The 54,352-nt window shown below is 68.1% G+C and carries 57 protein-coding genes and 1 tRNA gene (2 of these 58 only partly in view); 28 read left to right on the top strand and 30 right to left on the bottom strand.

The window, feature by feature from the left end:
- From M1K48_RS09745 to M1K48_RS09755, 3 genes are all read right to left on the bottom strand, one after another.
- On the bottom strand, positions 1-104 hold the 5' portion of the coding sequence (locus M1K48_RS09745) for a hypothetical protein (RefSeq protein WP_249454807.1). It extends 1,102 nt beyond the left edge of the window; the window shows 104 of its 1,206 coding nt (coding positions 1-104); its start codon is at positions 102-104; its stop codon lies off the left edge, out of view.
- A 78-nt stretch (positions 105-182) separates the two neighbouring features.
- The gene (locus M1K48_RS09750; protein ID WP_249454808.1) at positions 183-1,481 is read right to left on the bottom strand and encodes a spinster family MFS transporter; all 1,299 of its coding nucleotides are present in this window, start codon (positions 1,479-1,481) and stop codon (positions 183-185) included.
- Between the two features lie 58 nt (positions 1,482-1,539).
- Entirely contained in the window at positions 1,540-4,056 is a 2,517-nt protein-coding gene (locus M1K48_RS09755) for a TonB-dependent receptor (RefSeq protein ID WP_249454809.1), read from the bottom strand.
- Positions 4,057-4,410: 354 nt separating this feature from the next.
- Here M1K48_RS09755 and M1K48_RS09760 point away from each other — a divergent pair, with 354 nt between their 5' ends.
- The 3 genes from M1K48_RS09760 (at position 4,411) to M1K48_RS09765 (ending at position 5,941) form a co-directional block, all read left to right on the top strand.
- Positions 4,411-5,103, top strand: coding sequence for a TetR/AcrR family transcriptional regulator (locus M1K48_RS09760; RefSeq protein ID WP_249454810.1), 693 nt, complete (start codon positions 4,411-4,413; stop codon positions 5,101-5,103).
- 167 nt (positions 5,104-5,270) lie between these two features.
- A complete protein-coding gene (locus M1K48_RS14310) occupies positions 5,271-5,405 on the top strand; it encodes a hypothetical protein (RefSeq protein ID WP_257794142.1) in 135 nt (44 codons plus the stop codon).
- Positions 5,406-5,599: 194 nt separating this feature from the next.
- Entirely contained in the window at positions 5,600-5,941 is a 342-nt protein-coding gene (locus M1K48_RS09765) for a hypothetical protein (protein WP_249454811.1), read from the top strand.
- A 33-nt stretch (positions 5,942-5,974) separates the two neighbouring features.
- Here the strand turns inward: M1K48_RS09765 and M1K48_RS09770 are convergent, their stop codons facing one another.
- Genes M1K48_RS09770 through M1K48_RS09780 form a run of 3 tightly spaced genes read right to left on the bottom strand, consistent with a single transcriptional unit; the run spans position 5,975 to position 8,476 of the window.
- Positions 5,975-7,123 (bottom strand): aminotransferase class V-fold PLP-dependent enzyme, encoded by a 1,149-nt coding sequence (locus tag M1K48_RS09770; RefSeq protein WP_249454813.1) that lies wholly within the window; start codon positions 7,121-7,123, stop codon positions 5,975-5,977.
- Complete coding sequence (locus M1K48_RS09775; RefSeq protein ID WP_249454815.1) at positions 7,120-7,854, bottom strand: tryptophan 2,3-dioxygenase; 735 nt, start codon at positions 7,852-7,854, stop codon at positions 7,120-7,122. The genes M1K48_RS09770 and M1K48_RS09775 overlap by 4 nt, the downstream gene beginning before the upstream one ends.
- Positions 7,855-7,906: 52 nt before the next feature.
- Positions 7,907-8,476: an outer membrane protein assembly factor BamE gene (locus M1K48_RS09780; protein ID WP_249454817.1), complete on the bottom strand. Its 570-nt coding sequence runs from the start codon at positions 8,474-8,476 to the stop codon at positions 7,907-7,909.
- Between M1K48_RS09780 and M1K48_RS09785 the strand changes: the two genes are divergently transcribed.
- Complete coding sequence (locus M1K48_RS09785; protein ID WP_249454819.1) at positions 8,475-8,987, top strand: ubiquinol-cytochrome C chaperone family protein; 513 nt, start codon at positions 8,475-8,477, stop codon at positions 8,985-8,987. The genes M1K48_RS09780 and M1K48_RS09785 overlap by 2 nt on opposite strands.
- A complete protein-coding gene (locus tag M1K48_RS09790) occupies positions 8,984-9,484 on the top strand; it encodes a YceD family protein (RefSeq protein WP_249454821.1) in 501 nt (166 codons plus the stop codon). Before M1K48_RS09785 ends, M1K48_RS09790 begins: the two co-directional genes overlap by 4 nt.
- A gap of 15 nt (positions 9,485-9,499) precedes the next feature.
- Here M1K48_RS09790 and ssb read toward each other — a convergent pair whose 3' ends face one another.
- From ssb to M1K48_RS09815, 5 genes are read right to left on the bottom strand one after another with little or no spacing between them, the layout of a single operon-like run.
- Positions 9,500-10,048: a single-stranded DNA-binding protein gene (gene ssb, locus M1K48_RS09795; protein ID WP_249454823.1), complete on the bottom strand. Its 549-nt coding sequence runs from the start codon at positions 10,046-10,048 to the stop codon at positions 9,500-9,502.
- Between the two features lie 30 nt (positions 10,049-10,078).
- Positions 10,079-11,914 carry a ferrous iron transporter B gene (gene feoB / locus M1K48_RS09800; RefSeq protein WP_249454825.1) on the bottom strand — a complete coding sequence of 612 codons (1,836 nt, stop codon included), beginning with the start codon at positions 11,912-11,914 and terminating at the stop codon, positions 10,079-10,081.
- Positions 11,915-11,934: 20 nt separating this feature from the next.
- Entirely contained in the window at positions 11,935-12,207 is a 273-nt protein-coding gene (locus M1K48_RS09805; RefSeq protein ID WP_249454827.1) for a FeoA family protein, read from the bottom strand.
- A 51-nt stretch (positions 12,208-12,258) separates the two neighbouring features.
- The gene (locus tag M1K48_RS09810; RefSeq protein WP_249454829.1) at positions 12,259-12,915 is read right to left on the bottom strand and encodes a COQ9 family protein; all 657 of its coding nucleotides are present in this window, start codon (positions 12,913-12,915) and stop codon (positions 12,259-12,261) included.
- A complete protein-coding gene (locus M1K48_RS09815) occupies positions 12,912-13,799 on the bottom strand; it encodes a DMT family transporter (protein WP_249454831.1) in 888 nt (295 codons plus the stop codon). Before M1K48_RS09815 ends, M1K48_RS09810 begins: the two co-directional genes overlap by 4 nt.
- Before the next feature lie 121 nt (positions 13,800-13,920).
- Between M1K48_RS09815 and M1K48_RS09820 the strand changes: the two genes are divergently transcribed.
- Both M1K48_RS09820 and M1K48_RS09825 read left to right on the top strand, forming a co-directional pair.
- Positions 13,921-15,009, top strand: coding sequence for an alkene reductase (locus M1K48_RS09820; protein ID WP_249454833.1), 1,089 nt, complete (start codon positions 13,921-13,923; stop codon positions 15,007-15,009).
- Between the two features lie 15 nt (positions 15,010-15,024).
- Positions 15,025-15,669 (top strand): SOUL family heme-binding protein, encoded by a 645-nt coding sequence (locus M1K48_RS09825; RefSeq protein ID WP_249454835.1) that lies wholly within the window; start codon positions 15,025-15,027, stop codon positions 15,667-15,669.
- A gap of 21 nt (positions 15,670-15,690) precedes the next feature.
- Here the strand turns inward: M1K48_RS09825 and M1K48_RS09830 are convergent, their stop codons facing one another.
- Positions 15,691-18,036 carry an FtsK/SpoIIIE family DNA translocase gene (locus M1K48_RS09830; protein WP_249454837.1) on the bottom strand — a complete coding sequence of 782 codons (2,346 nt, stop codon included), beginning with the start codon at positions 18,034-18,036 and terminating at the stop codon, positions 15,691-15,693.
- Positions 18,037-18,148: 112 nt separating this feature from the next.
- Between M1K48_RS09830 and M1K48_RS09835 the strand changes: the two genes are divergently transcribed.
- Complete coding sequence (locus M1K48_RS09835) at positions 18,149-19,384, top strand: FAD-dependent monooxygenase (protein WP_249454838.1); 1,236 nt, start codon at positions 18,149-18,151, stop codon at positions 19,382-19,384.
- A gap of 7 nt (positions 19,385-19,391) precedes the next feature.
- On the opposite strand, the gene M1K48_RS09840 is transcribed toward M1K48_RS09835, so the two are convergent.
- Both M1K48_RS09840 and M1K48_RS09845 read right to left on the bottom strand, forming a co-directional pair.
- Complete coding sequence (locus M1K48_RS09840) at positions 19,392-20,036, bottom strand: LON peptidase substrate-binding domain-containing protein (RefSeq protein WP_249454839.1); 645 nt, start codon at positions 20,034-20,036, stop codon at positions 19,392-19,394.
- Positions 20,033-20,938: a tetratricopeptide repeat protein gene (locus M1K48_RS09845; protein ID WP_249454841.1), complete on the bottom strand. Its 906-nt coding sequence runs from the start codon at positions 20,936-20,938 to the stop codon at positions 20,033-20,035. The genes M1K48_RS09840 and M1K48_RS09845 overlap by 4 nt, the downstream gene beginning before the upstream one ends.
- A gap of 164 nt (positions 20,939-21,102) precedes the next feature.
- On the opposite strand from M1K48_RS09845, the gene M1K48_RS09850 reads away from it, so the two are divergent.
- Positions 21,103-21,177, top strand: a tRNA-Gly gene (locus M1K48_RS09850).
- A gap of 64 nt (positions 21,178-21,241) precedes the next feature.
- Here the strand turns inward: M1K48_RS09850 and M1K48_RS09855 are convergent.
- Genes M1K48_RS09855 through hemC form a run of 3 tightly spaced genes read right to left on the bottom strand, consistent with a single transcriptional unit; the run spans position 21,242 to position 23,615 of the window.
- Positions 21,242-22,051 carry a hypothetical protein gene (locus M1K48_RS09855; protein WP_249454843.1) on the bottom strand — a complete coding sequence of 270 codons (810 nt, stop codon included), beginning with the start codon at positions 22,049-22,051 and terminating at the stop codon, positions 21,242-21,244.
- Positions 22,048-22,695: a uroporphyrinogen-III synthase gene (locus M1K48_RS09860; RefSeq protein WP_249454845.1), complete on the bottom strand. Its 648-nt coding sequence runs from the start codon at positions 22,693-22,695 to the stop codon at positions 22,048-22,050. Before M1K48_RS09860 ends, M1K48_RS09855 begins: the two co-directional genes overlap by 4 nt.
- On the bottom strand, positions 22,692-23,615 hold the full coding sequence (gene hemC, locus M1K48_RS09865; RefSeq protein WP_249454847.1) for a hydroxymethylbilane synthase: 924 nt from the start codon (positions 23,613-23,615) through the stop codon (positions 22,692-22,694). Before hemC ends, M1K48_RS09860 begins: the two co-directional genes overlap by 4 nt.
- A gap of 48 nt (positions 23,616-23,663) precedes the next feature.
- Here hemC and tsaD point away from each other — a divergent pair, with 48 nt between their 5' ends.
- Both tsaD and M1K48_RS09875 read left to right on the top strand, forming a co-directional pair.
- Positions 23,664-24,695 carry a tRNA (adenosine(37)-N6)-threonylcarbamoyltransferase complex transferase subunit TsaD gene (tsaD, locus tag M1K48_RS09870; RefSeq protein WP_249454850.1) on the top strand — a complete coding sequence of 344 codons (1,032 nt, stop codon included), beginning with the start codon at positions 23,664-23,666 and terminating at the stop codon, positions 24,693-24,695.
- Entirely contained in the window at positions 24,692-25,669 is a 978-nt protein-coding gene (locus tag M1K48_RS09875; protein ID WP_249454851.1) for an NAD(P)H-dependent glycerol-3-phosphate dehydrogenase, read from the top strand. Before tsaD ends, M1K48_RS09875 begins: the two co-directional genes overlap by 4 nt.
- On the opposite strand, the gene M1K48_RS09880 is transcribed toward M1K48_RS09875, so the two are convergent.
- A complete protein-coding gene (locus tag M1K48_RS09880) occupies positions 25,666-25,833 on the bottom strand; it encodes a DUF1674 domain-containing protein (protein WP_168067581.1) in 168 nt (55 codons plus the stop codon). The genes M1K48_RS09875 and M1K48_RS09880 overlap by 4 nt on opposite strands.
- Before the next feature lie 17 nt (positions 25,834-25,850).
- Between M1K48_RS09880 and M1K48_RS09885 the strand changes: the two genes are divergently transcribed.
- The 4 genes from M1K48_RS09885 to purH are packed head-to-tail and all read left to right on the top strand — an operon-like array spanning position 25,851 to position 30,998.
- A complete protein-coding gene (locus M1K48_RS09885; RefSeq protein ID WP_249454853.1) occupies positions 25,851-27,080 on the top strand; it encodes an RsmB/NOP family class I SAM-dependent RNA methyltransferase in 1,230 nt (409 codons plus the stop codon).
- Positions 27,081-27,098: 18 nt separating this feature from the next.
- The gene (rpe, locus tag M1K48_RS09890; protein ID WP_249454855.1) at positions 27,099-27,761 is read left to right on the top strand and encodes a ribulose-phosphate 3-epimerase; all 663 of its coding nucleotides are present in this window, start codon (positions 27,099-27,101) and stop codon (positions 27,759-27,761) included.
- A complete protein-coding gene (locus tag M1K48_RS09895) occupies positions 27,758-29,398 on the top strand; it encodes a heparinase II/III family protein (RefSeq protein ID WP_249454856.1) in 1,641 nt (546 codons plus the stop codon). The genes rpe and M1K48_RS09895 overlap by 4 nt, the downstream gene beginning before the upstream one ends.
- Before the next feature lie 7 nt (positions 29,399-29,405).
- Positions 29,406-30,998 (top strand): bifunctional phosphoribosylaminoimidazolecarboxamide formyltransferase/IMP cyclohydrolase, encoded by a 1,593-nt coding sequence (purH, locus tag M1K48_RS09900; protein WP_249454858.1) that lies wholly within the window; start codon positions 29,406-29,408, stop codon positions 30,996-30,998.
- A gap of 114 nt (positions 30,999-31,112) precedes the next feature.
- On the opposite strand, the gene M1K48_RS09905 is transcribed toward purH, so the two are convergent.
- Both M1K48_RS09905 and polA read right to left on the bottom strand, forming a co-directional pair.
- The gene (locus M1K48_RS09905; protein ID WP_249454859.1) at positions 31,113-32,645 is read right to left on the bottom strand and encodes a lipopolysaccharide biosynthesis protein; all 1,533 of its coding nucleotides are present in this window, start codon (positions 32,643-32,645) and stop codon (positions 31,113-31,115) included.
- Positions 32,642-35,422: a DNA polymerase I gene (polA, locus tag M1K48_RS09910; protein ID WP_249454861.1), complete on the bottom strand. Its 2,781-nt coding sequence runs from the start codon at positions 35,420-35,422 to the stop codon at positions 32,642-32,644. Before polA ends, M1K48_RS09905 begins: the two co-directional genes overlap by 4 nt.
- A gap of 129 nt (positions 35,423-35,551) precedes the next feature.
- Here polA and M1K48_RS09915 point away from each other — a divergent pair, with 129 nt between their 5' ends.
- Complete coding sequence (locus M1K48_RS09915) at positions 35,552-35,992, top strand: hypothetical protein (protein WP_249454864.1); 441 nt, start codon at positions 35,552-35,554, stop codon at positions 35,990-35,992.
- 15 nt (positions 35,993-36,007) lie between these two features.
- Here M1K48_RS09915 and M1K48_RS09920 read toward each other — a convergent pair whose 3' ends face one another.
- A complete protein-coding gene (locus tag M1K48_RS09920; RefSeq protein WP_249454866.1) occupies positions 36,008-36,706 on the bottom strand; it encodes a Crp/Fnr family transcriptional regulator in 699 nt (232 codons plus the stop codon).
- A gap of 65 nt (positions 36,707-36,771) precedes the next feature.
- On the opposite strand from M1K48_RS09920, the gene M1K48_RS09925 reads away from it, so the two are divergent.
- The gene (locus M1K48_RS09925; RefSeq protein WP_168067589.1) at positions 36,772-36,951 is read left to right on the top strand and encodes a hypothetical protein; all 180 of its coding nucleotides are present in this window, start codon (positions 36,772-36,774) and stop codon (positions 36,949-36,951) included.
- A gap of 16 nt (positions 36,952-36,967) precedes the next feature.
- On the opposite strand, the gene nadB is transcribed toward M1K48_RS09925, so the two are convergent.
- On the bottom strand, positions 36,968-38,548 hold the full coding sequence (gene nadB / locus M1K48_RS09930) for an L-aspartate oxidase (RefSeq protein WP_249454868.1): 1,581 nt from the start codon (positions 38,546-38,548) through the stop codon (positions 36,968-36,970).
- A 206-nt stretch (positions 38,549-38,754) separates the two neighbouring features.
- Between nadB and M1K48_RS09935 the strand changes: the two genes are divergently transcribed.
- Complete coding sequence (locus M1K48_RS09935) at positions 38,755-39,453, top strand: PEPxxWA-CTERM sorting domain-containing protein (protein WP_249454870.1); 699 nt, start codon at positions 38,755-38,757, stop codon at positions 39,451-39,453.
- Between the two features lie 52 nt (positions 39,454-39,505).
- Here M1K48_RS09935 and M1K48_RS09940 read toward each other — a convergent pair whose 3' ends face one another.
- Entirely contained in the window at positions 39,506-40,432 is a 927-nt protein-coding gene (locus tag M1K48_RS09940) for an ABC transporter ATP-binding protein (protein WP_249454872.1), read from the bottom strand.
- Between the two features lie 113 nt (positions 40,433-40,545).
- Between M1K48_RS09940 and M1K48_RS09945 the strand changes: the two genes are divergently transcribed.
- From M1K48_RS09945 to M1K48_RS09955, 3 genes are all read left to right on the top strand, one after another.
- Positions 40,546-41,067, top strand: coding sequence for a DUF4402 domain-containing protein (locus tag M1K48_RS09945; protein ID WP_249454874.1), 522 nt, complete (start codon positions 40,546-40,548; stop codon positions 41,065-41,067).
- Positions 41,068-41,185: 118 nt separating this feature from the next.
- Positions 41,186-41,734 carry a DUF4402 domain-containing protein gene (locus M1K48_RS09950; protein WP_249454878.1) on the top strand — a complete coding sequence of 183 codons (549 nt, stop codon included), beginning with the start codon at positions 41,186-41,188 and terminating at the stop codon, positions 41,732-41,734.
- Between the two features lie 53 nt (positions 41,735-41,787).
- On the top strand, positions 41,788-41,982 hold the full coding sequence (locus M1K48_RS09955; RefSeq protein WP_249454880.1) for a zinc-finger domain-containing protein: 195 nt from the start codon (positions 41,788-41,790) through the stop codon (positions 41,980-41,982).
- 2 nt (positions 41,983-41,984) lie between these two features.
- On the opposite strand, the gene M1K48_RS09960 is transcribed toward M1K48_RS09955, so the two are convergent.
- Positions 41,985-42,446: an NUDIX domain-containing protein gene (locus M1K48_RS09960; protein ID WP_249454882.1), complete on the bottom strand. Its 462-nt coding sequence runs from the start codon at positions 42,444-42,446 to the stop codon at positions 41,985-41,987.
- Positions 42,447-42,520: 74 nt separating this feature from the next.
- Here M1K48_RS09960 and tldD point away from each other — a divergent pair, with 74 nt between their 5' ends.
- Positions 42,521-43,942 carry a metalloprotease TldD gene (tldD, locus tag M1K48_RS09965; protein WP_249454886.1) on the top strand — a complete coding sequence of 474 codons (1,422 nt, stop codon included), beginning with the start codon at positions 42,521-42,523 and terminating at the stop codon, positions 43,940-43,942.
- A 53-nt stretch (positions 43,943-43,995) separates the two neighbouring features.
- The gene (locus tag M1K48_RS09970; RefSeq protein WP_249454888.1) at positions 43,996-44,160 is read left to right on the top strand and encodes a putative signal transducing protein; all 165 of its coding nucleotides are present in this window, start codon (positions 43,996-43,998) and stop codon (positions 44,158-44,160) included.
- Here the strand turns inward: M1K48_RS09970 and M1K48_RS09975 are convergent.
- The gene (locus tag M1K48_RS09975) at positions 44,129-44,542 is read right to left on the bottom strand and encodes a TIGR01244 family sulfur transferase (RefSeq protein WP_249454890.1); all 414 of its coding nucleotides are present in this window, start codon (positions 44,540-44,542) and stop codon (positions 44,129-44,131) included. The genes M1K48_RS09970 and M1K48_RS09975 overlap by 32 nt on opposite strands.
- 37 nt (positions 44,543-44,579) lie before the next feature.
- The gene (gene recQ / locus M1K48_RS09980; protein WP_249454892.1) at positions 44,580-46,337 is read right to left on the bottom strand and encodes a DNA helicase RecQ; all 1,758 of its coding nucleotides are present in this window, start codon (positions 46,335-46,337) and stop codon (positions 44,580-44,582) included.
- Positions 46,338-46,473: 136 nt separating this feature from the next.
- On the opposite strand from recQ, the gene M1K48_RS09985 reads away from it, so the two are divergent.
- On the top strand, positions 46,474-47,979 hold the full coding sequence (locus tag M1K48_RS09985) for an ATP-binding protein (RefSeq protein ID WP_406697354.1): 1,506 nt from the start codon (positions 46,474-46,476) through the stop codon (positions 47,977-47,979).
- Positions 47,980-48,038: 59 nt separating this feature from the next.
- On the opposite strand, the gene M1K48_RS09990 is transcribed toward M1K48_RS09985, so the two are convergent.
- Both M1K48_RS09990 and M1K48_RS09995 read right to left on the bottom strand, forming a co-directional pair.
- Entirely contained in the window at positions 48,039-48,428 is a 390-nt protein-coding gene (locus M1K48_RS09990) for a hypothetical protein (protein ID WP_249454895.1), read from the bottom strand.
- Positions 48,429-48,784: 356 nt separating this feature from the next.
- Positions 48,785-50,605, bottom strand: coding sequence for an ABCB family ABC transporter ATP-binding protein/permease (locus M1K48_RS09995; protein WP_249454896.1), 1,821 nt, complete (start codon positions 50,603-50,605; stop codon positions 48,785-48,787).
- Positions 50,606-50,718: 113 nt separating this feature from the next.
- Here M1K48_RS09995 and M1K48_RS10000 point away from each other — a divergent pair, with 113 nt between their 5' ends.
- Both M1K48_RS10000 and M1K48_RS10005 read left to right on the top strand, forming a co-directional pair.
- On the top strand, positions 50,719-50,967 hold the full coding sequence (locus tag M1K48_RS10000) for a hypothetical protein (RefSeq protein ID WP_249454897.1): 249 nt from the start codon (positions 50,719-50,721) through the stop codon (positions 50,965-50,967).
- 8 nt (positions 50,968-50,975) lie between these two features.
- Positions 50,976-51,833: an SDR family oxidoreductase gene (locus M1K48_RS10005; protein ID WP_249454899.1), complete on the top strand. Its 858-nt coding sequence runs from the start codon at positions 50,976-50,978 to the stop codon at positions 51,831-51,833.
- 3 nt (positions 51,834-51,836) lie between these two features.
- Here the strand turns inward: M1K48_RS10005 and M1K48_RS10010 are convergent, their stop codons facing one another.
- A complete protein-coding gene (locus tag M1K48_RS10010; RefSeq protein WP_249454901.1) occupies positions 51,837-52,352 on the bottom strand; it encodes a DUF4402 domain-containing protein in 516 nt (171 codons plus the stop codon).
- Positions 52,349-52,870, bottom strand: coding sequence for a DUF4402 domain-containing protein (locus tag M1K48_RS10015; protein ID WP_249454902.1), 522 nt, complete (start codon positions 52,868-52,870; stop codon positions 52,349-52,351). Before M1K48_RS10015 ends, M1K48_RS10010 begins: the two co-directional genes overlap by 4 nt.
- 103 nt (positions 52,871-52,973) lie before the next feature.
- Between M1K48_RS10015 and msrB the strand changes: the two genes are divergently transcribed.
- Positions 52,974-53,387, top strand: a complete 414-nt coding sequence (gene msrB, locus M1K48_RS10020; RefSeq protein ID WP_249454904.1) for a peptide-methionine (R)-S-oxide reductase MsrB — start codon at positions 52,974-52,976, stop codon at positions 53,385-53,387.
- Positions 53,388-53,557: 170 nt separating this feature from the next.
- Positions 53,558-54,352: the start of a transglycosylase domain-containing protein gene (locus M1K48_RS10025; RefSeq protein WP_249505228.1), read on the top strand. It continues 1,287 nt past the right edge of the window; the window shows 795 of its 2,082 coding nt (coding positions 1-795); its start codon is at positions 53,558-53,560; its stop codon lies beyond the right edge, outside the window.

A 54,352-nucleotide genomic window follows, 5' to 3' on the forward strand; every position in this document is an offset into this window, starting at 1 on the left:
CCGCCATTGCCATTGCCGCCGCCGCCGCCCTTACCGGGCTGCGCCAGAACCGGCGCGGTAAAGGCCAGCGCCGCAGCGCCGGCTAGAATGAGACTGTTCTTCATGAGCCTAAGCTCCTTTCGGAGGTCACCAACGGCTTGTTTACCGTTCGCGTTCCCGCCTTCATGGCGAAGGGAGAACGTCTAGTCGCTCAAGCGTGAACCGTGGATTTCCGCCATTGGAGGCTGAGGTTCATCGATCCAGTCGCGGACCAGGAAGCGGCTCGCGACCAGCGCCATGATCGCGGCAAGACCGTAGAACAGGACCACCCCGATCGCCGCATAGCGCAGGCTGTCGAGGCCGTAGGTGCTTTTCAGCGCATCCGAGATCGCGCCGATCAGCAGCGGCCCGACGCCCAGGCCAACGAGATTGTTGATCAGCAGGAACATCGACGAGGCAGTAGCGCGCTTGGCCGGTTCGACGAGGTTCTGAACCGCAGTGACGATCGGGCCGAGCCACAGGATGTTCATCGCGTTGGCGATCAGCAGTGGCGGCCAGGCCAGCCACAAATTGTTGGTGGTCAGGCCGAACAGGAAGCAGGGCAGCGCAATCAGCCAGGCCAAGGCGGGCAGCTTGGCATACCAGCTCTTATCGCCATGCCCGAGGCGGTCGGCGAAATGGCCGCCGGCAAGGACGCCGATAACCCCGCCGATCAGTAGCAGCGAGCCCATGAACTGACCGGCTTGGAGCAGGGTCAGGTCGTAGCTCAGCATCAGCACGCTCGGCACCCATACCGCCAGGCCGTAACCACACAGGGACGACAGCGAGGCCGCGATGGCAAGGAGCCAGAAGCTCGGCTTGCGCGAGACGATCGCCCAGACTTCGCCGAGGCGGACTTGGCTGGTCGTCCCGGCGGGGCGCGGAACGTCCTTCACCACCCACAGGAAGAAGGGCACCAGGACGATGCCGATCCCGCCCATGATCATGAAGGCGGCGCGCCAGTCGATGTAGGTGGCGATGTAGGCGCCGACCAGGAGCCCGGTGCCGAGCCCGACCGGCACGCCGAGCGAATAGATGCCGAGCGCGCGGCCGCGCTTTTCCGGCGGGAAATAGTCGGCGATGAGTGCGTAGGAGGGGGCAACGCCGCCCGCCTCGCCGACGCCGACGCCTAGACGGTAGAGGAACATCGACCAGTAGCCGCCCGCCACGCCGCACAAGGCGGTGAACCCGCTCCACACCGCGAGCGATCCGGCAATCACCTTGGACCGGCTGGTGCGATCGGCGAGATACGACAAGGGCACGCCGGCGAAGCTGTAGAGCAGTGCGAAGGCAAGGCCGGCGATGGCGCCGAACTCGGTATCGCTAAGGTCGAGGTCCTTCTTGATCGGCTGGGCCAGGATCGAGAGGATCTGCCGGTCGAGGAAGTTGAGGATGTAGGCCAGCAGCAGGAAGACGAGGATGATCGTCGGCGAGCGCGAAACCGTGCGTGCTGCGGTTGTCATGGAAAGGCTGGTGGCACGGGACGCTGGACCTGCCAAGCGTCCCGTGCCGACCGAGATCCTAGAACTTGACGTCGAGCGACAGGAAGACCTGGCGCGGCGAGCCGTAGAAGCCGGTGACCACGCCTTCGAAGCCGAGGCTCGGGGCGATGCCGGGGACAGCGAAGGCCGGGTTGGCGGCACCGTTGGCGAGGAAAGGCGTGGCCGACAGGATCGGCTGGCCGGTCACCGGGTTCACCGTCAGGAACTGGTAGCCCGAAGTGATGTAGCGCTTGTCGAACAGGTTCTTGCCATGGATCCCGACCCGGACCCGGCCGAGATCGTAGGTCAGGTTGGCGTCGAACAGCGAGAAGCCCTTCTGGTCGAGATAGGGGCTCGGCAATTCGAACTGGGTGCTGCGGCTGCGGTAGGAAGCGGTGGCGTTGGCCGACAGCATGCCGGGGCCGGCCGGAACGGTGAGATCGACCGTCGCCGAGTTGGTCCACTTGGGCGTGTTCTGGATCTGCCGGAAGCGGGCGACGTCGATCGGCTGGGCGCGCGAGGCCGGAGCCGGGGCACCGTTAGCGTCGAACGCCGCGATGTTGGTGACGAAGCGCTTGTATTCGGCGTCGAGATAGCCGACCGACCCCGACAGGTTGAAGCGCGAGCCGACCCCGGCGAAGTCGCGGGCGACCACCGCCGTGCCTTCGAACTCGATGCCCTTGAACTGCGCCTTGCCGGCGTTGGTGGTGACCCCGACGAAGGTGGGCACGCCGTTGACCACCGCGCCGGCCGAGCCCGGCACCTGCGCGTCCTTGTAGTCGGCGACGAAGCCGGCGATCGCGAAGCGAAGGCGGCGATCGAACAGCGCCGCCTTGTAGCCGATCTCGTAGCTGGTGACCTTTTCCGGCTCGAACAGGAAGTAGTCGAAGATCTCGCTCGCCTCGCGGGTGCCGTTGCCGTTGATGTCGGGCGCCGCGGTGCTCAGGCCGCGCGGATCGAATCCGCCGCCCTTGAAGCCCTTGGACCAGCTTGCGTAGATGTTGTTGTCGGCATTCGGCTGCCAACTGACCGAAGCCCGCGGGGTGAACTGCTTGAAGGTCTTTTCGCCGTTGAAGTCGGAGGTCAGTGCGCCGAACTGGCGACCGGTCGGATTGGCGACACTGAAAATGCCGTTGAGCGGAGTCCCGCCAAGCTCGGGCGAAGCGCCGCCGATGAGGTTGCGGCGGATCACCACCGCATTGCGCTTGTCCGAGGTGTAGCGGCCGCCGAGCGAGACCGAAAACTGGTCGGTCAGGTCGTAGGTGAAGTCGGCGAAGCCGGCCCAGGTCTTGGTATCGACATCGCCGAAGGTCGAGGCGGTGAAGCCCGGCAGGCCGATCGCCGCGCCCTGCACGCCCAGCACCACGTCGAAGATGTTGTTGGCATTGGCGTTGAGATAATAAGCGCCGAGGAGGCCGTTGAGCCGGCCCTTCTCGACCAGCAGCTGCACTTCCTGGCTGAACTGGCGGTTGCGGTAGATCGCAGGAACGTCAACGTCGGCGGCGGACAGCGCGTCGAAGTCGATCGGGGTGACGCTCTTGTCCTTGCGCCAGGCGGTGATCGTCTTGAAGGTGATCCCGTCGGCCAGCCCGATTTCGCCCTTGATCGAGATTCCTCCGCCGGTGACCTTTTGCTTCGGATTGACCAGCCCGCCGCGGGTGTCGAACACGTCGCCCAGAACTAGCTGCTTGGAGATGACCGAGGGGATCAGCCGGTGGCCGCCGCGCGGGTTGCTGTCGTCGGTGGTGTAGTCGCCGGCGATGCGGAAGCGGATGGTATCCGACGGCAGGAGCTCGACGGTCGCGCGGGTCGCGAACAGGTCTTTGTTGTAATTCTCCTGCCCGGTCGTGAGATTGGTGCCGAACCCGTTGCGGATCAGCCGAGCGACCGCGCCGCCGACTCGCATCCAGTCGCTGACCGGGGTCGAGGCACTGACGATCACGTCGCGCTGGCCATAGCTGCCGACGTTGGCGCGAAGGCGGGCTTCGGGCTCGGCCGAGAGCGCGCGGGTGACGTATTTGATCGCGCCGCCGATGGTGTTGCGGCCGTAGAGCGTGCCCTGCGGCCCGCGCAGCACCTCGATCCGCTCCACGTCATAGACGTCGAGCAGCGCACCTTGCGGGCGGTTGAGGTAGACGTCGTCGAGATAGATGCCGACACCGCCTTCGTAGCCGGCGACCGGATCCTGCTGGCCCACGCCGCGGATGAAGGCGGTCAGCGTGCTGTTGGTCCCGCGCGAGGTTTCCAGCGTGACGTTGGGCGTGGTGTCGCCGATGTCGCTGATGTCGATCGCACCCTGCCGATCGAGCTGCTCGCCCGAATAAGCCGTCACCGCGATCGGCACGTCGATCAGCGATTCGGCGCGGCGGCGGGCGGTGACGACGATCTCGCCGTCGGACGCGGTGGCGGCCTCGTCACGGGTCTGCGCCTCGTTGGCGGCAGCGGTCGCGGCGGTTTCGGTCGGGCCGGCAGGAGCCTCTTGGGCGAAGGCTGGCGTCGAGGCCAGGACCATGGCGGCCGATGCAAACAAGGCCGAACGAACGGTGGTGGCGCGCATGATTGTGATTTCTCCCCCTGGACTGGACAAGCCCCGGCGAGATTCACAGCTCGCCGACGCACATCTGGGTTTCTTGATACTGAAAGTTGAATCACCTTTCAAGTCTTGTGAAGCGGCGGCGGTGGGTTCATCGTGGTGGTATTTGAAGGGATACGGCAGCGCGGCCCGGGCTCACGAAGGCCAAGCTTCCCGCCGAAACAGACGCCGACGCACACCTGAAAGTTGAATCAGGTTTCAACTTGTATAGGCTGGCGGTATCGATCGGTCGTCAGACCGTATCCAATGCCGGGCCGGACAGGGTCGTGGGGCGGCACGTGAGCGGCGGGACGAGTGCTTCCGTGGTAGGGGTAGGGAATGGCTAAAGGGGGCAAGGTGACGGCGATCGGCAAGGGGCGGACACAGGGAAGGCGTCTGGCCGAGCGGCCTCACGAGACTGTGCCGCTGACCAGTTCGGCCAAGGCACCGCGCACCGCGCGCGGCGAGCAGACCCGGCGCAAGATCCTCGATGCGGCGCGGGCGGAATTCGGCAGCCGCGGCTTCGCCGACACCGGCATCACCGAAATCACCCGGACCGCCAAGGTCGCGCTGGGCACCTTTTACACCTACTTCCACAGCAAGGAGGAAGTGTTCCGGGCGCTGGTCCAGGACATGTCCGAGCAGGTCCGGCTGGCGGTCGCACCGGTGCTCGCCGAGGGACGTGGGACGCTCGAAGCCGAGGAACGGGCGTTGGCCGCCTTCCTCGCCTTCGTCGGCAAGCACCAGCAGGTCTACCGAATCATCGACGAAGCCGAATTCGTCGATCCCGCGGGCTTTCGCGCCCATTACGAGAACACCGCCGCGCGCATCTCGGAGCGTCTTGCCGACGGGGCTGCCGCTGGCGTCATGCAACCACCGCGCGATACGCTCGACGCCGAGGTGCGTGCCTGGGCGATCATGGGAATGAACGTTTTCCTCGGCCTCCGCTTCGGCGTGTGGGGCGACGAGGATGCCGGCAAGGTGGCGGCGGCGGGGAATCGCCTGATCCGCGACGGCCTGGGGAAAGGCTGACTTCCCGTGGGGCGGGCGTGATGGACCCCGTCGCGTGGCGCCGTAACCGAAATTTTATCGCGCGCGGAATAAGCGGGAAGCATGAACGCCGCGTTCGACGCCTATCCGTGCCTCTAAATGGCCTTCAGCGATCGGTTTCGCGGGCACGATCGTCGCAAGTGGGTCGAGTGGGCGGAACGGATTTCGACGACACCGTCGCGGACATACCGCCGCAGGCCGACGAAGTCTGGCTGAACCGCCAGAAGCTGAACTACCGCGGGATCGGCGACAAGAAGGCGATCAGGCACCTCATTGCGTCATAAAAGGATAAGCCATTTCTTGGGGAAATCGGCAAGCTGGTCGATCTCAAGCGGCTGGAGTTCCAATGGCCGTTCCTTGCAGCCGATCTGACACCGCTTCTCTCGCCCGGCATCTCGAGCACCTCAGCATCGACAGCCCTCGAAATCTTTCCGATCTTTCGCCGCTTCTCGAGCTGCCGCGCTTGAGAGCGCTGCTCATGACCAACGACAAGATGATGCCGGACATCGAATGGCTGCGCGAAGCCCATCATCTTGACGTGATCGGCATCGAGAGCGCGATCGATTGCGACCATACGATTCAGAGCCTGGCGCCCCTTGCTGGCCTTCAATCGTTGCGGGCCTTTCTGGGCGTATCGACACGGCTTGCGGAAACGTCCCTGATGCCGCTTGCCGAATGCCCGAAGCTGGAGTTTCTCGATATCGCACGATACGCGCCGCGCTTCGAGTTCGAGCAATTACGGCGGGCGCGGCCCGATATCTTCTGGCGGTGGTTCGACCCCAAAGCATGGGGCAAGGCGACCCTGAAAGCGATCGGATAACGTTCGCAGCCTATCCGGCTGGTCTCGGCAAGATCAGGAAAGACCAGCCGCAAGCTCGGCAAAGCGCTTCAGGTCGGCGTCGTCGTGATACAGCCCGAGCCCGATGCGAAGCACGTCGCCGCGCACGTCGGTGACGCAGTCTTGCGCCATCAGCGCTCCCTGCCATTCGGCGGCCTTCGGATGGCGCAAGGCGAGGAAACGGGCCGGGCCGGTGGGGGAATCCAGCAATTCGGCGGCGGCGAGCGGGGTGTCGGCGAGGCCATCGGCCAAGCGCTGCTTCAGGCCGCTCACCCGCTCGCTGATCAAGGCGGTGGTCAGCCCTTCGGCGGCGAGCATCCGGCGGGTATGCAGAAAGCGATACAGCGCCGACGGATCAAAGGTCGCGCCCATGAAGCGCATCGCGTCGGGGGCATAGCCAACCTGCCCCGGCGGCAGGGTCAGATCCTCGAACTCGGCATACCAGCCGGTGATCGCCGGGCGCGGGCCGAAACCCGGCGGGGAGTGCATCAGCGCGATGCCTTCGCCCGACATCGCATATTTGTAGCCCCCGGCGAGGAAGAAGCAGGTTTTCCCAAGCGCGCCGAGCGGCTCAGGCACAGCCATGAAGCTGTGATAGCCGTCGATCACCACCCACGGCCCATCGGGCCTGGCGATGGCGGCGAGCGCCTCTAGATGCGGCACCCAGCGGCCGGTACCGAACATCAGCTGGCTGACCATGACCAGGTCGGCGCCTCCCGCTCGCTCCGCCAATCGCTCGGCCAGCGTGTCGGACGGCTCGGACGGCAGAACCTCGAGGAGGATATCTCCGCTTTCCGCCCAGCGCGCGAACTGGCGGCGGGCGCTGTGGAATTCGCCGCTGGTGGTCAGGACCCGAAGCGGCCCCCCGGCGCGGCGCGGCGCGGCGGCCCACAGGCGGATCAGCAGGTCATGGGTGTTGCCGGCGAAGACGATGGCGTCAGGGTGATGCGTGCCCAGCTCTACCGCCACTTCGCGCTGCGCCTCGGGCCACAGCTCACCCATCACCCGCTCCCACTTGCGGTCGGCGAGCCGGGCGCCATCTTCCCAGCATTCGACCTGACCGGCGAAGCTGGCGTCGGGCCACAGGTGGTGGCTGTGCGCGGCGACGTGCAACCGGCCGGGCGCAGCGCCGAGGCTGCGGCTGAAGAGATGCTTGAAGCTCATAGCTCGGTCCGGATCGCCCACAATTCGGGGAAAGCGCGCTTCTCCAGCGTCGAGGCGAGGTAACGCGCGCCGGCCGAGCCACCGGTCCCCGGCTTCATGCCGATAATCCGCTCCACCGTCAGCAGGTGCTTATGACGCCAGCCCGACAGGGCATCGTCGATGTCGACCAGTTTCTCGGCCAGTTGATAGAGCCCGAACCAGCGCTCGCTGTCGCGGTAAACCTCCAGCCAACTGGCGGCGCCCTGGCGGACGCGGGCGGCATTGGCGGTTTCCCACAGGCTCGGCGCGTCGAGCGCTGCCTGCAAACGGGCACGGCCCTCGGTGCCGCCTTCCTGATAGTCGAGGAAGCGCGGGTCCTTGATCCCGAACTTGAATTCGAGTTCTCGGAACTGCGCCGACTGGAACCCCGAGGAGGTGCCGAGAACGTGGCGGAAGGCCGAATAATCGACCGGGGTCATGGTCGCCAGCACGTCCCACGACAGGGTCATCACCGACTGAATCCGGCTGACCCGGGCCAGCGCCTTGTAGGCGGCGGCAAAGTCGTCTGAGACGACCAGGCGGATCGCCAGGTCGACCTCGTGAAGCATCTGCTTCAGCCACAGCTCCTTGGTCTGGTGGATGACGATGAACAGCATCTCGTCATGCAGGTCGGACTTCGGTTGCTGCGCGGACAGCAGGGCCGGGAGCTGGAGATAATCGGCATAGGTCATGCCGGCCGGGTGAGCGGTCATGAAGCCGGTCTAGGCCGAACCGGCCGCCGCGTCACCCCGGATCGGGAATGGCTTACTGACCGCCGCCGCCGGGAAGGGCGCCGCTGCCGACGGTCCCGATGTTGCCGAAGAATTCTTCGAAGAAGCTCTTGCGGCGGCCCAGCGTCGGGGTGGTCCGGCCGTAGGGGTCGATCGAGGCGATCTTGTCCTTGCCGGTGCGCTCCACCGCGGTGACGTTGCCGGCCGGATCGAAACGGATCCGCAGGATCGTCTGCTCGGTCACCCGCGGCGTGCGGAACGCGAAGGTCGAGGTGTTGCGGCTGACGTAATACCATTCGTTGTCGTTGAACTGCCCCGTGAACGTCGGCCGGCCAAGTGTCCGTTCGACGCTGGTCTTGTTGTCGGTCCCGACCTGCACCGCCTGGCTGAGCTGCGGGTCGAGGATGAAGCCGCGATTCTCGCGATAGCCGGCACAGCCGCTGAGCCCGAGGGCCGCGATCGAGGCGAGGAGGACGAAACGATTGTTGTTCACAGGTGCCAAGCTCCGGATGCCGGCACCCTTGCGCCGGCGGTTCGCCCGCTCAATATCGGCTGGGGCCCGCCGCGCCAAGTGCAGCGGTCCGCCTGAACGGAGGATGATCATGAAGTCGCTGATGCGGCTGTTCCGGAGCGAGCCGAATATCGCCGCGCCGCTCTACGCCGAGGTCGTGGCCAAGGCCCGCAGCCCGCACTGGTATGTCGCCGGCCGCGTGCCCGACACGATGGAAGGCCGATTCTCCGTGCTGGCGACGCTGCTCGCGCTGACCGACCTCCGACTCGAGGCGGGCCGCGAGGAAGCACGCAAGGCCAGTGTCGGCCTGGCCGAAGCCTTCGTTCACGACATGGATTCGCAGCTTCGCCAGGACGGCGTCGGCGATCCGGTGATGGGCAAAAGGGTCGGCAGCCTGGTCGGCGCGCTCGGCGGACGGCTGGGCGCCTGGCGCAAGGTGACCGCCGGCGAAGAAAGCTGGGAGGCCGTGACCGGCCGCTCGCTGTATCGCGAGAAAGTGCCGTCGGACGAGGCGCTCTCCCATTCGGTGGACGAGCTCAAGCGTTTCTGGCGCGCGCTTGAAGGGCGCAGCGACGAGGCGTTGATCGGCGGGGTCCTGCCGTGAGCGGCGCGAAACTACCGCTGGCCAAGCTGCGCGACGGGCAGCGGGTCGAGTATCAGGCGGACGAGGCCGAGCGCGCGGCGGTGGCCGACCGACTCGACCTGCTCGGGCTCGAGCGGCTGGAGGCGGTGCTGACGCTCAAGGCCGAAGGCGACCGGGTGCGGGCCGAGGGGCAGCTTCGCGCCAGCGTGACCCAGGCCTGCGTCGCCAGCGGCGAGCCGGTTCCGGCCACCGTCGACGCGCCGATCGCTTTGCTGTTCATGCCCGAACCCAGCGGCACCCCCGACGAGGAGGTCGAGCTCAGCGCCGAAGACCTCGACGTCATCTTCCACGACGGGCGCGAGATCGACCTGGCGGCTGCGGTCGCCGACGAATTGAGCCTTGCGCTGGATCCCTACCCGCGCAGCGCCCGCGCCGAAGATGCGCTGAAGGAAGCGGGCGTACTAAGCGAGGAGCAAGCCGGACCGTTCGCGGCCCTGGCGGCGCTGAAGGGGAAGTAGGAGGGCTCTAGGCCCTCAGAACGGAACGTCGTCGTCGAGGTCGTCGAACGCCGCCGGGGCCGGGCGGTTGGCGCTGCTGGCCGAGCCGAGCTTGCCGCCGCCATAGCCGCCACCGCCGCTGCTGCCGCCACCGAAGCCGCCGTCGTCGTAGCCGCCACCACCACTGCTGCGACCGCCGCCGTAGCCGCCGCCACCGCCGCCGCCGCCTTCACCGCCGCGGCCGTCGAGCAGCACCATAGAGCTGTTGAAGTTGCGCAGCACGACCTCGGTCGAATAGCGGTCCTGGCCGTTCTGATCCTGCCACTTGCGGGTCTCGAGCTGGCCTTCGAGATACACTTTCGAGCCCTTCTTGAGGTAGGACTTGGCGACCTTGGCGAGGCCTTCGGAGAAGATCGCCACCGAATGCCACTGGGTACGCTCCTGGCGGTTGCCGTCGCGGTCCTTCCAATTTTCGGAGGTAGCGATCCTGAGGTTCACCACTTCGCCCCCGTTCTGGAACGAGCGGCTTTCCGGGTCCTGCCCCAAGTTGCCGACTAGAATGACCTTGTTGACGCTTCCCGCCATGCTTCACGACTCCTCTATCTTGAGGAGCAGCTATAGGCCGAGCGCGACCGCCGTCCAGTAGGTCGCGCCCGCCGCCATGTAGGCTAGGGCGAACAGGTAGGTGACCATGAAGATCGGCCATCGCCAGCTGTTGGTTTCGCGGCGGGTGACCGCGATCGTCGACACGCATTGCGGGGCGAACACGAACCAGGCGAGGAAGGCGAGCGCGGTCGGCAGCGGCCAGGCGCCGCGGAGCCGCTCGGCCAAGCTCTTTTCGAGCTGCGATTCGTCGGCCTCGTCGAGGGCGTAGACGGTGGCGATCGCTGACACCGCCACTTCGCGCGCGGCCATCGAGGGCAACAGGGCCAGCGCAATATCGTGATTGAAGCCGATCGGCTTGACGACGACCTCGATCCCGCTCGCGATCTTGCCGGCGATTGACACTTCGCTCTGGTTCTCGCCCGGGCCCGCGGCGGGGAAGCTGGCCAACGCCCACAGCAGGACGGTGGTGAGCAGGATGATCCCGCCGGCTCGCTTGAGGAAGATCACCGCGCGCTGCCACAGACCGAGTGCGACGTCCTTTAGGGCGGGCATCTGGTACTTGGGCAGTTCCATCATGAACGACGAGGCGGCGCCGCGGGCTACCGTCTTGCGCAGCAGCAGCGCGGCGACCAGCGCGCCGACGATGCCGGCCAGGTAGAGGCCGAACATCACCACCCCCTGCAGGTTGACGAAGGGCGCGATCTCACGGTTCGGAATGAAGGCAGCGATGATCAGCGTGTAGACCGGAAGCCGGGCCGAGCAGGTCATCAGCGGCGCGACCAGGATGGTGGTCAGCCGGTCCTTTTCATTATCGATAGTGCGGGTCGCCATGATCCCCGGCACCGCGCAGGCGAAGCTCGACAGCAGGGGGATGAAGGCGCGGCCGGACAGGCCAGCGCTGCCCATCAGCCGGTCCATCAGGAAGGCGGCACGGACCATGTAGCCGGTGCCTTCGAGGAGCAGGATGAACAGGAACAGGATCAGGATCTGCGGCAGGAACACCACCACCGCGCCGACCCCGCCGATCACCCCGTCGACCAGCAGCGAGCGCAGCGGACCTTCGGGCAGGACGTCGGTGACCAGGGTCCCGACCGCCGACACCCCGCTTTCGATCCAGCCGATCGGGGTTTCCGACCAGGCGAACACCGCCTGGAACATCGCGAACATGACCAGCGCCAGGATCACGACCCCGGCGACGGGATGCAGCAGGAAGCGGTCGAGGCGGTGGGTCCAGCGGCGCACCGGGGCTTCGCTGACGATCGCCGCGGTGGCGATCCGGCGCGCTTCGCGGGCGAGGTCGGCGGGGGCCGGGACGGGGGCGGCGGTGCAGCCGATCGCCTGCTCCAGCGCTTCGCGCACCGCGTCAAGCCCGCGGCGGCGGACCGCAACGGTCTCCACAACCGGCAATCCGAGCGCCTGCGACAGCTGGTCGGCCGACACGGTCAGCCCGTCCCGCTCGGCCATGTCGATCATGTTCAGCGCCACCACCATCGGCAGGCCAAGACTGCGCAATTCGAGGGCAAAGCGCAGGTGATTGTCGAGGTTGGAGGCGTCGACCACCACCAGCAGCGCGTCGGGCTTGCGCTCGCCGGCCTGGCTCCCGCTCAGGACGTCGCGGGTGACTGCTTCGTCGGGGCTCGACGGCTCCAGCGCGTAGGTGCCGGGAAGGTCGACCAGTTCGACCGGGCGTCCGTCGGGCAGCGCGGTGCGGCCGCTTTTGCGCTCCACCGTGACGCCGGGATAATTTCCGACCTTCTGGCGGGCGCCGGTCAGGGCGTTGAACAGCGCGCTCTTGCCGGCATTGGGGTTGCCGACGACGGCGACTAGGGGTGCGGGAAGGGTCACTGGTGGCTGGGAAGCCCGAATTAGTCGGCCGGGACCACCCGAATCGCACGGGCATGGGCACGGCGGATGGCGACGGTCATGCGACCGACCTTCACCGCCAGCGGGTCGCGTCCGAACGGACCGGCATGAAGCGGCTCCACCACCACGTCGGGGTCGAAGCCGAAGTGGCGCAGCCGGGCCGATTCGTGGCTGCCGAGCAGCGCCCAATCGATCGCCGAGACCCGTCCGCGCCGACCCAGCTCAAGCTGGTCGAGGGCGAGCGCGAAGTCGGCGGGGGTTGGCTGCATCGTCATTGCTGCAACTGATTATCAATAACAGCAGCGCGGGTCCAGTGGAGTTATTCCTCAACGCGGCGGGTAGCGCAGCCGGCCAAGGAAGCGGGTCAGGCTCGGGCGCTCGGATTTGCCGAGCCCGGCCTTCCACTTCTCGAAATGCATGACATTGTCGATTCGCCGGTCGAGGAAGGCCGCGGTCTCGGCTGCGCCTTCGCTGTCGTCGCCCAGCCAGACGAGTAGCGTCGAGCCGTAGACCGCCGACAGGATCGCACGCTTGGTATAGTGATTGTAGTCGGTCGCGGTGTCGCCCGCCATGCGCCACATCACGTCGGCGCTGCGCCACGACAGGCGCGCAGCGGCCGCGGCGTTCTGCGGCATGGCGAGGATGGAGAGCGCGCGGCGGATCGCTTCCTTGGCGGGCTCCTGGATCTGCAGGCGGGACCAGACGAGGGCGCGGATGCGCTCGCGGATCTTCATCGCCGCCAGCGTTTCGGGCGGAAGCGCTTCGGCCAGCGCCTTGTCGACGCCCTGGCCGTAAAGGTCGATCAGTCCCACGGCGTCATCCGGCACCGCCAGCGCGGCGAGCGCAGGGTCGACCCCCTCGCCCAGCGCGGCAGCCTCGACCGCGGCGGCAGTCCAGCCGTCGAACGCGGCATTTTCGCCAATGGCGAGCGCGAGATCGAGCGCGGTCGCGCGGACAGGAGACAAGGTAGCGACATCGGTCATGCGGAAACCGACTTGGGGCCGGAGCCGCCCTCTTGCAAGCGAACCAGCACCAGCGCGACGGCAATGGCGGCGGCGCCGAGGAAATCGAGTGACGTCATGACTTCACCATAAGCGATCCACCCGATCGCTGCCGATACGGCCGGTTGGGTCAGCAGTGCGAGGCCGACAACCAGCGGCGGCACCTGTCCCAGCGCATAGACCAGGCACCCCTGCCCGACCACCTGGCTGCCGAGTGCGAGCAGCAAGAGGGGCGTCCAGGCGCTCGGCAGAATCGTTTCCCCCATCACCGCCGCGAACGGCAGCAGCATCGCGGCCCCGAAGGCGCTGGCGAGGATCAGCACGGGGAGCGGCTGCATCGAACCGCGCACCCGCTCCACTGCGATCAGGTAGCCGGCGTAGAGCAGCCCGGCGAGCAAGGTCAGCAGGTCGCCGCGCAGATAACGGGCGCTCAGCTCGGCGCTTCCCGCCATCAGCAGCGCCGAGCCGAGCAGCGCGAGCAGCAGTGCCGCGCCCTGCAACCTGGTCGGCAGCCGCCGCGCCAGCCACAGCCCCCAGGCGGCAAAGGCAAAGCTCGCGATATTCCCGAACAGAGTCGCATTGCCGAGCTTGGTGAGGTGGATTCCGGCATGCCAGGCGGCAAGGTCGGCAGCGAAGAAGAAGGCGGCGACCGCGATCACCCACGCCGCCGAGCGCCCGGGCCAGTGCGCCGGCTGGCCCATCGCCTTCGCCAGCACCACCAAAAAGGGCAGCGCCAGCGCCAGCCGCCAGAAGCCCGCCGCACTGGGTCCGACGTCGGAAAGCCGCACCATCCACGGCCCGAACGCCAGCGCGACATTGCCCAGCATCAGGATCGCAAAGGCGCGGGGAGAGACACGCTGGGTCACCGCGCCCTCCTACCGGGGCGCCCGGCTGGGTCCACCCCAGGCCGATCGCGCACGGCGATTGTTATGCGCCGGAGCCACCCTATCTGACCAGCCGTGCTCGTTCCCCAAGCAGGACCTTTTCATGCCCGATCTGTTTGATCCCGTCGTTTTCGGCGACATCCATCTCGCCAACCGCATCGTCATGGCCCCGTTGACCCGCGGCCGCTCCGGCCCAACCGGCGTCCCGACCGAACTGGGGGTGGAATATTACCGGCAGCGCGCTGGGGCCGGGCTGATCATCTCCGAAGGCACCGGGATCAGCCGCGAGGGCCTCGGCTGGCCCAACGCGCCGGGCCTGTGGACCGAGGCGCAGGTCGAAGGCTGGAAGCCGGTGACCGAGGCGGTGCACAGGGCGGGCGGCAAGATCGTCGCCCAGCTGTGGCACATGGGCCGGCTGGTGCATTCCAGCGTCACCGGCACCCAGCCGGTATCGGCCAGCGCCACCACCGCCCCGCACAAGGCGCATACCTACGAGGGCAAGAAGCCTTACGAAGAAGCGCGGGCGATCACCCACGACGACATCCAGCGCATCCTCGGCGATTTTGCGACAGCGACCCGCAACGCGCTTCGCGCCGGGTTCGACGGGGTGCAACTGCACGGCGCCAACGGCTATCTGATCGACCAATTCCTGCGCGACGGCACCAATCACCGTGACGACGATTACGGCGGCTCGGTCGAAAACCGCATCCGCCTGCTGCGCGAGGCGACCGAGGCGTTGATTTCGGAAGCCGGGGCCGGCCGCACCCTCGTCCGGCTGAGCCCGCTCGGGCTGGTCCAGGGCTGCGACGACAGCGATCCGCACGGACTGTTCATCGCCGCCGGCAAGGCGCTGGGCGAGCTGGGCATCGCCGCCATCGAACTGCGTGAGCCGGGCGCGCATTCGACCTTTGCGCCGAGCGACATTCCTCCGGTCAGCCCGCACATCCGCCCGCACTTCGAGGGCGGGATCATCCTCAACAGCGATTATGACGGACCGTCGGCGCGTGCCCGCCTCAGCGAAGGGGTGGCCGATGCGATCGCTTTCGGCCGGCCGTTCATCTCCAACCCCGACCTGCCCGATCGCCTCCGCAAGGAACTGACCCTCGCAGATCCCGACCCCAGCACCTTCTACACCGCGGGGCCCGAGGGCTACACCGATTATCCGGTCGCGGCGGAACAGGCGGCGGCCTGAATCTTTGTCGCTGTCATGGCAAAAGCATCGACACCCAATCGCGTGAACTGGAAGGCCGCCGGCGCGGTCACGGCGGCAACCCTGGTCGGGCTCGGGATCGCCTACGTCCTGCGGGAAAAGGCGACGCCCGGACCCGATTACCGGGTGCTGGTCAGCGACGGCGACCTCCAGATCCGCAGCTATCCGCCGATCAAGGTTGCCGAAGCGGTGGTCGCCGGGCCGCGCAAGGAGGCGCTGAGCGAAGGCTTTCAGATTCTCGCCGACTATATCTTCGCCAAGTCGCGCCCGGGCGAGAAACTGCCGATGACCGTTCCCGTGATGCAGGACGCCGGCAACCCCATGGGCAGCACGCCGCTGCGCTTCGATGACGAGGTCGAGGGCGGCTGGCGGGTCCGTTTCGTCATGCCGGAAGGCCATGACCTGCCCGAGCCGCCCGCTGGCGTCACTCTGATCGACCTGCCGGCCCGGCGGGTCGGTGCGGCAACCTTTCACGGCACCGCCCATGACGATCGCCTCAAGGCTGCCGAGGACCGCCTGCGCGGCTGGCTCGCCCGTCACGGCGAGGAATCGGTCAGGTGCGAGCCCGAATATGCGTTTTACAATTCGCCGATGATCCCGCCGCCGCTGCGCCGCAACGAGGTGTTGCTGGCGCTGACCTAGGGGAACTGGCTGACGGCCGCCTCAGATCGGGTGGCCGTCGGTATCCATCAGCACTTCGCGTCTTCCGACATGGTCCGGTTGGCCGACCTTGCCGTCCTTTTCCATCCGCTCGATCAGCCGCGCCGCGCTGTTGTAGCCGATGCGTAGCTGGCGCTGGAGGTAGGAGGTCGAGGCCTTCTGGCTTTCGGCCACCACCTGGATCGCCTTGCGGTAGAGCTGGCTCTCGGGATCGTCGTCGCCGTCCGGCGCGCCGTCCAGCGCGAAGCCTCCGTCCTCGGGCTCCTCGGTGACCGCGCTGATGTAATCGGGCGTGCCCTGTTTGCGCCAATGGTCGGCGATCAGCCGCACCTCGTCGTCGCTGACGAACGGGCCGTGGACGCGCAGGATCTGCTTGCCGCCCGGCATGTAGAGCATGTCGCCCTTGCCCAGCAGCTGCTCCGCCCCTTGCTCGCCAAGGATGGTGCGGCTGTCGATCTTGCTGGTGACCTGGAAGCTGATCCGGGTCGGGAGGTTCGCCTTGATGACGCCAGTGATGACGTCAACAGAAGGGCGCTGGGTCGCCATGATCAGATGGATGCCGGCCGCGCGGGCCTTTTGCGCGAGGCGCTGGATCAGGAATTCGACTTCCTTACCGGCGGTCATCATCAGGTCGGCAAGCTCGTCGACCACCACCACGATCTGCGGCAGGACCTCGTAATCCAGTTCCTCGGTCTCGTAGACGGGCTGCCCGCTGTCGGCGTCGTAGCCGGTCTGGACCTTGCGCCCGAGCTTGGTTCCGCGGCCCTTGGCCTCCAGCACCTTGTCGTTGAAGCTCTTGAGCGCGCGCACGCCAAGGCTCGCCATCATGCGATAGCGCTCCTCCATCTGCTCGACCGCCCACTTCAGCGCGCGGATCGCCTTGGGCGGCTCGGTGACCACCGGGGCGAGCAGGTGCGGGATACCGTCGTAGATGCTGAGTTCGAGCATCTTGGGGTCGATCATGATCATCCGGCACTGGTCCGGCCCCATCCGGTACAGCAGCGACAGGATCATGCAGTTGAGCCCGACCGACTTGCCCGAGCCGGTGGTGCCCGCGACCAGCAGGTGCGGCATCGGTGCGAGATCGGCGATGACCGGGTCGCCGGCGATGTTCTTGCCCAGCACCAAAGGCAGGCTCATCGCCTGGTCGGCAAAGGCCTGGCTGCCGATGAGTTCGCGCAACGCAACGCTCTCGCGCTTCGGGTTGGGCAGCTCGATCCCGATCACGCTGCGGCCTGGGATGGTCGCGACGCGCGCGGACAGCGCGCTCATGTTGCGGGCTATATCGTCGGCAAGCTGAATCACGCGGCTGGCCTTGATGCCGCTCGCGGGCTCGAGCTCGTACATGGTGACCACCGGGCCGGGGCGGACCTCGACGATGTCGCCGCGGACGTGGAAGTCCTCCAGCACGCTTTCGAGCAGGCGGGCATTGCGCTCCAGCCCGGCCCGGTCGACCGGATTGCGCCCGGCGTCGGTCGGCGCGGTCAGCAGGTCGATCGGCGGCAGGGCATAGCTGTCGCCCAGCGCCAGGCTCTGCTGCTGGCTGGCCGCGCCCTTCCGCCCGCGCGGTTTGTCGACGACGGTCGCCGCCGCGACGATGCCGGTGCTCGGTTCCTTGACGTTGACTTCGGGACGCGAGCGCGGCGGGGCCACCGCCCGCCCTTCGTCGCGCTCAACCGCAGTCCGGCGCGGCGCCGGAGCGGCTTCGCCCTCGCGGCGGCGCAGACGGGTGGCGACGAACGCCTTTTCATCGGCATTGAGACCGAGCGCCAGGAACGCCAGCAGCAGCCCGCCAAGCCCGAGCAGCAGGATCAGCGCGATCCGGCTCGGGCCCGCGATGGCAGGTTCGGGGATCAGCGCCAGAAGCGCGTTCCAGGCCGTCGCGCCGGCCAGTCCGAGCACTCCGGCAAGCCCGGCCGGAAGGCCCGAAGCCACCGACTTGGTGGTGAGGCCAAGCGCCATGCCGATCAGCACCGCGCCCAGCGAGGCGACCAGCAGGGCGCGCCCGACCCGCCCGGTCGGACGATCGCCGAGCAGCCTGATTCCGGCTAGCGCCAGCACCGGCAGCAAGGTTACGCCGCCAGGGCCGAACAGCAGCAAGAGCAGGTCGCTGCCATAAGCGCCGGGCATTCCCAGCCAATTCTGCGCCGGCCCGCCCGCCGCGGTGCTCCAGCTCGGGTCGGTCCGCTGGTGGGTAAGGAGGGCGACCGCCAGGGCCAGCGCGACGGCAATCGCCACCACGCCGGTCAGCTTGACCGCTAGCGCGCGCACCGCGCCGCCCAGCCGGTCGCGCCAGTCGGGTTCCAGCTCGCGCCGGTCGGCTCGCGTGCGTGCTGCTGCCGTTGCCATGTCCTAAGTGCCCGTCCCGCCCCGAGTGTGTGTTCGTTCCCTTATTGTGCCTGTGACCCGAGACCATGGTCAAGGATGACGAGGCGGTATCGAGCGCCTACATGCGGCTTCCATGACACAGCAACAGCGCTCCCAGGCGGACGTCATCATCCTTGGCGGGGGAATGGTCGGCCTGTCGCTCGCCGCCGCGCTCGACAGTGCGGGCCTGACCTCGATCGTGGTCGACCCCGCCGATCCGTCCGAACGCCGGGATGTCGCCTTCGACGGGCGGACCACCGCCGTCTCTTCCTCCAGCATGCGGATGTTCCGGTCGATCGGCGTGCTCGACCATCTGCCCACGCCAGGTTGCCCGATCCAGGCCATCCGCGTCGCCGACGGGCTGGCCCCGGGCGGGCTGACCTTCAAGCCTGGCGAAGATGGCGAGCCGCTGGGGGTGATGCACGAGAACCGCCACCTGCGCGCCGCGCTCCACGACCGCGCGGAAGCCGGCGCGGCGATCGACCTGCGCTGGAAGAGTCCGGTCGCAGAAGTCGTGCGAGACGATTTCTCGGGCCGGGTCCGGCTGGCCGGCGGGGCGGAGCTGACCGCGCCGCTGATCGTCGGGGCCGAAGGACGGAACTCGCCTTCGCGCGACGCGGCTGGGATCCGCATGGCGCGCTGGTCGTACCGGCATACCGCGATCGTCTCGACCCTCGCCCACGAGCGGCCGCACGAGCAGATCGCGTACGAGATCTTCTATCCGGCCGGGCCATTCGCTCTGCTGCCGATGACCGACCTCGAGGACGGCACCCACCGATCGGCGATCGTGTGGTCGATTTCCAGCGACAAGGCGGCTGGCCTGCTCAAGCTCGACGACTCTGACTTTGCCGCGGAGGCGCAGGCCGCGATGGGCGGTTTCTTGGGATCGATCCGCCTGCTGACGCCGCGCTCTTCCTATCCGCTCGGCTTCCACCATGCGACGCGGATCACCGACACCCGCCTGGCGCTGGCCGGCGATGCGGCGCACGCCATCCATCCGATCGCCGGGCAAGGGGTGAACCTCGGCTTCCGCGATGCGGCGGCACTGGCCGAAGTGCTGGTCGACGGCGCCCGGCTCGGCCTCGACCTCGGCGATGCGCAACTGCTCGCCCGCTACCAGCGCTGGCGGGCGCTCGATGCGTTCAGCGTGGCGCTGGCGACCGACGGGCTGACCCGGCTCTACGGGGTGCCGGGGCGCACGGCATCGGCAGTGCGGCGCCTGGGAATGGGGATCGTTGATCGCCTGGGCCCGCTCAAGCACAAGCTCAACGCGGCGGCGCGGGGCAACAGCGGCGACCTGCCGCGGCTGCTGCTGGGCGAAGCGCTCTAAAGCGTCGTCACTGCATCCGCGGGCTGACGTCGCCGCCGCCGCCCTGCGCCATGCGCAGGAACTGCATCAGCTGGATTAGCAATTCGGCCCGGCCGGTCAGGACGTCTTCCTCCAGCAGGGCCTGCTTGGCCCCGCCGTCGAACGGCGCGACCTGGGCGATGGCATTGACCAACATCTCGTCGTCGAGCCGCTCGACCGCTTCCCAGTCGACCATTAGCCCCATGGCATCACCCAAGAGGCGCGCCTCCTGCTCGACCGCGGCCCGCAGCACCGACGGCAGGGCATCGGGCTCAACCTCGGCATCGTCGCCGGGGATCACGTCGGCCTGGCGGTAGGGCGTGCCGACATCCGCCTCGGCGATCAGGCGGAACCGGGTGGTCCCCTGCAGCACGAGGTTGAAGCGTCCGTCGGCCAGCTCCTCCATTCCGACGATCTCGCCGATGCAGCCGACCCGGTACAGTTCGGGATTGCCCAGCCCGTCGTCGGGAGCGGCGCGGGGCTGGATCATCCCGATCAGCCCGCCGCCGGCGACCGCATCCTCGACCATCTTGCGATAGCGCGGTTCGAAGATGTGCAGCGGCAGGTGGCTGCGCGGAAACAGGATCGCGCCGCCAAGCGGAAACAGGGGAAGCCGAAGGGGTGACCCGCTCACGTGAACAGCACGGCGGACAGGCGGCGGCGCTGCGCGCGTGCCCACGGATCCTCCAGCCCCTGCGCCTCCAGCAATTGCAGGAAGCGGGTGCGGGCGGCGCCCTCGTTCCAGTCGCGGTCGCGGCGAACGAGGTCGAGCAGGGCGTCAGCCGCCTCGTCCCGCCTCCCGGCCGCCATCTGCGCATTGGCCAGTTCCAGCCGCGCTTCGTGATCGTCGGGGTTCGCCGCCAGCCGCTGCTCCAGCCCAGACGTGTCGGCTGCGGGAATGACCGCGATGTCGAGCGCGGCGCGGGCGCGCGCCACGGCCGAATCGCCAGCCGCCGATTCGGGCAGGCCATCGAGCAGCGCCCGGGCTTCATCGGGGCGATCCAGCGCAATCAGCGCGCGGGCGAGGCCGCCGACGACCTCGGGGTGATCGGAATCCATCTCGGCGATCTGGCGAAAGATGTTCTCGGCCCGCTCCGCATCGCCCGAGGCGAGCACTTCCTCGCCCATCGCGATCAGCGGCTCGATCTCGGCTTCCAGCGCCTGCGCTTCGCCCTTGACCGGAAGCTGGCCGAGCAACTGGTCGAGCACCCGCTTGATCTGCCCCTCACTGCGATATTGGGTCAGGTCGGCGACCGGCTGCCCGCCGAAGATCGCGTAGACCGTTGGGATCGAGCGGATCTGGAATTGCGCGGCGACGACCTTTTCCTCGTCGACATCGACCTTGACCAGGACCACACCCTTGTCGGCATAGTCGGCGGCAACCTTTTCCAGCACCGGCCCGAGCTGCTTGCACGGCCCGCACCACTCCGCCCAGAAATCGAGGATCACAAGCTTGTCGAGCGACGGCTGGAGCACCCGCTCCTGGAAGCTGCGGATCGCTTCCCGCTCCTCAGCGCTCATTCCCAGTGTCGCCACGCTTGCCCGTTTCCTCTTGGTAAGTGATGCAGCGCATATGGGCCGACCGACCCGATGCGCCAAGTCTCTCAACCCGGAAGCCACTGAAAGGGTTGCCAGCCCCGAAAGCCGTTGCTAACGGGCCCCCACCCAGACGGCGCGAGCCGCCGTCGCATGGCGCCAGAGCGGGCGTAGCTCAGGGGTAGAGCACAACCTTGCCAAGGTTGGGGTCGAGGGTTCGAATCCCTTCGCCCGCTCCAGCGATCCTTCCGATCGTCACTTTCAGCGCCTTATCTCACCTTATTTGCGAGATGCAGCCGGCCCTCAGCGAGCGAGCAGCGCCGCGCTTTCGATCTGGTCGAGTGCGCGGTGCGCAGCGACGTAGCTGCGCGCGCTCGCCACCCAGGCCGGCGCGGCGGTGATTCCGGGCAGCCGCATCGCTTCGGCCAGCGCCTGGTCGACCTGGCCGGCGTTGAGGCGGGCGACCGCACGGTCATAGGTGGCGATCGGCCGCTGGCTCGGCTGGTCGGCGCGGCGGATCGTGACGAGATCTCCCATCTGCCGCCGCATCGTCTGCCACAGATTGTCGCTTTCGGGCGCCGCCTTGAGCCTGGGCGCCAGGGTCGTGAAGTCGGCGGCGAGTTGGTCCAGCCGCACCGGCCGCCGCGAGGAGGTAACGATGGTGGCGACCGCCTGCGGATGGGTGGGGCCGAACCGCTCGGTCAGCAGCGGCTCGAGATAGCCGAGCGCCACCCCGCGATCGATCGCCCGGCGAGCAGCGAAAGCGACCAGCAGCGCATCTGCGCGCCCGGCCGAGCTTTCCGCCCGGCTGGTAGCGCTTTCGACCCGCGCCAGCCGTGCTTCCAGCGTCGCGACCCGCGCTTCGGTCGCCGGCAGTGCGTCAACCGGGATGGTGGTCGCGAGGGCCGGCGAAGCCGGAGGAAGGGTGGCAACTGCACGCGGCTGCGCTTCGGCTAGAGCGTCCGCCGGCGGCTGCAACCCCGCCAGCTGCGCGGCCTGCGGAAAGCGGTTCAGAGCCCAGATCGCCGCCGCGCCGCCGAGCAGCAGGAGCAGGAGCGCGCCAAGCAGGATCGCACTGAGGCTTGTCCGCCGGTTCGCCGCGCTGCTGGTCATCGGCCCTGTTCCTTGCACAGCTTGGCGGCGAGGGAAAGCAAGGCGGGGTCGTTGGGAGCGTCCACCGCTTCGCAGCGCGCCCAGCCGGAACCGCAGGCCGCCGCCGCGGCCAGGCTAATCGCAGCCACCCGCACCCGCTCGCGCGCGACGTCGACCTCGGACAGGCGGCGTCCGGCGGCGGGCGAGTGGACCACCGCTACCGTATCCTCGATCAAGCTGGCCTCGGGAAGCGTAAGCGGCGCCATGCGGTAGACCGCGACCGAGGTGATCGACTGCCTGGCCCCGACCGGCTCGATCCGCTCCTCGCCGGCAAGATGAAGCAGCCTCAGTCCTTCCGGCAAGCGCTCGAGCAGCCCGTCAACACCGCGCTCACCGACCGTCAGCACCTCCAGCCCCGCGGCACGCGCGGCGGCGGCCGATGCCGCGCCCACCGCATGGACGGGGAGGGCTGGAAGGCTGCCGCCATGGCGAACCGCATTGGCGCTGGTCACCAGCAGCGCATCGAACGGCCCGGCCGGAAGCATCCAGGGGACCGGCTCTGCCGCGAACAGGGGATGGCGGCGGACCTCGAACCCCAGCGCCGCCGCCCGTGCCGCCGTGGCACTGGCGCCGGGCTCGGGACGAAGGACGACCAGGGGTCTCACGCCGGGTTGAACAGCAACCTGACCTCGGCCGGCGCGCGGCCCAGCAGCTCGGCGGCGAGGGCCAATCCGGCCTCCTCTTCCTCTCCCGGGGCCGCGCGCACGTCACCCGCGACATGGGCGGCACCATCGCTGCTCAGCAGTTCCGCGCGCAGCCACAGGCTGTCGTCGCCCTCGATCAAGCCCAGCGCCGCGACGGGCGAATGGCAGGAGCCCCCGACCCCGCGGCAGAACGCCCGCTCGGCGGTCACCGCGCGGCGGGTCGGCCCGTCGTCGATCGCCCTGAGCAAGGCGCGGGTCTCCGCGTCGTCCTTGCGGCATTCGATCGCGATCGCGGCCTGGCCGGGCGCGGGGAGGAATTCGTCGATCTCGATCGCTTGCCCTTCCTCGATCCCGAGGCGGTCGAGCCCGGCGGCGGCCAGGAAGGTCGCTTCGTAATTGCCGCTGGCGATATGGTTGAGGCGGGTCGCGACATTGCCGCGCATGATCGACACCTGCAGGTCGGGGCGCCGGCGAAGCAATTGCGCGGTCCGCCGCGGCGACGAGGTCCCGACCTTCGCGCCCTGGCTCAGCGCATCAATCGAGGTCGCCCCGATCAGCCGGTCGCGGACGTCGGCGCGGGGCAGGAAGGCCGCGATGCACAGATTGTCCGGCCGCTCGCTCTCGACATCCTTGCAGCTGTGCACCGACAATTGGGTCGTTCCGCCGAGCAGGAACTGGTCGAGCTCCTTCGTCCACAGCGCCTTGCCGCCGATCTCCGCCAGCGCGCGATCCTGCACCTCGTCGCCGGTCGTGCGCACTTCGTGGAGCAGGACGGAGCCGGCCTCCCACCCATGCGCCGCTTCGAGCGCGGCGGCGGCGGTGCGGGCCTGGGCAAGCGCCAGCGGGGAGGAGCGGGTTCCGACAAGCAGGCGCGGGGTCATGGCCCCACTCTTGCCAGAGCGGCAAGCGAACCGCAAAGGCGGCGGCAGATGGCGTTGATCCTCGGTCTTGAATCCTCCTGCGACGACAGCGCGGTGGCGCTTGTCACCAGCGACCGGCGCATCCTGGCGCAGCGCGTGGTTGGGCAGAACCAGGCCCACGCCCCGTTCGGCGGCGTGGTGCCGGAGATTGCCGCGCGCGCCCATGTCGAGGTGCTTCCGGGCCTGGTCCGCGAGGTGCTGGACGACGCCGGAATCGCGCTGGGCGAGGTGGATGCGGTCGCCGCCACCGCCGGGCCGGGCCTGATCGGCGGGGTGATGGTCGGGCTGCTGACCGCCAAGGGGCTGGCACTGGCCTCGGGCAAGCCGCTGGTCGCGGTCAACCACCTCGAAGGCCATGCCCTGTCGCCGCGGCTGGTCGATCCGGCGCTAGGCTTTCCCTACCTGCTGCTGCTGGCCAGCGGCGGCCATTGCCAGTTGCTCGAGGTGCGCGGGGTCGGCGACTATCGCCGCCTGGCGACCACTATCGACGATGCGGCAGGCGAGGCGTTCGACAAGGCGGCCAAGCTGCTCGGCCTGCCCTATCCAGGCGGTCCGGCAATCGAGGGACTGGCGCGCGAGGGTGACGCCAAGGCGGTGCCCCTGCCGCGGCCCTTGGTCGGCAGTCCCGAGCCGCATTTCTCCTTCGCCGGGCTCAAGAGCGCGGTGCAGCGCGCGGTCACCGCCGGCACACACCGGCCCGCAGACATCGCCGCCAGCTTCCAGCAGGCGGTGGTCGACTGCTTCGTCGACCGCACCCGCCGCGCCCTGGCGCAGAGCGACGCGCCGACTTTGGTGGTGGCCGGCGGGGTCGCCGCCAATTCCGCCGTCCGCTCGGCGCTGCAAGGCTTGGCGCAAGAACAAGGCCGCGCCTTCTCGGTCCCGCCCGGCTGGCTGTGCACCGACAATGCCGCCATGATCGCCTGGGCGGGTGCCGAGCGGTTCGCCGCCGGACTGGTCGACGGCCTCGACGCCCCGGCGCGGGCCCGTTGGCCGCTCGACGAAGGCGCCGAAGCGGTCCGCGGGGCAGGAGTGAAGGCATGAAGATCGGAGTGATCGGCGGCGGCGCCTGGGGCACTGCCCTGGCGCAAGTGGCGTCGCAGGGTGGCGAGACGCTGTTGTGGTCGCGTGAGCTCGAAGTCGCCGCCAGCATCGCCGCGACCCGTGAAAACACCCTGTTCCTGCCCGGCGTCCCGCTGTCCGAAGCGATCCGCCCGACCACCGATCTTGCCGACCTGAGCGAATGCGACGCCTGGCTGGTGGTCACCCCGGCGCAGCACATGCGGCGGGTGCTGGAGGCGGCACCGGGCTGTCCGGGTGCGCTTTTGCTCTGCTCCAAGGGGATCGAGGAAGCGAGCGGGCAATTGCTCCACCAAGTGGCGCGCGAAGCCTGTCCCGGCGCCTCGGTTATGGTGCTGTCGGGCCCGACCTTTGCGCATGAAGTGGCGGCCGGACTGCCCACCGCACTGACGCTCGCCGCCGAGATCGAGGCCGAGGCCGAAGCGGTCCGCACCCGTCTCGCCCGCCCCGCCTTCCGGATCTACCTCAGCGACGATGTCGCCGGGGCGGAGGTCGGCGGGGCGGTCAAGAACGTGCTGGCGATCGCCTGCGGTGTGGTCGAAGGGCGCGGCCTCGGCCAGAACGCCCGCGCCGCCCTGATCGCACGTGGTTTCGCCGAAATGACCCGCTTCGGGCTGGCGCGGGGAGCGCGGGCCGAGACGCTGGCCGGACTGTCGGGGCTCGGCGACCTCGTCCTCACCTGCTCGTCCACCAGCAGCCGCAATTTCTCGCTCGGCAAGGGCCTAGGCGAAGGGCGTCAGGCCGCTGAGCTGATGGCCGATCGCCGCACCGTCGCCGAAGGCGCGTTTACCGCGCCGGTTCTGCGCCGGCTGGCCGAGGCCGAGGGCGTGGAAATGCCGATCGTGGCGGCGGTCGACGACCTGCTCGCCGGGCGGGCCGATGTCGATGCCGTCCTCGGGCGGCTACTCAGCCGTCCCCTACGCCCCGAAAGGACCTAGAAATCCCACGCAATTCCGCTCTTTTCCCAATCACCGTAGCGCACCGGGTCGAGCCGCGGCTTGTCCCCGGCGGGCGGCGGCGCTGGCTCGACCGGCTCGGGCTCGGGCACCGGCGGCGACTTGCTGAGATAGGCGGGCGGCTGAAGATTGGCTGGGCGCGGCATGAAGGGGGAGATGGGCGTTGAGGCAGCCGCAGCCAAGGGGTCCCGAAGCCGGGGTGGGGGCACGCCGCTCGGCGCTGCGCATCCTCGACCGGGTGGTGCGCAGCGGCCAGACGATGGATTCGGCGGCGCAGGGCCTGCAGAAGCTCGAACCCGCTGACCAGGCACTGGCGCTAGCGATTGCCGGCGAAACGCTGCGCCGCCTGCCTCTGCTCGACCGGCTGATCGACGGCGCGACCCGCCAGATCCTGCCCGACGATGCCAAGGCGCGGATGGTGCTGCGCCTCGCGCTGGCGCAGCGGATCGCACTTAAGGTCCCCGACCACGCGCTGGTCGCCACCGCCCTCCCGCTGGTCGAGGGCGGCCCCAGGCGGCTGGTCCACGGCGTGCTCGGCACCCTCCTGCGCGGCGCGCTGCCCGAGGCAGACGAGGGCGCCTTGCCGCAAGCGGTAGAGAACCGCTGGACCGCGGCATGGGGGCAGCAAGCCGTCGACGCCGCCCGACGCGCCATCGTCCGCCGCCCGCCACTTGACCTCAGTTTCCGTAGCCACGACGAAGCACTGTCCTTTGCCGGGGCCGAAGGCGGCATCAGCCTGGCCGAGCGCCACGTTCGCCTGTCCGACACCCGGCCCGTCACCGGCCTCCCCGGCTTTGCCGAGGGGCGCTGGTGGATTCAGGATCTGTCCTCGACCCTGCCCGCGCGGATGATCCCGGCCGATGCTTTTCGCGTGCTCGACGCCTGCGCCGCGCCGGGTGGCAAGACCCTGCAGATCGCCGCAGCCGGCCACCGCACCTTCGCGCTCGACCGCTCCGAAAGTCGTCTGGCGCGACTTCGCGCCAATCTCGCCCGGACCGGCCTCCAGGCGCAGATCGTCACCGAGGACGTGCTCGGCTACAATCCCGACGAGCCGTTCGACGCGGTTCTGCTCGATGCGCCCTGTTCCGCCACCGGCACTTTCCGCCGGCACCCCGAGGTTCTGCTCCGCGCGTCCGACCGGATCATCGCCGAAAGCGCCGAATTGCAGGGCCGCCTGCTGACCGCCGCAGCGGCCTGGGTGCGTCCGGGCGGAAGCCTGGTCTATGCGGTGTGCAGCCTCGAACCGCAGGAAGGCGAGGAGATCATTGCCGAATTCCTCCGCGCGTCTCCCGACTACAGCCTCGCCGAACAGCGGCGCGTGCTTCCCGGCGAAGTGGAGGAAGAGGGCGGAATGGACGGCTTCTTTGCGGCTCGCCTTGTGCGGGCGGGTTAGTCCCGTCTAATCGGTCCCATGGCCGCTCCGATCATTGCCCCTTCGATCCTGTCCGCCGACTTCGCCCGGCTTGGCGAGGAGGTGCGGGCGATCGACGCGGCGGGGGCCGACTGGATCCATATCGACGTGATGGACGGGCATTTCGTGCCCAATTTGACGATCGGCGCGATGGTGGTGAAGGCGCTCCGCCCGCACAGCGCCAAGCCGTTCGACGTCCACCTGATGATCAGCCCGGTCGACCCGATGCTCGACGCCTTTGCCGAGGCCGGAGCCGACATCATCACCGTCCATCCCGAGGCCGGGCCCCACCTCCATCGCACCCTCCAGCGCATTCGCGGGTTGGGCAAGAAGGCCGGCGTGTCGCTTAACCCCGCGACCCCGGCCAAGATGCTCGACTATGTGCTGGACGAGATCGACCTGGTGCTGGTGATGAGCGTCAATCCGGGCTTCGGCGGGCAGAAGTTCATCGCCTCGCAGCTGCGCAAGATCGAGGCGCTGGCCAAGCGCATCGCCAAGGAAGGCCTCGACGTCACGCTGGAAGTCGACGGCGGGGTCGATGCCACCCTCGCCCGCCAGTGCGTCGATGCCGGCGCCACCGCGCTGGTCGCCGGCACCGCGGCCTTCCGCGGGGGCGCGGATCATTATGCCGCCAATATCGCCGCCCTGAAGGGCAGCGCATGACGGCAGGCGGGGGCGGTCTTTCCCGGCTGGCGACGGTTCCGCTGCTGCAGCGGCTGCGCGCCCGCGGAAAGCCCCCGCTGCGCCTGATCGGCGTTGCCCGCGACCATGTCACCGGGTCCAAGGCGCGGGGCGAGCAATTGCTGGCCGGCCGCTTCATCAGCGGCGGCGAAGCGATCGAGCTGTCGGGGCTCGACTGGACCAGCCTCGATCCCCTGACCCCGGCCGGGGCCGAGCTTCACGGCTTCGGCTGGCTGCGCGACCTGGCCGCGGCGGCGACCCGTGAACGCGGCGCCCCGCTGGCCGAGGACCTGGCCGGGCGCTGGCTGCTCGCCCACGGCGGCAAGGTCGATCCGGCCTGGGCTCCGGCCTTGTGGGGCGAGCGGCTGCTCAACTGGCTGGCCTACGCCCCCTATCTTCTGTCTCGCCGCGACACCGACTATCGCTCGGCCCTGCTCAACACCGCTGCCCGCGCCGCGCGCCACCTTTCCGCCACCGCTGACGAGGCGGCGCCTGGCCTGCCGCGTATCACCGCCTGGGCCGGCCTCACCGCCGCTTGTCTTTTGCTGTCGTCGGGCACCGCGCGGCTGGCCAAGGCCGAGGGCGGTCTGTCGCGGGCGCTCGCCAGCGCGCAATATGAGGATGGCGGGCTGATGAGCCGCTCACCCGCCGAGCAGGCGGCGCTGGTCGACCGGCTCGGCCTTCTCCGCGCCGCCTATGCCGCCGCCCGCCACGACTTCCCCCAGGGGCTCGAGGATGCCGGGGCCGCCGCGCTGGCCGCGCTTCATGGCGTCACCATGGGCGACGGCACCCTGTCGGCCTGGCAGGGCGGCAACGAGGGCAGCCGGGCCGGGCTTGCGGCATTGATCGAGGGCTGCGGCTTCCGGGCCCGCCCCCTGCGCACCCCGCGCGGCTGGGGCTACCACCGGCTCAGCGCGCTTGGCACCATCCTGGTGATTGACGCCGCCCTGCCGCCGGCGCGCAAGCTCGCCCGCTCGGGCTCGGCCTCCTCGCTGGCGCTGGAGATCAGCGACGGGCAGCAGAAACTGGTGGTCAATTGCGGTGGCCCCGGCCCCCACGCCAGCAGCCTGCCCGAAGGCCTCGCCGCCGCGCTGCGCACCACCGCTGCCCACTCGACGCTGACCCTGGCCGACACCAACAGCACTGCGATCCAGCCCGACGGTTCGCTCGGCCGCGGGGTCGAGGAGGTCGCCGTCACTCGCTCCGAGGACAATGACGCCAGCCGCATCGAATGCGATCACGACGGCTACGTCCGCGGCTTCGGCCTGGTCCACGGCCGCGCGCTCAGCCTTGGTAACGACGGCAAGGAAGTCCGCGGCCTCGACCGGCTGACCCCCAGGGGCCGCCGCAAGATTCGCGAGGATGTGCCCTTCGCCATTCGCTTCCACCTCGCGCCCGGAGTGGAGGCCGTCCCCACCGCCGACGGCCTCGGCGCACTGATCCGCTCGCCCGGCGCCCCGCCCTGGAACTTCCGCTGCCGCGGCGCTCAGCTTGGGCTCGAGGAGAGCGTCGTCGTCGACGGCAGCGGCGCACTCCGCTCCACCCTCCAGCTGGTGCTCGTTGGCGAGGTCTCGCACCTCGGCGCCGAGATCGGCTGGCAATTCCGCCGCTCCAGCTAGGATCCCCATGACCGACCTCGTCCCCGTCCGCCGCGCCCTGCTGTCCCTGTCCGACAAGAGCGGCCTCGAAGAGCTTGCGGCCGGGCTGGCGAGCCACGGGATCGAATTGGTCTCGACCGGAGGCACCGCCGCCCGGCTGCGCGAACTCGGCCATCAGGTCCGCGACGTCAGCGAGCTGACCGGCTTTCCCGAGATGATGGACGGACGGGTCAAGACGCTTCATCCCAGCGTCCACGGCGGCTTGTTGGCGGTGCGCGACGATCCAGCCCACGCCGCCGCTGCCGACGACCACGGCATCGGCTACATCGACCTCGTCGTCATTAACCTCTACCCGTTCGAGAAGACGGTAGCCGGCGGCGCCGATCGCGACACGATCATCGAGAATATCGACATCGGCGGGCCCTCGATGGTCCGCTCGGCCGCCAAGAACCACCGCTACGTCGCCTGCCTGACCGACAGCGCCGATTATCCGGCAATGCTGGCCGAGCTTCGCGAGCATGGCGGCGCGACGTCATGGGCACTGCGCAAGCGCCTCGCCGCCGCCGCCTTCGCCCGCACCGCCGCCTACGACAGCGCGATCGCAAGCTGGTTCGCGTTCGCCGACCAGGGCGAGCAGTTGCCCGCGACCCTGCCGCTGGCGATGACCAAGGCCGCCAGTCTCCGCTACGGCGAGAACCCGCACCAGGCCGCGGCGCTCTACGTGCCGCAGGTCGCCGGCAATGCTGGTGTCGCCGGCGCGCGGCAGGTGCAGGGCAAGGAGCTCAGCTACAACAACCTCAACGACGCCGACGCCGCGCTCGAGCTGCTGTCCGAGTTCCGCGACGGCGAGCCGGCCTGCGTCATCGTCAAGCATGCCAACCCCTGCGGTGTCGCCGAAGGCCACACCCTCGCCGAGGCGTACGAGGCCGCCTTCCGCTGCGACAGCGTGTCGGCGTTCGGCGGGATCGTCGCGGTCAACCGCCCGCTCGATGGCGAGACCGCGCGCGCCATCACCGACATCTTCACCGAGGTGGTCATCGCGCCCGACGCCGACGAGGACGCACTGGCGGTGTTCGCGGGCAAGAAGAACCTGCGCCTGCTGGTGGTCGGCAAACTGCCCGATCCGCGCCGGCCCGGCCTGATGGTCAAGAGCATCACCGGCGGGCTGCTGGTGCAGGGCCGCGACAATGGCGTGATAATGCCGTCAGAGCTGAAGGTGGTCACCCGCCGCCAGCCCACCGCCCGCGAGGTGTCCGACTGCCGCTTCGCGTGGACCGTTGCAAAGCACGTCAAGTCGAACGCCATCGTCTATGCCAAGGATGGCGTCACTGCCGGGATCGGCGCGGGTCAGATGAACCGCCGCGATTCGGCACGGATCGCCGCCGCCAAGGCGCGCGAGGCGGCCGAGACCTTCGGCTGGGACCAGCCGCGCACGGTCGGCTCGGCGGTGGCGAGCGACGCCTTCTTCCCCTTCGCCGACGGGCTGCTGGCCGCGGTCGAGGCTGGCGCCACCGCGGTGATCCAGCCCGGCGGCTCGATCCGCGACGACGAGGTGATCGCCGCGGCGGACGATGCGGGCCTGGTGATGCTGTTCACGGGAATGCGCCACTTCCGGCACTGACAGAGCCCCGAGCGCAGCGAAGCTGCGTGAGAGAGGTGGCGTCACGGACGGCCTGCGCGCGAAGCCGCGACAGGACCGACGACGCGAATTCACTTCGCGTCGTCTCGCTTCCGGCTATCGCGCCACGTCCCCGGTCGTTCCCCCCGCCGGCAGGTCGACGGCGATGTCCTTCTTGCGGGTCTTGAACAGCAACCGGTCCTCGGGCCCGAAGCCCTTGATCCAGATAATCAGGCCGAACGCGCCGAGGATGACGGGGATACCGACGACCAGTTCGAGCCATTCGGGCGCCAGCTTGATGACCTGCCCGACGAGAATCGCGGCGGCGGCGGCCCACAACAGCGGCCAGCGCCAGCCGCTGACCGGCGCGCCGAGCAGCCGACCGGCAAGCCGCGACTTGGTCACCGCGGCGAAGCTCAGCGCCAGGCACAAGGCGACGGCGGGCGCGGTCGCCTGCCAGGCGGGCGGCCAGCCGAGGCGGCGGAACAGGAGGATCAGCGCCACGGTCAGCACCGCCTGCAGCGCGAGCATCGCCAGGCTCAGCATCATGTTGCGGTGGCGTGCGATGTAGATCAGCGCGGCTTCACTGGTGGTGGCGGTGGCGGCGATCACTTCGGCGCCGAGCAGAAAGATCAGCGCCGCGGTACCGGCGACGAACACCGGCCCGACCAGCCCCATCACCCCTTCTCCTGGAATGCCGAGTGCCAATGCGACCGCCGCCTGCGCCGCGATCACCCAGAAGCCGACCTGCCGGATCTGCCGCGCGACCCCGACCCGGTCGCCTTCTTCGAGGCTGCGGCTGATCACGGGCCCGAGGATCGGGTCGAAGCTGGTCTTCAGCTTGCTCGGCAAGGAGGCGACGTTCTGAGCGACATAATAGATGCCCACCAGCGCCGGGGTCGCGAACAGGCCGAGGATGGCGAGGTCGATCCGGCGGCTGGCCCATTCCACCGTGTCGGCGGCGGCGATCGGCATGTAGCGGCGCGCCAGGCCCCAGCTTTCGGCGGGATTGGGCCGCCACCCCACGGCGCGGCCATAGGTCCGGAAGAATGGGATGGCCGACGCGATCAGCGCCCCGATCATCGACAGCGCATAGGCAAAGATCAGCCCGTCACGCTTGGAAATGAAGGCGAAGGCGAAGGCGGCGATGCTGATCGTCCACGGCTCGACGATCGCGCGGGCGCGGACGGTTGCGCCGACGTCGTGACGATAGGCGAGCGCCGCTAGCATGACGTCGCTCCACGCCAGCGCCAGCACCGCAACGGGAAGCAGCCATTCAAGGCCGTAGATGCCCGAATTGGGGAACATCACCCGGGGGAACAGGAACAGCAGCGCCATTCCAACGACCGCCGCCATCAACGCGACCAGCAGGGCGTCCCAGGTGACGCAGACATGCGGCTTTTCGGTCTTGCTTAGTTGCTGGGCGAGCCCGCGCTTGAGGCCGAGGGTCGACAATTGCGCGACGAATTCGACCACCAGCACGGCGTAGGCGAAGCGGCCGAGCGCCTCGGCCCCGTACATCCGCCCGGCAATGAACAGGAACGGCAACCGCGCCGCTAGCCGCAACAGGAAACCGAAGAAGTTGATGCGCCCGCCACGCGCCAGCGCGGCAAGATCCTGGCGACCGGCTTCAGCGGTTTCAGCGCTCAATGCGCGACGCCCCAGTTGGCGCCCCAGCCCACTTCGACGCTGAGCGGCACGTCGAGCGTGACCACCGGCTCACCAGCCGCGGCCATGACGTCACGGATCACCGCCGCCGCACGCTCCTCGTCGCCATGAGGCACTTCGAACACGAGTTCGTCGTGCACCGACAGCAGCATCCGGGTGCCGCTCAGCCCGGCAGCCGCGAGCGCGGCCGGCATCTTGACCATCGCGCGCTTGATGATGTCGGCGCTGGTGCCCTGGATCGGCGCGTTGATCGCCGCCCGCTCGGCTCCCTGGCGCAGGTTCATCACCCCGGAGCGGATGTTGGGGAAATGCGTCTTGCGCCCGAACAGGGTCTGGCTGAACCCGCATTCGCGAACCTGCTGGAGAGTGGTCGAGATATAGCTTTTGATGCCCGGGAAACGCTCGAAATAGCGGTCGATCATGTCCTTGGCCTCGTCCCGGCCGATCCCCATCCGGCCGGCGAGGCCGAAGGCGGAGATGCCGTAGAGGATGGCGAAGTTGATCGTCTTAGCCTTGTTGCGGCTTTCCTTGCCTTCGTCGCCGAACACTTCGCGTGCGGTAATGGTGTGGACGTCGTCGCCCCGCGCAAAGGCCTCCTTCAGCTGCGGCACGTCCGCCATGTGCGCGGCCAGGCGCAGCTCGATCTGGCCATAGTCGGCCGACAGCAGGCTGTGGCCCTCCTCGGCGATAAAGGCGTTGCGGATGCGCGCCCCGATCTCGGTCCGGATCGGGATGTTCTGCAGATTGGGATCGTTCGACGACAGCCGCCCGGTCTGCGCCGCGGCCAGCGCATAGCGGGTGTGGACCCGGCCGGTGCGCGGATCGATCTGGGTCTGCAGCGCGTCGGTATAGGTGACCCTGAGCTTGGTCAGCTGACGCCATTCGAGAACGCGGCGGGCGACCTCCACCCCCTCGGCCTCGAGCCGCTCGAGCTCGGCCTGGTCGGTAGAATAGGCGCCCGACTTGCCCTTGCGTCCGCCCTTCAATCCCAGGCGGTCGTACAGCACCGAGCCGAGCTGCTGCGGCGACCCGATGGTGAAGGGACCGCCGGCGGCCTCGTAGATCACCTCTTCCAGCCGCACTGTCTCGGTCGCGAAGGTCTCCGACAGTTCGGCAAGATAAGCGCGGTCGACCTTGATCCCCTCGCGCTCCATCTGCCCGATCACCGGGACCAGCGGCAGGTCGACCAGGCGGTAGACCCGGGTCGAATTCTCCGCCGCCAGGCGATGCTCGATCCGGTGCCACAGCCGCCACACCATGTCGGCATTCTCGGCGGCATATTCGGTCGCGGCGGCGATCGGCGCGTCGCCGAAGCGGATGGTCTTCTGCCCGGTCCCGCAGACGGCTTTCAGAGGCAGGCAAGCATGCTCGAAATGCCGCTTCACCAATTCGTCGAGGCCGTGGCCGAAGCGCCCGCTGTCGAGCGCGAAGCTGCCCAGCATGACGTCCTCTCCCGCGGCGACGGTGATGCCGAGATCGGCCAGCAGGCGCAGCTGATCCTTGAGGTTGTGGCCGATCTTGAGGACCGACGAATCCTCCAGCAGCGGCTTCAACAACTCCAGGCCTGCCGTCAAGCCGATCTGAGCCGGGCCCTCGCTCAGCAGGTCGCCGCCGCCGTGCCCGAGCGGGACATAGGCCGCGCGGCCCGGCGCCAGCGCGAGGCTGACCCCGGCCAGCCCCTCGGCCAGGCCATGACCGCCATCGCCCTGCAGGTCGATTGCGACCTTGCCCTGCTCGCGGGCTTCGGCAAGCCACTGCTCCAGCGTCGCGGCGTCGGAGATGGTCAAATAGGTCGAACGATCGACGCTGATCGCTTCCGCTTCGCCAGGGCCGGCCGGCAGCGGCGCCGGGGCCGGCCGTTCGCCATTCGACGGCCGCGCGCCCTGTCCAACCATCCGGTTGAGCAGGGTCTTGAAGCCCTGGTCGACCAGGAAGTCGCGCAGTGGCTCTTCGGGAATGTTCTTGAGCTCAAGCGCGTCGAGCGGCTCGGGCAGGTTCATCTCGCACACCAACCGCACCAGCTCACGGCTGAGGCGGGCCGATTCGGCATGCTCGATCAGGTTCTGGCGCAGCTTGGGCTTCTTGATCCCGTCGGCCGCGGCCAGCACCGCTTCCAGGCTGCCATGCTCCTGGATCAATTGGCTGGCGGTCTTCGGCCCGACACCCGGGACGCCGGGAACATTGTCGACGCTGTCGCCCATCAGCGCCAGCACGTCGCCCAGCTGCTCGGGCGGCACGCCGAACTTCTCGACCACTGCCGCACGGTCGAAGCGGCGGTCGTTCATGGTGTCGAGCATGTCGACACTGCCGTCCTCGATCAGCTGCATCAGATCCTTGTCGGAACTGACGATGGTCGTCATCCACCCGTTCTTCTTCGCCTCGGTGACGTAGCAGGCGATGATGTCGTCGGCCTCCAGCCCCGCTTCCTCGATGCAGGGAATCGAGAAAGCCCGGGTCGCAACGCGGATCAGCGGCAGTTGCGGGACAAGGTCCTCGGGCGCGGGCGGGCGGTGCGCCTTATACTGGTCGTACATCTCGTTGCGGAACGAGGAGGACCCCTTGTCGAGGATCACCGCCATGTGGGTCGGCCCGTCGGCCTTGGACAGGCTCTCGGCGAGCTTCCAAAGCATCGCGGTGTAGCCGTAGACCGCGCCGACGTTCATCCCGTGGCGGTTGGTCAGCGGCGGCAGCCGGTGATAGGCGCGGAAGATGTAGCTCGATCCGTCGACGAGATAGAGATGGGGCTGGGCGTCAGGCATGAACGCAGGGCTTTAGCAGGTTCGCTCCCGCAGGAAACGCCCGGCGATAAGCCTGCGCCCCTTTGATCCTGGTCAATGCGGCCGGCCGCGAGGTCGGCCACTCTCCGCGCAACAGACAGGAGAGGTTCGATGACCGACCGTTTCGACAAGCAATTGCTGCTCGCCCGCGGCGAAGTAGTCGCCCCGCCGCAGCAGGCCGATGCGCCCGAACTGCCCTTTTGCAGGGATCGCAACTTCGGCCTACCGCCCGCGCTGCTGCTTGGCGTCTTCGGCTTCTTCTTCGCCTATCTCGCTGTGATGTGGGTGGGCTTCGCGGCCGACGGGCTGGTGCTGCCGATGGCGGTGAACTTCATCTTCGTCGCCGCCTTCGCCTTTGTCCCGGCCAAGTGGGCGACGATGAAGCCTGACCACAAGGTCAAGGCGCTGGACTGGGCGAACTTTCGGGCGCGCGGCATCGATACCGCGACCGGGCCGACGTCGGCGGGGGAAGCGGCAACGCTGGTCCTGCTGCTGCCGGCCTGCATCCTGTTCTGGGGGATCGCCACCACCACCATCGCGGCGCTGGTGTGATCCCCTTGGCTTGCCTCAGGGCAAGCCACCAATCCCCAGCTGCGCGGCGTCGACCAGTTCGATGCCGCGCAAACCATGCCGCCGGATCGCGCCGCTTCGCTCGAGCGCGGAAAGCTGCCGGCTGACCGTCTCTATGGTGAGGCCCAGCAGCCCCGCCACCTCCGCCCGGCTGAGCGGAAGGTCGAAGCGCGCGGCCGGATGGCACGGCGAATCGCTTGCCGCGTCGGCCATTGCCAGCAGGAACGCGGCGACCCGCTCCCGAGCGCTGTGCCGGCCGACCATCGCCATCAGCGAGCGCGCGCCGAACAGATCCTCGGACGAGCGCCGCAGCAGCGCCCGGGCAAGCTCGGGATAGCGCTCCACCGCGGCTTCATAATCCTGGCGGGTGAACAGGCAGACCTCGCTTTGCGTCAGCGCCACTACGTCGAACCGGGCCAGCGGCGCGAACAGCTCGCCGACGAAGCCCGCCGGATGGATCAGGCTGAGGATTCGCTCATGACCCTCGGCATCCGAGGTGCTGATCTTCAGCGCGCCGCGCACCAGGGTCGCGCAGCGGTCGTTGGGCTCGCCTGCCGGGAACAGGGTTTCGCCCGGCGCCAGTATCCGGTGCCGGCCGAGCCGCGCCAGATCCGCCCGCTCCCCCTCGTCCAGCGCCGCACAGGCCGCGCGATCGCGGACCGGACAAGTAGCGCAGGCAAGCGGGCTCGAGGTCATGCCCTCCGCTTAGCCGATTGCCACCGGGGATTGCCACCGCCCGCCCCGCGTCCGATGACACGGGCATGGGTGAGAGATTCGAACGCCACCGGCAGCCTTGGACCGCCGACGAGAACACCAAGCTCCACACGCTGGCGGCCAAGGGCATGGGCCTCAAGGCCATCGCCAAGGCGCTGACCCGAAGCGAGGAAAGCACGCAGGCCCAGGCCAAGGTGCTGAAACTCAAGATCGCCAAAATGCGGTGACTGACCCGGCGCTGGATCAGTCGACCAGCACGGTATCCTTGGCCTGCGCCAGCGTGCGGGGAAAATCGCGGGTGAAGTGCAGCCCGCGGCTCTCGCGGCGGGCGAGGGCGGAGCGGATGATCAGGTCGGCGACCTCGACCAGGTTGCGCAGTTCGATCAGGTCGGGCGTGACCCGGAAGTGGGCGTAATAGTCGGTCACTTCCTGCCGCAGCATGTCGATCCGCCGCTTGGCCCGCTCCAGCCGCTTGGTGGTGCGGACGATCCCAACGTAATTCCACATAAACCGGCGGATCTCGCCCCAGGTCTGGGTGATCACCACTTCCTCGTCGCTGTCGGTAACCCGGCTTTCGTCCCACTCGCGCACCTTGGCCAGCGGCGGCAGTTGCTCCCACCGCTCGAGGATGTCGCGCGCCGCCGCCTGGCCGTACACCAGGCATTCCAGCAGCGAGTTGGAGGCGAGGCGGTTGGCGCCGTGGAGGCCGCTTTCGGTCACTTCGCCCGCGGCATACAGCCCCGGTGCGTCGGTCCGCCCGGCCAAGTCCACCACTACCCCGCCGCAGGTGTAATGCTGCGCCGGAACGACTGGGATCGGCCCGGTCGTCATGTCGATGCCAAGGCCGATCAGCTTCTCATAGATGTTGGGGAAGTGGGCGCGGACGAACTCGGGCTCGCGGTGCGAGATGTCGAGGTGGACGTAGTCGAGGCCGTCGCGCTTGATCTCATTGTCGATCGCCCGCGCCACCACGTCGCGCGGGGCAAGCTCGCCGCGCTCGTCATAGTCGGGCATGAAACGGTGCCCGGTCAGCGGATGCTTGAGGATCCCGCCTTCGCCCCGCACCGCCTCGGTGATCAGGAAGTTCTTGGTCTCCAGATGGTAGAGGCAGGTCGGGTGGAACTGCATCATTTCCATGTTGGAGACCCGGCACCCCGCGCGCCAGGCCATGGCGATACCATCGCCCGTCGCTCCCCGCGGGGCGGTTGAATAGAGATACACCCGCCCTGCCCCGCCGGTGGCGAGGATGGTCGCGCGAGCGGTCAGCGTCTCGACCTTTCGGGTCGCGCGGTTGAGCGCATACAGCCCGTGCACCGCCCCGCCGGTCGAGAAACGCTCCTCGTGGCGACCGGTGATCAGGTCGATCGCCACCATGTCAGGCAGCAAGGTGATGTTGGGATTGGCGGCGGCGGCGCGTTCCAGCGCCTGTTGCACCGCCCAGCCGGTGGCGTCGGCGACATGCACGATCCGGCGGTGGCTGTGCCCGCCCTCGCGGGTAAGGTGAAGCGCGCCATCTTCCTGCGCGAAGGGCACGCCGAGCTCGATCAGCCGCTCGATCGCGGCGGGCGCGGCGCCGACCACATGCTCGACCACGTGCCGGTCGTTGAGCCCGGCACCGGCCACCATCGTGTCCTCGACATGCGCCTCGAAGCTGTCGCCTTCCTCAAGCACCGCCGCGATCCCGCCCTGCGCCCAGCCGGTCGCGCCGTCGCTGAGAGGGCCCTTGGCGATTACCGCCACCTTTTTGTCGGTGGCGAGGTTGAGCGCCGCGGTCAGCCCGGCGGCGCCTGAACCGATCACCAGGATATCGAACTGCCGGACCATGCACTCTCCTCTGCGGCCGGGCTTAAGCCGGGTGCTGAGCGAAAGTATAGCGATCGGGCGAAACGGCGGACGCTTTACGCCTCGCACCAGAGCGGACCAGTTTTGTCTCATTTCGGGAATTCATCGACCGTCGCGATCGCATTAATTTTTTGCTAACAATGTCAGCGACTCGATGAGTTAACCGAAATCATAGTCTGGGGGTTCAGATGAAGCTTGCACTTACCGGCGCCGCGCTGGCGCTCACGATCACCGCCACTCCCGCGAGTGCAGCCACCAATCTTCTGACCAACGGCAGCTTCGAAAGCGGCTTCACCGGCTGGACCCAGAGCCTTTCCGGTATGCCGGTCGGCACCGCTCCGGTCGTGATCGCCTATAACCAGGCATCGCAATATCCGACCGGTGCCTTCGGCGAAGCCATCGGCACCAACACCGTCACGAGCGCAAGCCCCGATGCGGTCGGCAACAGCCTGGCCTATTTCTCGTCGGACACGGCGAACCCGCACTCGCTGTCGCAGCTGGTGAATCTCGTTGCAGGCACCGTTTACAACATCGGCTTCGATTATTACGTGCCGCGCAACGGCTACGATAATCCGTTCGACGCGACCCTCGGCTTCACGGTCGGCGGGACGGCGGTCGGAACGACGCTGTCGGCGGGCAGCCCTTCGGGCACCCCGGTTGCGAGCTGGCAGAACTTCGCCACCTCCTTCACCGCGACGTCGAGTGGGCCGCAGTCGGTGGCCTTCAACTTCCGTGGTGGCGGCGTGACCGCGGCCGACTTCGGGGTCGATCGCGTCTACGTCACTGCCGCTGTTCCTGAGCCCGGCACCTGGGCCCTGATGCTGTTCGGCTTCGGCGCCGTAGGGGTGGCGATGCGTCGCCGCCGTCCGCTGCTGCAGATGGCCTGAACCCAGTTTCAAGCTTGAGAATTAATGGCCCGGCCCTCTCACGAGGGTCGGGTCATTTGCTTCTGGTCAGGCTCAGGAACACATCCTCGAGGTCGGGCTCGCGGGTCACCACGTCTACGATGCCGAGGCCGTCGCGCTGCAGCGCCGCCAGCACCTCGCCCGCATTCACCTTGTCCTTCTGATAGGTGATGGCCAGGCTGCGACTGCCTTCCAGCATCACCCGGTCGAAGCAGATGTTGGCCGGCACCTCGTCCAGGTCGCGGTCGACCGTCACCACCACATTCTTTTCCTGCGCGCGCGACAGCAAGGTCTTGGTCGGCTCGTTCGCCACCACCTTGCCGTGGTTGATGATCGCGATCCGCTCGCACAATTGCTCGGCTTCCTCGAGATAATGGGTGGTGAGGATCACCGTCGCGCCGCGCGCATGAAGCTCCTTCACATAGGCCCACAGTTGCTGGCGAAGCTCGATGTCGACCCCGGCGGTTGGCTCGTCGAGCACCAGGATCGGCGGCGAATGGACCATCGCCTTGGCCACCAGCAGCCGCCGCTTCATGCCCCCCGACAGGGTCCGGCTATAGGCATGCGCCTTGTCGGTCAGCCCCATCGCGGCGAGCAGCTCGTCACTGCGCCGCTCCCGCGGCGGAACGCCGTACAACCCGGCCTGGATCTCCAGCGCCTCACGCGGGGTGAAGAAGGGATCGAACAGGATCTCCTGAGGCACGATGCCGATCGACAGCTTGGCGTTGCGCGGGTGCTGGTCGATGTCGAAGCCCCAGATGTCGACCTTGCCCTCGGTCTTGCCGACCAGCCCGGCGAGGATGTTGATAAGGGTCGACTTGCCCGCGCCATTTGGCCCGAGCAGCCCGAAGAACCCGCCCTGCCTGACTTCCAGCGAGACTCCGTCCAGCGCACGCTTGCCGCCGGCATAGGTCTTGCCGAGATTGTCGATTCGGATGGCCGGTGCGTCGCTCTGGTTCATGGGTCGATTCGCTTAGCGATGCGCCCGCCCGCAAGGAAGCTGAACTGGTGAATCGGCTATTTACCTTACCTCGTAGGGTGGACTTGACGTTAACCAGCTTAAGCCGCTGACCCATGGGGCCGCTTCGCACCTTTCTGTTCCTGGCTGCCCTTGCGGTGCTGCCGGCCGCCGCCGGCGCGCAGCAGGTGCCTCGTGAATCGGCGGTGCCGCGCGCGGTGGCGGGTACAGCCCTGATCTATCCGCTGACCCTGGTCACCCGCGGCAATCTCGACTTCGGACTGGTCGCCTCGACCGGGGCCGGGACGGTGGTTATGAATCCCAACACCGGCGGCGTCACCACTACCGGCCTGGTCACCTCGCTTGGCGGAAATCCGCGGCCGGCGAGTTTCGTCGGTGCTGCCCGCAGCGCGTCGGTGGTGATCATCCGCATCCCCAAGTCGCCGATCACCATTCGCCGTGCGGGCGGGACCGAGACCATGGTGGTGCGCGACTTCACGTTGCAGGGTCAGGACAAACGGACGCTGGCCAGGATGGAGGCGTTCGACTTCAATGTCGGGGCCACGTTGGTAGTCGCGGCCGGGCAAGCCGAGGGCGTCTATTCCGGCGAATTCGACGTCACCGTTCAATATCCCTGACCGGACGCTAATCCTCAATCTTCAGGCTTAACGCGCCCTTGAGCACCCCTCTTCAAGCGGCGTTGAAACGTATTGCACCATTTTGGATGGGTTCAACAAATGTGGGGAACCCAAGGACATGCGCACTTTTCTGACCTTCGCGGCGCTTGCCGCAACGACCGCTTTCGCAACACCGGCCTTTGCCCAGGCGTCGCTTCCGTCGAACAGCTCCGACACCATCGAGGCGACCGCGCTGCTGATCCAGCCGGCCACGCTGCAGGGCATCGACAACCTCGATTTCGGCACCCTGATCGCATCGCCCGCCGCCACCGGCACGGTCTCGATCAATGCCAATGATGCCACCAGCACCCGCGTCTTCAGCGTTTCGGCTGGTACCCTGACCCAGGGCGCCGGTTCGGCACTGCGCGGTCGCCTGATCGGCAACGGCCTCCCGACCCAGGTCGTCAACATCAGCCGCACGTTCCCGGCGGTCCTGGTCAACCAGGACGATCCCACCGCCACCATGCCCTTCTCGGGCGCGCTCAACGCCGATGCCGCCGACGGTTCGGTGACGATCGGCGCGACCGGTGTGTTCTACGTTTACGTGGGCGGGACGCTGACCGTGTCCCCGAACCAGATGCCGGGCCGCTACAGCGGGCTCGTCGAAGTCACTGCCGCCTTTCAATAAGCACCCCACAGCTTATTGAAGCGACGGGAGGCGGTTGCTACCCCACGGGGATTATGCAGCCGCCTCCCGAAGTCGTCACCGTCACCACCAACGCCGTCCATTGCGACGGCAGCGGTGAGGTCAGTCCCGCGCTGGGCCACCCGCGCGTCTTTCTCCGAATCGACGAAAAGGGCTTCGTCGAATGCGGCTATTGCGACCGGCGCTTCGTCCTGAAGGGCGGACCGGCCGACGCGGGTCCCGCCGCCTGAGCCTACCAGGCGCCGCTGAAGGGTCCGCCATCAAGCCATTCGCGAACGCGCCGCCGGGTCGCCGGTGAGGTTGCCTGCGGCAAGTTGCCGGGCGGGAAGAACCCCGCCTCGCTGACTTCGTGCCCGTCGATCCGCAGCGGCTGGTCGGTGGTGCCGTGGAACAGAGCGATGTGGTCGCGCTTGCCCTCTGCACTCGTTTGATAGTCGCCAAGGTGCCGCAGCAATGCATCGGCGATCCCCACTTCCTCCGCCAGCTCCCGCCGTGCCGCCGCCAGCGGCTCCTCGCGCCGGGCGATCCCGCCGCCCGGAAGCACGAATAGCCCGGTGTCGCCGTAGCCATTGCGGATCAGCAGCAGTTCGCTGCGACGATTGAACAGCATCACCTTCACGCCTCTTGTGTGCAGCCGGAGCAAGCCGATCAAGCGGCGCCGGAGCGACCAGCCGAACTGGAGAAGGCGGTTCATGCCCGCAGCCTAGATCGCCGCGCCTCCGCCGCAAGCTGTTGGTCGCGGCGCTTGCCGAGCCTATATGTCAGGGGATGACTGAACTCACCGACCCGCGCCGCTTCCTCTACTCTGCCGGCCTCGATCCCGACGAGGCCCGCCGCCTCGCCTCCCGCCACCTTTCGGCGCACGACGACGGCGAGCTCTACCTCCAGTATCGCCGAAGCGAGGCGTTCGGGTTCGACGACGGGCGGCTCAAGACCGCCGATTATCATGTCGGCCAGGGTTTCGGCCTGCGCGGGGTCAGCGGCGAGGCGACCGCCTTTGCCCATGCCAACGAATTGAGCGCCGCCGCCATCGACCGCGCCGCCGAGACCTTGCGCCTGCTGACCCCCGGTGGCCGCCCGACCGCGGCACCGCCGCGCACCAACCGCGCCCAATATGGCAGCGAGGATCCGCTCGGCGCCCTGCCCTTCGCCGACAAGGTCGCCCTGTGCCAGACGATCGACGCCGCCGCCCGCGCCCGCGATCCGAAGGTGGTCCAGGTCAGCGTCGGCCTGCAGGCGAGCTGGTCGGTGGTCGAGATCGTCCGCGCCGACGGCTTCGTCGCCACCGACATCCGCCCGCTGGTCCGGCTCAACGTCTCGATCGTCGCCGAAAAGGAAGGCCGCCGCGAAACCGGCTTCCACGGGGTCGGCGGGCGCTACGACATGAACCGCCTGTTCGATCCCGCGACCTGGAACCGGGCGATCGACATCGCGCTCGACCAGGCGCTGGTGAACCTCGATGCCGTCGCCGCGCCGGCGGGCGAGCTGACCGTGGTCTGCGGCCCCGGCTGGCCCGGCGTCCTGCTGCACGAAGCGGTCGGCCATACGCTGGAAGGCGACTTCAACCGCAAGGGCCAGAGCGCCTTCTCCGGCCGGCTCGGCACCCGCGTCGCGGCGCCCGGCGTCACCGTGGTCGACGATGGCGCGATGCACGAACGGCGCGGAAGCCTGTCGATCGACGACGAGGGCACCCCGACCGGCCGCACCACCCTGATCGAGGACGGGATCCTGGTCGGCTACCTGCAGGACCGGCTCAACGCCCGGCTGATGGGGGTCGCCCCGACCGGCAACGGCCGTCGCGAAAGCTTCGCCCACGCGCCGATGCCGCGGATGACCAACACCTTCATGCTCGGTGGTAGCGACGATCCGGCCGAGCTGCTGGTCCGGGTCAAGGACGGCATCTACGCCAAGAGTTTCGGTGGCGGACAGGTCGACATCACCAGCGGCAAGTTCGTCTTCTCCTGCACCGAGGCCTATCGCATCCGCGGCGGCAAGCTGGCCGAGCCGTTGAAGGGCGCGACCCTGATCGGCGACGGGCCGACCGTGCTGACCCGGGTCAAGGGCATCGGCAACGACCTCGAACTCGACGAAGGCGTCGGCATCTGCGGCAAGGGCGGGCAGAGCGTGCCGGCGGGCGTCGGTCAGCCGACCCTGTTGATCGAGGGCCTTACCGTGGGCGGCACCGCCTGAGCCTGGTCGAGCTCGCGCGCTTCACCACCCGGGTCGAGGCCGACCTGGCGCGGATGCTGCTGGAGAGCCACGGGATCGACAGCATCCTGTTCGATGCCGAAGTGCACAGCTACCTTGGCGTCGGCGCGCTGATGCCGGTCCGACTGATGGCGCTCGACGAAGACAGCGCGGACGCCCGCGCGATCCTCACAGAAGGTGATCTACTGCCGCCAGGCTGAAGCCGGCGCCGTGCGCCTTTTCCTCCAGCTCCTCGCGCGGCACGCCTTCTTCGCGGCAGGCTACCGCCCAGGCCAGCGTCGAGCGCATGCCCGAACGGCAATAGGCCAGCATCTTTCCATCGCCGAGTTCGCTGCGCGCCGAGACCATCTCCTCGATCTGCGCCGGGCCCATGCCGCGGGCGATCGGGATATGGCGATAATCAATCCCCGCCGCCTCCGCCGCCGCCTCGATCTCGGCACTGGTCGGCTGGCCGGGGTCCTCGCCGTCGGGGCGATTGTTGACGATCATGGTGACGCCATGACGCCGCGCTTCCTCCAGATCGGCGATGCTGATCTGGCCCGACACCAGGGTATGCTCGTCGAGCGGCTTGAACTCGGTCATTCCTGGCTTCCTTTTCCATGGCGGGCCGTGGCCCACCTTAGCCGTGACTGCGCACCACGCCCAGCATTGCCTCGCCATAGCGTTCCAGCTTGGCCGCGCCGACGCCCTGCACGCGGCCGAGCTCGGCCAGCGATCCCGGTCGCGCCGCCGCAATCTCGCGCAGGGTCGAATCGTGGAAGACGACATAGGGCGGCACTGCGCTTTCCTTGGCCAGCCGGCGCCGCTCCTCGCGCAGCGCATCGAACAGGGGATCTGCCGGGCCGTCGGCGACCTCGCCCCGGCGGCGGCGCGGCTTCTTGGGCGGCGGCAGCGCGATTCGCACTTCTTCGCCACCTTTGAGGATCCCGCGCGCGCCCGGCCCGAAGCTGAGGCCGCCATAAGCGTCGGCCCGCAGCGCATCGCGAGCGATCAGGGCGCGGGCAACCGGCTGGACCATCGCCAATTCGTCGGCGGTGCAAATGCCGAACACGCTCAACTGGTGATGGTTATTGGAGAACACCTTGTCGGTTTCTTTGCCCGCTAGCACGTCGACCAGATGCCCGACCCCGAACCGCATCTCGGTTCGGAAGGCGGCCGACAGCAATTTGCGGGCGACTTCGGTCACCTCCACCGTCGCCGGCGGATTGAGGCAATTGTCGCAATTGCCGCACTGCTCGGGCGGGTCCTCGCCGAAATGGCGCAGCAGGATGGCACGGCGGCAGGCGGTGGACTCCACGAACGCGGCCAGGCTGGCCAGTCGATTGCGCTCCTCGCCTTGGCGCTCGGCTGGCACTTCCTCGATCCGCTGCCGGGCGAGCGCAAAGTCCTTGGCCGCCCACAACAGATGCGCCTCGGCCGGCTCCCCGTCGCGCCCGGCGCGGCCGGTTTCCTGATAATAGGCTTCGATCGACTTGGGCGTGCCGGCGTGGATCACCGTCCTGACGTCGGGCTTGTCGATCCCCATCCCGAACGCGATCGTCGCCGCCATCACCATTTCTTCCGATGCGACGAACGCGGCCTGGTTGGCGGCGCGCACCGACGCATCGAGCCCGGCATGATAGGGGAGCGCCGGGCGCCCGCTGGCGGCGATCTGCGCAGCCAGGCTCTCAGTTTCGCGCCGGCTCGGGGCGTAGACGATGGCCGGACCCGGCCGCTCGGCCAGCAGCGCCAGTATCTGCCGCCCACCGCTGTCACGGTCGCGGATGTGATAGCGAATGTTGGGCCGGTCGAAGCCGGACACGATCAGCCCGTCCTCGGGGATGCCGAGCTGGACCAATATGTCGGCGCGGGTGCGCGGATCGGCGGTGGCGGTCAGCGCCAGCCGCGGCAGTTCGGCATGATCGTCGAGCAGCCCGCGCAGCAGGCGATAATCGGGGCGGAAGTCATGCCCCCACTCGCTGACGCAATGCGCCTCGTCGATCGCGATCATCGACAGCGGCACCCGGTCGATCAGCCGCCGGAAGCCCTCGCCATTGGCCCGCTCGGGCGCGACGTAGAGGAGGTCGAGCTCGCCGCCGAGCAACCGCCGCACCACCGCCTCGCGGTCGTCGGCACTGGTCAGCGCCGCCGCCTTGATCCCCAGCGCCTCGGCCGAGCGGATCTGGTCGTGCATCAGCGCGATCAGCGGGCTGATCACCAGCGCCGTCCCCTCCAGCGCCAGCGAGGGCAGCTGGTAGCAGAGCGACTTGCCCGCACCGGTCGGCATGATCGCCAGCGTATGGCGTCCGTCCAGCACGCGGCCGACCACCTGCTCCTGCACCCCGCGGAAGTGGTCGAAGCCAAATACTTGTTTCAAAAGCTGATGCGGGTCGGTCACAGGCGGGCCTTGGCGGCGGGATCCGAGCCACGCAACCTTGTATTGCCGCCCGGCGGCGGTCAAACGTGGCGGAGCGTGCTTCGACTTCGCTCAGCACGAACGAGCTTCAGGAAATCGGCCTTCCACCTCGTTCGTCCTGAGCGGAGCGCCACAGGCGCGCAGTCGAAGGGCGCCGGACAGAGTTGAACAACCACCAATGACCGTCGCCGTCGACATGGGCCTGTCTCCACAAGGCCAGCCCATCACCATCGATCTCGAAGAACTGCTTGCCACCCGCCTGCTCGTCCAGGGCAATTCGGGGTCGGGCAAGTCGCACCTGCTGCGCCGGCTGCTCGAAAAGAGCGCGGGGCAGGTGCAGCAGATCATCATCGATCCCGAAGGCGATTTCGTCACCCTCGCCGGCCCCTACGGCCACCTCGCGATCGAAGCCTCCGAGCATGACCAGAAGGAGATCGCCCGAGCCGCCGCCCGCATCCGCGAGCATCGCGCCTCGGTCGTGCTCAGCCTCGAGGGCCTCGAGGCCGAAGGCCAGATGCGCTGCGCCGCGGCCTTCCTCTCGGCGCTGTTCGAGGCGCCGCGCGATCATTGGTATCCCGCACTGGTGGTGGTCGACGAAGCGCAGCTATTCGCCCCCGCCGGCGGCGGCGAGGTGGCCGAGGACGTCCGCCGCGCCTCGCTGTCAGCGATGACCAATCTGATGTGCCGCGGCCGCAAACGTGGCCTAGCCGGGATCATCGCTACCCAGCGCCTCGCCAAGCTTGCCAAGAACGTCGCCGCCGAAGCGTCGAACTTCCTGATGGGCCGGACCTTCCTCGACATTGACATGGCCCGCGCTGCCGACCTGCTCGGCATGGAGCGGCGGCAAGCCGAAGCGATCCGCGACCTGCCGCGCGGCACCTTCCTCGCGCTCGGCCCCGCCATCTCACGCCGCCCGCTGTCGGTGGCGATCGGCGAGGTCGAGACCCGCGCTCGCTCGATGAGCCCCAAGCTCGTCCCCCTCCCGGCCGCCACCGCGCCCGAGGATCTGCAGGGGCTGCTGTTCCAGCCGAGCCTCGACTTCGACCTTCCGCCGCCTCCCCCCAAGACACCGGCCGCGCCAGCCTCCGAGACCCTGCTCGAGCAACTCGCCGCCAAGCAGACCCCGCGGGCCCCGACCCTTCCGGCCAAGTCCGACGAAGAACAGGCCGACGCGGTCGCCACCGTCCTTGGGGCAATGGTCACCGACAGCGATTCCAGTGGCCGCTCCGCCGCGGTGCTGTTCCAGGACTTCACCGTCCGCCTGCGCATGGCTGGGGTCGCGCCCGCCCCGCTCGACCTCCCGGCCTTCGCCCGCCGCCTGGCAATGGCCCGCGCCGGCATCTTTACCGAGGACCCAGACTGGCAACCGGCGCTCGAGGCGGCGCGCGACCTGCCCGAGGACATGCTCGGCCCGTTCCTGCTCCTCGCCCGCGCCGCCCGCGACCGGCAGCCGACCCCCTCGGACGAGGCGATCGCCCTCAGCTACGGCACCGCCAGTCTCGGCCGCGCCCGCCGACTGCTGAGCTACATCGAAAGCCGCGACCTCATCGTCACCCGCACCGACCTCAGCGGCAAACGCAGCATCGCCATTCCCCGGCTGGGATGGAGCACGGCGGCGGCCTGAGGGCGAAAGTCTGCTTGCGACCCATTGCAGACATAAACAAACCTGTTCGCGCCCTTGGCTCAACCAGCCTTCTTTGCGGGTTTGCTTCTGCTAGCGGCGACAAGCGTCAACCCCGAAACCAACAGAAATCCGTAACCGGCAGCGTACAGCGCGTCGGACGTGAACGAAAAGTTCAGCGCGCGCTGAACAACTACTCCGTCGCCATGAGGAATATACTCTCCCCAAGGCCACTGAAGTAGCTGATAGATTAGCCCTCCTGCCGCAAAGGTCAGGAGTATCGGCAAAGAGAAGCGCTGTCGCTTCGAGTACAGCAACAGAGTCACCACGCTGATGAAAAAGGGAGTGAGATTCAGGACGAAATTTGAGTCGACCACTTGCTCGGGGTGCGGAAAAACCGGCACTTTGAAAAGTTCTGCCAAAGGTGCAAACACAAAAAGAGCTACTGCCACGTAGGCGGCTCCGAAGCCTCTCTCCTTTGCTATGGCTGATCGGCCCTCACTCATCTGAATGTCAGGCATACATGTTTTTGCGATCCTCAAAAAGGCTGGCGTAATTGTCCGCTTTCCACCCAAAGCAGACATTCAGTTGAAACTTGCAATGTAGGAATTCGCTTGCTCAACTCACCATGGCGGTTCGCTGCCAGGCTCTTTTCCTCGTCGATCTTGTAGATGTTCAGGCCAGCCGAACAGGCTGTAGGTCACACCGTGTGACCTTCGCTTTCCGTGCCGAAAGCCTGCAAAACCTGCATTCTTGCGGCTAAAGTCGCACCGCTCGAAGACTTCGCCACCTGTGACCTTTGTGTGAACTACTCCGCCGCCTCGGCCTGCTCGCTCTCGGCCTGCTGGCGGGCCCACATGTCGGCGTAGAGGCTGTTGCGGCGGAGCAACTCGGCGTGGCTGCCTTCTTCCGCCACCCGGCCGCCGGCGAGCACCACGATCCGGTCCGCATCGACCACGGTCGACAGCCGGTGGGCGATGGTGATGGTGGTGCGGCCGGTCGAAACGCCGCGCAGCGTATCGAGGATCGCTTCCTCGGTCCGGCTGTCGAGCGCGCTGGTCGCTTCGTCCAGGATCAGGATCGGCGGGTTCTTGACCAGGGTGCGGGCGATCGCGACGCGCTGCTTCTCGCCGCCCGACAGCTTCAACCCACGCTCGCCGACCCTCGACTCGAACCCGTCGGGCAGCGCGCGGACGAAGGCGTCGAGCGCGGCGCCGGTCGCTGCCTCGGCCACCACCTCGGCGCTCGCCTCGTCACGGCCATAGGCGATGTTGTAGCCGAGCGTGTCGTTGAACAGCACCGTATCCTGCGGCACGATCCCGATCGCCGCGCGCAGCGACGACTGCTTGACCCGCGCGATGTCCTGCCCGTCGATCGTGATCCTTCCGCCCTGCGGATCGTAGAAGCGGAACAGCAGCCGGGCGAGGGTCGACTTGCCCGCGCCGCTCGGGCCGACCACCGCCACCGTCTGCCCGGCGGGCACCTCGAGAGTGACGCCCTTCAAGATCTCGCGCCCGTCCTCGTAGCCGAAGCGGACGTCCTCGAACCGGACATGGCCGCGTTCCACGTGGAGCGGGGGGGCGTTGGCAATGTCCGTCACTTCCTCCGGCGTGTCGAGCAGCCGGAACATCTCGTCCATGTCGGTCAGGCCCTGGCGGATGGTCCGGTAGACCGTGCCGAGCATGTCGAGCGGCCGAAAGAGCTGGGTCAGCAGCGCGTTCACCACCACCAGGTCGCCGGTGCTGAATTGGCCCCGGCTCCACCCCCATACGGTATAGGCCATCGCCCCGCCCATCAGCAGGTTGGTGATCAGGCTCTGCCCGATGTTCATCGCCGCCAGGCTGGTCTCGATCTTGACCGTCGAGCGCGCCAGATTCTCGACCGCCTTGCCGTAGAGCTTGCGCTCCCGCTCCTCGGCGTTGAAATACTTCACCGTCTCGAAGTTGAGCAGGCTGTCGACCGCGCGCGCCGTCGTTGCGGTGTCGTGGCTGGTCCACTCCTCGCGCAGCCGCACGCGCCAGTCGGTGACCGCCTTGGTGAACCAGATGTAGGCGACGACCGCCACCCCGGTCGCGGCGACCAGTCCCGGTCCGAATTCGGTCCAGAACAGCACCGCGACGATGGCGAGCTGGAGGATCGTCGGGGCAAGATTGAACAGCAGGAAGTAGAGCATGATGTCGATGCTCTTCGACCCCCGCTCGATGATCTTCGTTACCGCCCCGGTCCGCCGCTCGAGGTGGAAGCGCAGGCTCAGGCCATGGAGATGGGCAAAGGTCTGCTCCGACAATTGCCGGGTCGCTTCCTGCCCGACCGTCTCGAAGATGCCGTTGCGCAGATTGTCCAGCAGTACTCCGCTGAACCGCGCCAGCGCAAAGGCCGCGACGAGTGCGATCGCAACCGACGCCGCGTCGGGGCTGCCGCCGGTCATCCGGTCGACCGCACCGCCAAACGCCTTGGGCAGGACGATGGTGGTTAGCGTGATCGACGCGACCACCATCACGAACGCGACCACCACGCGCAGCTTCAGCGCCGGCCGCCCTTCCGGCCACAGGAAGGGCAGGAAGCGCAGCAGCACCTTGAAGCCGCTCGGCTCGCGGGCGGTGGAAGGTTCGGTGACGGGCGGGGGCATCGGCCTCCAAGGTAGGGACCCCCGAGGGAAGGCGCAAATGCGGAGCCGAAATGACTGGAACCCCAAGATTATTCCGCCGTTCTACTAGCAAGTCACCTTGCGGGGTTAAGCAGATGGGTCCGGTTTCATACGTAATTGCCATCCTGGGCTGCGCCGACGGCGGCGCCGCCTGCCAGCAGGTTGCGGTTGCGCCCGCGCGCTACGAAAGCGCCGCGTCGTGCGAAGCCGCCACCGGCAATGTGCTCGCCGACAGCACCGACTTCGATTTCCCGACGCTCGTCGCCAAGTGCCGCACCGCCAAGAGCCCGGCCGCCGTCCAGCGCTCGGCGCCGCCGCGCAGCGCTGCCGTCAAGCAAGGCTGAGCTGGCCGATGGCCGACGTGATCGATCCGCCGACCCGCGAGGAGTCGCGGCTTCCGGGCAACGAGCATGAGCTCGATCCCAAGCCCGAATGGCAGCCGCGCTATCCGGGTTCCGGGCGGCTCAAGGGCAAGGTCGCGATCGTCACCGGCGGCGACAGCGGGATTGGGCGCGCGGTCGCCGTGCTGTTCGCCCGCGAAGGCGCCGACGTCGCCATCCTCTACCTGAACGAGCATGAGGATGCCGCCGACACCCGCAAGTTCGTCGAGGCCGAGGGCCGCCGAGCGATCTGCATCCCCGGCGACCTCGGCGACCGCGACTTCTGCTTCAAGGCCGTGCAGCAGGTGGTCGACAGCTTCGGCAAGCTCGACATCCTGATCAACAATGCCGGGGAGCAGCACCCCGACGAGAAGATCGAGGACATCACCGAGGAGCAGCTGCGCCGGACCTTCCAGAGCAACATCTATTCGATGTTCTTCATGGTCCAGGCCGCCATGCCGCACCTGAAGCAGGGCGCCGCGATCGTGAACTGCACGTCGGAGACGATGTACAAGGGCGCGCCGATCCTGCTCGATTATTCGGCCACCAAGGGCGCGATCACCGCCTTCACCCGCAGCCTCGCCAAGAATCTGGTCGAGCAGGGCATCCGGGTGAACGGCGTCGCGCCGGGCCCGATCTGGACCCCGCTCAACCCGTTCGGCGGCCAGCCGCCCGAGAAGATGCCGGAATTCGGCAAGGACACCCCAATGGGACGGCCCGGCCAGCCCAACGAAGTCGCGCCAAGCTTCCTGTTCCTCGCCTGCGACGACGCCAGCTACATGACCGGCCAGGTGCTCCATCCGGATGGCGGCAACACCACCCAGAGCTGAGGCTCACTGATAGGCGACCTGAATGTCGATTGTGCCGGTGTAGAGGCCGTCGGCCATTGTCGAGGTAAGGCCGAGCGTCCCCCCGACCTCGAACAGCTTTCCGGGGTTTCCGCTGTTGTCGATCGTCACGCTGGCGGGATAGGTCAGGGTCAGCGCCAGCGTCGCTCCGGCGCCGTTGGTGATGGTCACCGTCGGGGTCGGCGAACTGATCAGCGCCACTTGGTTGTTGCTTCCCGTCAGCCGGAATTGCGCGGTGGTGAACACTCCCGAACAGGTCAGTCCGGTGCCGCTGCCGCAAGTCCGTCCGGTCGGCGTGATCGCCACGTTCTGGGTGCCGGTGAAGGTGCCGACCAGCACGGTCCCGAACTGCAGGTTGCGCAGCGCCGTCAACTGCAACGGCTTCATCACGTTGACGCTGGCGGTCGCCTTGGGCCCGGTCGTCCCCACGCTCTGCGCAGCCGCCGGGGTTGAAACAAGCGCCAGGATGAAGGCGGCGAGGAGATGGGCGGGGCGGATCACAGGTAATCGACCGTGATGGGAACGTCGCCGCGATACTCGCCCTCGGCATCGCCGCTGACGAACAGCTCGCCGCCGAACCGCACGCGCAGACGGCCGTCGCCGTCGAGGCGCGGGATGAGCGGCAGGTCGCTGCTGATGCGGGTGATCGCCAGCGCGCCACCGGCGAAGCCGAACAGGTCGATGCGGGTGGGAAGGTCGACTCGGATCTGCCGGCCGGGCTCGCCGCGGATCACCACCTCGCCGATCATCGCCCGTCCGGTCAGCGCGGCAAGCGCGCCGCTGGTCGCCCGCGACCCGTCGGCGCCAAGCCGTGCGATGCCGCCGGCAGGCCCGGTCAGGATCACCCGGTCGAAGTCGAGGCTGGTCTGGACCTCGAGCGCCATCGGCAGGGCCTGAGGAGCCGAGGCGATCAGTCCTCCGCCGCTGGCGTCGCACAGCCGGCACGGCGCTGCCGGCTCGGCCGCGGCGGGTGCCGAAGCGAGCAGGCAGGCGAACAGGAAGGCCGAGGTCCAGCGCATCGCACCGCAATAGAACCGAAATGGTGTAAGCTTGGTAAAAGCGCCGCTAACCATTGTCGCGGCACCCCGAATGCCCACATTCCCCTCAAAGGAGTGAGCCTGCATGACCGACCGGACGACCACTTCCGAACTGCCCCACGACGACCGCGAGTGGCTGGAGAAGCTCGGACCCGAACGCTTTCAGATTCTGCGCAAGCACGGCACCGAGGCCCCATGGAGCGGCGAACTGCTCAGCAACAAGGCGGCGGGCGAATATGTCTGCGGCGGCTGCGGTGCGCCGTTGTTCGAGAGTGACACCAAATATGACAGTGGCAGCGGCTGGCCGAGCTTCACCGCGCCGGTCGACGAAGGCGCGGTATCCAACATCGAGGACAACAGCCTCGGCATGCGCCGGGTTGAGGTCCGCTGTGCCAAATGCGCGGGGCACCTTGGCCATGTCTTCCCCGATGGGCCTGGCCCAGAGGGCCTGCGCTATTGCATCAATTCGGCCAGCCTCGACTTCAAGCCCGAGGAATGAAGACGAGGCGCGGCGCCGGTGCGAAAGCCTGGCGCCGTCAGCCAAGTCTTGCCGCCCCACCCGTTAGACTCTAACCCCTTGGCTTCATGGCCAGGCAGCCCGTCCGTTCTCGTTCCGCATCGGTTGCCGCCGCCCCGTCGCTGGGTGTTGGAGGCTGGCTGGTGAGGCTGATGAAATGGGGCCTAGTCGCCGCACTACTCGGCCTCGTCGCGCTGGGTGTCGCGGTGGCGGTCGCCTACACCCAATTGCCGTCCTACCAGAGCCTGTCGAACCGCGACGACCTGGGCCAGAACATCCGGGTCCGCTCCGCCGACGGCAAGCTGCTGGTTCAGCTCGGCCCCAATCTGGGCCAGTGGATTCCCTATGCGCGGATTCCGGGAAACATGCGCGCTGCGATGATCGCGGTCGAGGACAAGCGCTTCCGCAGCCACCCGGGGGTTGATCCGATCGGCATGGCGCGCTCGATCAAGGTCCGCCTCGAGACCGGTCGATTCAGCCAGGGTGGCTCAACCATCACCCAGCAGCTCGCGCGAAATATCTTCCTGTCCAACGCTCGGACCTTTGGCCGCAAGGCGCGAGAAGGCGTGCTGGCGCTCGCGCTGGAAGCCAAGTTCTCGAAGAACCAGATCCTCGAGCTGTATCTCAATCGGGTCTACTTCGGCGGTGGGGCCTACGGCATCGATGCCGCCAGCCGCACCTTCTTCGGCCATTCGGCGAGCCGCCTGAGCCTCGGCGAGGCGACGATCATCGCCGGACTGGTCAAGGCGCCGAGCAACTACAGCCCGACTGCCGACGTCGAGGCGGCGCAGGGTCGAGCCAGCGTGGTGCTCGATTCGATGGTCCGCAACGGCTTCGTCACCGCCGACGTTGCGGCCAGCGTCGACCCCGCGCAGATCGTTGTCCAGCCGAGCACCAAGCAGAACAGCGTGCGCTACTTCACCGACTGGGCGCTGCCCCAGCTCGAC

The organism is Sphingomonas glaciei, from assembly GCF_023380025.1.
Classification (GTDB): Bacteria; Pseudomonadota; Alphaproteobacteria; order Sphingomonadales; family Sphingomonadaceae; genus Sphingomicrobium; species Sphingomicrobium glaciei.

Excerpts from the sequence above, each read along its gene's own strand:
- M1K48_RS09750 (WP_249454808.1), bottom strand. The coding sequence starts at position 1,481 with ATGACAACCGCAGCACGCACGGTTTCGCGCTCGCCGACGATCATCCTC.
- M1K48_RS09755 (WP_249454809.1), bottom strand. The coding sequence starts at position 4,056 with ATGCGCGCCACCACCGTTCGTTCGGCCTTGTTTGCATCGGCCGCCATG.
- M1K48_RS09760 (WP_249454810.1), top strand. The coding sequence starts at position 4,411 with ATGGCTAAAGGGGGCAAGGTGACGGCGATCGGCAAGGGGCGGACACAG.
- M1K48_RS09765 (WP_249454811.1), top strand. The coding sequence starts at position 5,600 with ATGACCAACGACAAGATGATGCCGGACATCGAATGGCTGCGCGAAGCC.
- M1K48_RS09770 (WP_249454813.1), bottom strand. The coding sequence starts at position 7,123 with ATGAGCTTCAAGCATCTCTTCAGCCGCAGCCTCGGCGCTGCGCCCGGC.
- M1K48_RS09775 (WP_249454815.1), bottom strand. The coding sequence starts at position 7,854 with ATGACCGCTCACCCGGCCGGCATGACCTATGCCGATTATCTCCAGCTC.
- M1K48_RS09785 (WP_249454819.1), top strand. The coding sequence starts at position 8,475 with ATGAAGTCGCTGATGCGGCTGTTCCGGAGCGAGCCGAATATCGCCGCG.
- M1K48_RS09780 (WP_249454817.1), bottom strand. The coding sequence starts at position 8,476 with ATGATCATCCTCCGTTCAGGCGGACCGCTGCACTTGGCGCGGCGGGCC.
- ssb (WP_249454823.1), bottom strand. The coding sequence starts at position 10,048 with ATGGCGGGAAGCGTCAACAAGGTCATTCTAGTCGGCAACTTGGGGCAG.
- M1K48_RS09805 (WP_249454827.1), bottom strand. The coding sequence starts at position 12,207 with ATGACGATGCAGCCAACCCCCGCCGACTTCGCGCTCGCCCTCGACCAG.
- M1K48_RS09810 (WP_249454829.1), bottom strand. The coding sequence starts at position 12,915 with ATGACCGATGTCGCTACCTTGTCTCCTGTCCGCGCGACCGCGCTCGAT.
- M1K48_RS09820 (WP_249454833.1), top strand. The coding sequence starts at position 13,921 with ATGCCCGATCTGTTTGATCCCGTCGTTTTCGGCGACATCCATCTCGCC.
- M1K48_RS09825 (WP_249454835.1), top strand. The coding sequence starts at position 15,025 with ATGGCAAAAGCATCGACACCCAATCGCGTGAACTGGAAGGCCGCCGGC.
- M1K48_RS09830 (WP_249454837.1), bottom strand. The coding sequence starts at position 18,036 with ATGGCAACGGCAGCAGCACGCACGCGAGCCGACCGGCGCGAGCTGGAA.
- M1K48_RS09835 (WP_249454838.1), top strand. The coding sequence starts at position 18,149 with ATGACACAGCAACAGCGCTCCCAGGCGGACGTCATCATCCTTGGCGGG.
- M1K48_RS09855 (WP_249454843.1), bottom strand. The coding sequence starts at position 22,051 with ATGACCAGCAGCGCGGCGAACCGGCGGACAAGCCTCAGTGCGATCCTG.
- hemC (WP_249454847.1), bottom strand. The coding sequence starts at position 23,615 with ATGACCCCGCGCCTGCTTGTCGGAACCCGCTCCTCCCCGCTGGCGCTT.
- tsaD (WP_249454850.1), top strand. The coding sequence starts at position 23,664 with ATGGCGTTGATCCTCGGTCTTGAATCCTCCTGCGACGACAGCGCGGTG.
- M1K48_RS09875 (WP_249454851.1), top strand. The coding sequence starts at position 24,692 with ATGAAGATCGGAGTGATCGGCGGCGGCGCCTGGGGCACTGCCCTGGCG.
- M1K48_RS09880 (WP_168067581.1), bottom strand. The coding sequence starts at position 25,833 with ATGCCGCGCCCAGCCAATCTTCAGCCGCCCGCCTATCTCAGCAAGTCG.
- rpe (WP_249454855.1), top strand. The coding sequence starts at position 27,099 with ATGGCCGCTCCGATCATTGCCCCTTCGATCCTGTCCGCCGACTTCGCC.
- M1K48_RS09895 (WP_249454856.1), top strand. The coding sequence starts at position 27,758 with ATGACGGCAGGCGGGGGCGGTCTTTCCCGGCTGGCGACGGTTCCGCTG.
- purH (WP_249454858.1), top strand. The coding sequence starts at position 29,406 with ATGACCGACCTCGTCCCCGTCCGCCGCGCCCTGCTGTCCCTGTCCGAC.
- polA (WP_249454861.1), bottom strand. The coding sequence starts at position 35,422 with ATGCCTGACGCCCAGCCCCATCTCTATCTCGTCGACGGATCGAGCTAC.
- M1K48_RS09915 (WP_249454864.1), top strand. The coding sequence starts at position 35,552 with ATGACCGACCGTTTCGACAAGCAATTGCTGCTCGCCCGCGGCGAAGTA.
- M1K48_RS09920 (WP_249454866.1), bottom strand. The coding sequence starts at position 36,706 with ATGACCTCGAGCCCGCTTGCCTGCGCTACTTGTCCGGTCCGCGATCGC.
- M1K48_RS09925 (WP_168067589.1), top strand. The coding sequence starts at position 36,772 with ATGGGTGAGAGATTCGAACGCCACCGGCAGCCTTGGACCGCCGACGAG.
- nadB (WP_249454868.1), bottom strand. The coding sequence starts at position 38,548 with ATGGTCCGGCAGTTCGATATCCTGGTGATCGGTTCAGGCGCCGCCGGG.
- M1K48_RS09935 (WP_249454870.1), top strand. The coding sequence starts at position 38,755 with ATGAAGCTTGCACTTACCGGCGCCGCGCTGGCGCTCACGATCACCGCC.
- M1K48_RS09940 (WP_249454872.1), bottom strand. The coding sequence starts at position 40,432 with ATGAACCAGAGCGACGCACCGGCCATCCGAATCGACAATCTCGGCAAG.
- M1K48_RS09945 (WP_249454874.1), top strand. The coding sequence starts at position 40,546 with ATGGGGCCGCTTCGCACCTTTCTGTTCCTGGCTGCCCTTGCGGTGCTG.
- M1K48_RS09950 (WP_249454878.1), top strand. The coding sequence starts at position 41,186 with ATGCGCACTTTTCTGACCTTCGCGGCGCTTGCCGCAACGACCGCTTTC.
- M1K48_RS09955 (WP_249454880.1), top strand. The coding sequence starts at position 41,788 with ATGCAGCCGCCTCCCGAAGTCGTCACCGTCACCACCAACGCCGTCCAT.
- M1K48_RS09960 (WP_249454882.1), bottom strand. The coding sequence starts at position 42,446 with ATGAACCGCCTTCTCCAGTTCGGCTGGTCGCTCCGGCGCCGCTTGATC.
- tldD (WP_249454886.1), top strand. The coding sequence starts at position 42,521 with ATGACTGAACTCACCGACCCGCGCCGCTTCCTCTACTCTGCCGGCCTC.
- M1K48_RS09970 (WP_249454888.1), top strand. The coding sequence starts at position 43,996 with ATGCTGCTGGAGAGCCACGGGATCGACAGCATCCTGTTCGATGCCGAA.
- M1K48_RS09975 (WP_249454890.1), bottom strand. The coding sequence starts at position 44,542 with ATGACCGAGTTCAAGCCGCTCGACGAGCATACCCTGGTGTCGGGCCAG.
- M1K48_RS09995 (WP_249454896.1), bottom strand. The coding sequence starts at position 50,605 with ATGCCCCCGCCCGTCACCGAACCTTCCACCGCCCGCGAGCCGAGCGGC.
- M1K48_RS10000 (WP_249454897.1), top strand. The coding sequence starts at position 50,719 with ATGGGTCCGGTTTCATACGTAATTGCCATCCTGGGCTGCGCCGACGGC.
- M1K48_RS10005 (WP_249454899.1), top strand. The coding sequence starts at position 50,976 with ATGGCCGACGTGATCGATCCGCCGACCCGCGAGGAGTCGCGGCTTCCG.
- M1K48_RS10015 (WP_249454902.1), bottom strand. The coding sequence starts at position 52,870 with ATGCGCTGGACCTCGGCCTTCCTGTTCGCCTGCCTGCTCGCTTCGGCA.
- msrB (WP_249454904.1), top strand. The coding sequence starts at position 52,974 with ATGACCGACCGGACGACCACTTCCGAACTGCCCCACGACGACCGCGAG.